This is a genomic window from Vibrio sp. CyArs1, assembly GCF_022432925.1.
Lineage (GTDB): Bacteria > Pseudomonadota > Gammaproteobacteria > Enterobacterales > Vibrionaceae > Vibrio > Vibrio mediterranei.
On the sequence record NZ_JAKRBO010000006.1, the window covers coordinates 173,015 to 230,685 of the forward strand.

The 57,671-nt window shown below is 44.4% G+C and carries 62 protein-coding genes (2 of these 62 running past the window's edge); 18 read left to right on the forward strand and 44 right to left on the reverse strand.

The annotated features are described in order from the left end of the window. Window positions 1–1,523, reverse strand: partial view of a S8 family serine peptidase gene (locus MMA19_RS18215; RefSeq protein WP_240206883.1) — the 5' portion only. Its footprint begins 826 nt before the window's first position; 1,523 of the gene's 2,349 nt are visible here — the first part of the coding sequence; its start codon is at window positions 1,521–1,523; its stop codon lies off the left edge, out of view. Between the two features lie 596 nt (window positions 1,524–2,119). Between MMA19_RS18215 and MMA19_RS18220 the strand changes: the two genes are divergently transcribed. After that, the gene (locus tag MMA19_RS18220; RefSeq protein ID WP_240206885.1) at window positions 2,120–2,491 is read left to right on the forward strand and encodes a hypothetical protein; all 372 of its coding nucleotides are present in this window, start codon (window positions 2,120–2,122) and stop codon (window positions 2,489–2,491) included. Window position 2,492: 1 nt separating this feature from the next. On the opposite strand, the gene MMA19_RS18225 is transcribed toward MMA19_RS18220, so the two are convergent. The 5 genes from MMA19_RS18225 to MMA19_RS18245 form a co-directional block, all read right to left on the reverse strand. Next, a complete protein-coding gene (locus MMA19_RS18225) occupies window positions 2,493–2,909 on the reverse strand; it encodes a MarR family transcriptional regulator (protein WP_006069917.1) in 417 nt (138 codons plus the stop codon). Further along, window positions 2,909–3,838: a CDF family Co(II)/Ni(II) efflux transporter DmeF gene (dmeF, locus tag MMA19_RS18230; protein WP_240206886.1), complete on the reverse strand. Its 930-nt coding sequence runs from the start codon at window positions 3,836–3,838 to the stop codon at window positions 2,909–2,911. The genes MMA19_RS18225 and dmeF overlap by 1 nt, the downstream gene beginning before the upstream one ends. A 97-nt stretch (window positions 3,839–3,935) precedes the next feature. Continuing rightward, entirely contained in the window at window positions 3,936–5,021 is a 1,086-nt protein-coding gene (gene rodA / locus MMA19_RS18235; RefSeq protein ID WP_006069915.1) for a rod shape-determining protein RodA, read from the reverse strand. A gap of 83 nt (window positions 5,022–5,104) precedes the next feature. Further along, window positions 5,105–5,782, reverse strand: coding sequence for a DedA family protein (locus MMA19_RS18240; protein ID WP_240206888.1), 678 nt, complete (start codon window positions 5,780–5,782; stop codon window positions 5,105–5,107). Window positions 5,783–5,838: 56 nt separating this feature from the next. After that, the gene (locus MMA19_RS18245) at window positions 5,839–6,213 is read right to left on the reverse strand and encodes a hypothetical protein (RefSeq protein WP_006069913.1); all 375 of its coding nucleotides are present in this window, start codon (window positions 6,211–6,213) and stop codon (window positions 5,839–5,841) included. A gap of 279 nt (window positions 6,214–6,492) precedes the next feature. Between MMA19_RS18245 and MMA19_RS18250 the strand changes: the two genes are divergently transcribed. The 7 genes from MMA19_RS18250 to MMA19_RS18280 all read left to right on the forward strand — a co-directional run bounded on the left by MMA19_RS18250 (window position 6,493) and on the right by MMA19_RS18280 (window position 13,601). After that, window positions 6,493–6,891, forward strand: coding sequence for a NirD/YgiW/YdeI family stress tolerance protein (locus MMA19_RS18250; RefSeq protein ID WP_006069912.1), 399 nt, complete (start codon window positions 6,493–6,495; stop codon window positions 6,889–6,891). 174 nt (window positions 6,892–7,065) lie between these two features. Further along, window positions 7,066–7,782 (forward strand): sugar isomerase domain-containing protein, encoded by a 717-nt coding sequence (locus tag MMA19_RS18255; RefSeq protein ID WP_240206889.1) that lies wholly within the window; start codon window positions 7,066–7,068, stop codon window positions 7,780–7,782. 190 nt (window positions 7,783–7,972) lie between these two features. Then, on the forward strand, window positions 7,973–8,338 hold the full coding sequence (locus MMA19_RS18260) for a hypothetical protein (protein ID WP_240206890.1): 366 nt from the start codon (window positions 7,973–7,975) through the stop codon (window positions 8,336–8,338). Window positions 8,339–8,532: 194 nt separating this feature from the next. Beyond that, window positions 8,533–9,618: a membrane-bound lytic murein transglycosylase MltC gene (mltC, locus tag MMA19_RS18265; protein ID WP_240206993.1), complete on the forward strand. Its 1,086-nt coding sequence runs from the start codon at window positions 8,533–8,535 to the stop codon at window positions 9,616–9,618. A 456-nt stretch (window positions 9,619–10,074) separates the two neighbouring features. Beyond that, window positions 10,075–11,667, forward strand: coding sequence for a BCCT family transporter (locus tag MMA19_RS18270; RefSeq protein WP_240206892.1), 1,593 nt, complete (start codon window positions 10,075–10,077; stop codon window positions 11,665–11,667). 413 nt (window positions 11,668–12,080) lie between these two features. Next, entirely contained in the window at window positions 12,081–12,611 is a 531-nt protein-coding gene (locus tag MMA19_RS18275) for a DUF3332 family protein (protein ID WP_240206893.1), read from the forward strand. A 75-nt stretch (window positions 12,612–12,686) separates the two neighbouring features. After that, window positions 12,687–13,601 carry a LysR family transcriptional regulator gene (locus MMA19_RS18280; RefSeq protein WP_240206895.1) on the forward strand — a complete coding sequence of 305 codons (915 nt, stop codon included), beginning with the start codon at window positions 12,687–12,689 and terminating at the stop codon, window positions 13,599–13,601. A 22-nt stretch (window positions 13,602–13,623) separates the two neighbouring features. On the opposite strand, the gene MMA19_RS18285 is transcribed toward MMA19_RS18280, so the two are convergent. From MMA19_RS18285 to MMA19_RS18325, 9 genes are all read right to left on the reverse strand, one after another. Beyond that, window positions 13,624–14,934 carry an MFS transporter gene (locus MMA19_RS18285; protein ID WP_261359914.1) on the reverse strand — a complete coding sequence of 437 codons (1,311 nt, stop codon included), beginning with the start codon at window positions 14,932–14,934 and terminating at the stop codon, window positions 13,624–13,626. Between the two features lie 11 nt (window positions 14,935–14,945). Then, window positions 14,946–16,457, reverse strand: a complete 1,512-nt coding sequence (gene uhpB, locus MMA19_RS18290) for a signal transduction histidine-protein kinase/phosphatase UhpB (protein WP_240206897.1) — start codon at window positions 16,455–16,457, stop codon at window positions 14,946–14,948. After that, window positions 16,457–17,068 carry a transcriptional regulator UhpA gene (gene uhpA / locus MMA19_RS18295; RefSeq protein WP_006069894.1) on the reverse strand — a complete coding sequence of 204 codons (612 nt, stop codon included), beginning with the start codon at window positions 17,066–17,068 and terminating at the stop codon, window positions 16,457–16,459. Before uhpA ends, uhpB begins: the two co-directional genes overlap by 1 nt. A gap of 159 nt (window positions 17,069–17,227) precedes the next feature. Beyond that, on the reverse strand, window positions 17,228–18,619 hold the full coding sequence (gene uhpT, locus MMA19_RS18300) for a hexose-6-phosphate:phosphate antiporter (RefSeq protein ID WP_240206899.1): 1,392 nt from the start codon (window positions 18,617–18,619) through the stop codon (window positions 17,228–17,230). A 245-nt stretch (window positions 18,620–18,864) separates the two neighbouring features. Continuing rightward, window positions 18,865–20,037 carry a MalY/PatB family protein gene (locus tag MMA19_RS18305; RefSeq protein WP_240206901.1) on the reverse strand — a complete coding sequence of 391 codons (1,173 nt, stop codon included), beginning with the start codon at window positions 20,035–20,037 and terminating at the stop codon, window positions 18,865–18,867. Between the two features lie 12 nt (window positions 20,038–20,049). Then, window positions 20,050–21,513 (reverse strand): Na+/H+ antiporter NhaC, encoded by a 1,464-nt coding sequence (gene nhaC / locus MMA19_RS18310; protein WP_006069891.1) that lies wholly within the window; start codon window positions 21,511–21,513, stop codon window positions 20,050–20,052. A 148-nt stretch (window positions 21,514–21,661) separates the two neighbouring features. After that, window positions 21,662–22,666 carry a LacI family DNA-binding transcriptional regulator gene (locus MMA19_RS18315; RefSeq protein ID WP_240206902.1) on the reverse strand — a complete coding sequence of 335 codons (1,005 nt, stop codon included), beginning with the start codon at window positions 22,664–22,666 and terminating at the stop codon, window positions 21,662–21,664. Between the two features lie 38 nt (window positions 22,667–22,704). After that, a complete protein-coding gene (locus MMA19_RS18320) occupies window positions 22,705–23,925 on the reverse strand; it encodes a DEAD/DEAH box helicase (protein WP_240206903.1) in 1,221 nt (406 codons plus the stop codon). Between the two features lie 162 nt (window positions 23,926–24,087). Then, window positions 24,088–24,588 carry a DUF3332 domain-containing protein gene (locus MMA19_RS18325; RefSeq protein ID WP_096443200.1) on the reverse strand — a complete coding sequence of 167 codons (501 nt, stop codon included), beginning with the start codon at window positions 24,586–24,588 and terminating at the stop codon, window positions 24,088–24,090. A 40-nt stretch (window positions 24,589–24,628) separates the two neighbouring features. Between MMA19_RS18325 and MMA19_RS18330 the strand changes: the two genes are divergently transcribed. Beyond that, entirely contained in the window at window positions 24,629–24,808 is a 180-nt protein-coding gene (locus MMA19_RS18330) for a hypothetical protein (protein ID WP_240206905.1), read from the forward strand. A gap of 157 nt (window positions 24,809–24,965) precedes the next feature. On the opposite strand, the gene MMA19_RS18335 is transcribed toward MMA19_RS18330, so the two are convergent. From MMA19_RS18335 to MMA19_RS18365, 7 genes are all read right to left on the reverse strand, one after another. Beyond that, window positions 24,966–26,312, reverse strand: coding sequence for a magnesium transporter (locus MMA19_RS18335; protein ID WP_038229294.1), 1,347 nt, complete (start codon window positions 26,310–26,312; stop codon window positions 24,966–24,968). Window positions 26,313–26,550: 238 nt separating this feature from the next. Further along, the gene (locus tag MMA19_RS18340; protein ID WP_006069886.1) at window positions 26,551–27,324 is read right to left on the reverse strand and encodes an IclR family transcriptional regulator; all 774 of its coding nucleotides are present in this window, start codon (window positions 27,322–27,324) and stop codon (window positions 26,551–26,553) included. An 11-nt stretch (window positions 27,325–27,335) separates the two neighbouring features. Beyond that, entirely contained in the window at window positions 27,336–28,643 is a 1,308-nt protein-coding gene (locus tag MMA19_RS18345; RefSeq protein WP_031496093.1) for a TRAP transporter large permease, read from the reverse strand. Between the two features lie 4 nt (window positions 28,644–28,647). After that, on the reverse strand, window positions 28,648–29,157 hold the full coding sequence (locus MMA19_RS18350) for a TRAP transporter small permease (protein WP_240206906.1): 510 nt from the start codon (window positions 29,155–29,157) through the stop codon (window positions 28,648–28,650). A gap of 53 nt (window positions 29,158–29,210) precedes the next feature. Further along, on the reverse strand, window positions 29,211–30,194 hold the full coding sequence (locus tag MMA19_RS18355; protein ID WP_006069883.1) for a TRAP transporter substrate-binding protein: 984 nt from the start codon (window positions 30,192–30,194) through the stop codon (window positions 29,211–29,213). A 22-nt stretch (window positions 30,195–30,216) separates the two neighbouring features. Then, window positions 30,217–31,050, reverse strand: a complete 834-nt coding sequence (gene kduI / locus MMA19_RS18360; protein ID WP_198558155.1) for a 5-dehydro-4-deoxy-D-glucuronate isomerase — start codon at window positions 31,048–31,050, stop codon at window positions 30,217–30,219. A 297-nt stretch (window positions 31,051–31,347) separates the two neighbouring features. Next, window positions 31,348–32,154, reverse strand: coding sequence for a crotonase/enoyl-CoA hydratase family protein (locus tag MMA19_RS18365; protein WP_006069881.1), 807 nt, complete (start codon window positions 32,152–32,154; stop codon window positions 31,348–31,350). Between the two features lie 301 nt (window positions 32,155–32,455). Here MMA19_RS18365 and MMA19_RS18370 point away from each other — a divergent pair, with 301 nt between their 5' ends. Next, window positions 32,456–32,752 (forward strand): hypothetical protein, encoded by a 297-nt coding sequence (locus MMA19_RS18370; RefSeq protein ID WP_240206907.1) that lies wholly within the window; start codon window positions 32,456–32,458, stop codon window positions 32,750–32,752. Window positions 32,753–32,951: 199 nt separating this feature from the next. Beyond that, window positions 32,952–33,194 (forward strand): hypothetical protein, encoded by a 243-nt coding sequence (locus MMA19_RS18375; RefSeq protein ID WP_038167169.1) that lies wholly within the window; start codon window positions 32,952–32,954, stop codon window positions 33,192–33,194. Between the two features lie 81 nt (window positions 33,195–33,275). Here MMA19_RS18375 and MMA19_RS18380 read toward each other — a convergent pair whose 3' ends face one another. From MMA19_RS18380 to MMA19_RS18430, 11 genes are all read right to left on the reverse strand, one after another. After that, on the reverse strand, window positions 33,276–34,160 hold the full coding sequence (locus MMA19_RS18380; protein ID WP_038221894.1) for an acyltransferase: 885 nt from the start codon (window positions 34,158–34,160) through the stop codon (window positions 33,276–33,278). A 129-nt stretch (window positions 34,161–34,289) separates the two neighbouring features. Continuing rightward, a complete protein-coding gene (gene pgpA / locus MMA19_RS18385) occupies window positions 34,290–34,793 on the reverse strand; it encodes a phosphatidylglycerophosphatase A (RefSeq protein ID WP_171390868.1) in 504 nt (167 codons plus the stop codon). Beyond that, window positions 34,790–35,761 (reverse strand): thiamine-phosphate kinase, encoded by a 972-nt coding sequence (thiL, locus tag MMA19_RS18390; RefSeq protein WP_240206909.1) that lies wholly within the window; start codon window positions 35,759–35,761, stop codon window positions 34,790–34,792. The genes pgpA and thiL overlap by 4 nt, the downstream gene beginning before the upstream one ends. 90 nt (window positions 35,762–35,851) lie before the next feature. After that, the gene (nusB, locus tag MMA19_RS18395) at window positions 35,852–36,319 is read right to left on the reverse strand and encodes a transcription antitermination factor NusB (protein ID WP_006069876.1); all 468 of its coding nucleotides are present in this window, start codon (window positions 36,317–36,319) and stop codon (window positions 35,852–35,854) included. Continuing rightward, the gene (gene ribE, locus MMA19_RS18400) at window positions 36,319–36,789 is read right to left on the reverse strand and encodes a 6,7-dimethyl-8-ribityllumazine synthase (protein ID WP_004415274.1); all 471 of its coding nucleotides are present in this window, start codon (window positions 36,787–36,789) and stop codon (window positions 36,319–36,321) included. The genes nusB and ribE overlap by 1 nt, the downstream gene beginning before the upstream one ends. Before the next feature lie 176 nt (window positions 36,790–36,965). Further along, window positions 36,966–38,075, reverse strand: a complete 1,110-nt coding sequence (gene ribBA, locus MMA19_RS18405) for a bifunctional 3,4-dihydroxy-2-butanone-4-phosphate synthase/GTP cyclohydrolase II (RefSeq protein WP_031493350.1) — start codon at window positions 38,073–38,075, stop codon at window positions 36,966–36,968. 48 nt (window positions 38,076–38,123) lie between these two features. Further along, window positions 38,124–38,777 carry a riboflavin synthase gene (locus MMA19_RS18410; RefSeq protein WP_038229276.1) on the reverse strand — a complete coding sequence of 218 codons (654 nt, stop codon included), beginning with the start codon at window positions 38,775–38,777 and terminating at the stop codon, window positions 38,124–38,126. Between the two features lie 4 nt (window positions 38,778–38,781). Further along, on the reverse strand, window positions 38,782–39,891 hold the full coding sequence (gene ribD / locus MMA19_RS18415) for a bifunctional diaminohydroxyphosphoribosylaminopyrimidine deaminase/5-amino-6-(5-phosphoribosylamino)uracil reductase RibD (protein ID WP_240206910.1): 1,110 nt from the start codon (window positions 39,889–39,891) through the stop codon (window positions 38,782–38,784). Between the two features lie 37 nt (window positions 39,892–39,928). Further along, window positions 39,929–40,378, reverse strand: a complete 450-nt coding sequence (gene nrdR, locus MMA19_RS18420; protein ID WP_006069872.1) for a transcriptional regulator NrdR — start codon at window positions 40,376–40,378, stop codon at window positions 39,929–39,931. Window positions 40,379–40,456: 78 nt separating this feature from the next. After that, window positions 40,457–41,233 (reverse strand): tRNA pseudouridine(65) synthase TruC, encoded by a 777-nt coding sequence (gene truC / locus MMA19_RS18425; protein ID WP_240206912.1) that lies wholly within the window; start codon window positions 41,231–41,233, stop codon window positions 40,457–40,459. Then, window positions 41,230–41,526 (reverse strand): YqcC family protein, encoded by a 297-nt coding sequence (locus tag MMA19_RS18430; RefSeq protein ID WP_062458081.1) that lies wholly within the window; start codon window positions 41,524–41,526, stop codon window positions 41,230–41,232. The genes truC and MMA19_RS18430 overlap by 4 nt, the downstream gene beginning before the upstream one ends. Before the next feature lie 124 nt (window positions 41,527–41,650). Between MMA19_RS18430 and MMA19_RS18435 the strand changes: the two genes are divergently transcribed. Both MMA19_RS18435 and MMA19_RS18440 read left to right on the forward strand, forming a co-directional pair. After that, window positions 41,651–42,700 carry a DUF3549 family protein gene (locus MMA19_RS18435; protein WP_240206914.1) on the forward strand — a complete coding sequence of 350 codons (1,050 nt, stop codon included), beginning with the start codon at window positions 41,651–41,653 and terminating at the stop codon, window positions 42,698–42,700. A 12-nt stretch (window positions 42,701–42,712) separates the two neighbouring features. After that, the gene (locus MMA19_RS18440) at window positions 42,713–43,012 is read left to right on the forward strand and encodes a DUF3301 domain-containing protein (RefSeq protein WP_081875866.1); all 300 of its coding nucleotides are present in this window, start codon (window positions 42,713–42,715) and stop codon (window positions 43,010–43,012) included. On the opposite strand, the gene MMA19_RS18445 is transcribed toward MMA19_RS18440, so the two are convergent. Beyond that, complete coding sequence (locus tag MMA19_RS18445; RefSeq protein ID WP_235225513.1) at window positions 42,903–43,415, reverse strand: GNAT family N-acetyltransferase; 513 nt, start codon at window positions 43,413–43,415, stop codon at window positions 42,903–42,905. The genes MMA19_RS18440 and MMA19_RS18445 overlap by 110 nt on opposite strands. 850 nt (window positions 43,416–44,265) lie before the next feature. Between MMA19_RS18445 and MMA19_RS18450 the strand changes: the two genes are divergently transcribed. Together MMA19_RS18450 and MMA19_RS18455 are read left to right on the forward strand one after the other, a co-directional pair. Then, window positions 44,266–44,553 carry a hypothetical protein gene (locus MMA19_RS18450; protein ID WP_006069864.1) on the forward strand — a complete coding sequence of 96 codons (288 nt, stop codon included), beginning with the start codon at window positions 44,266–44,268 and terminating at the stop codon, window positions 44,551–44,553. Further along, window positions 44,546–44,998, forward strand: coding sequence for a YaiI/YqxD family protein (locus MMA19_RS18455; protein ID WP_240206916.1), 453 nt, complete (start codon window positions 44,546–44,548; stop codon window positions 44,996–44,998). The genes MMA19_RS18450 and MMA19_RS18455 overlap by 8 nt, the downstream gene beginning before the upstream one ends. A 98-nt stretch (window positions 44,999–45,096) precedes the next feature. On the opposite strand, the gene MMA19_RS18460 is transcribed toward MMA19_RS18455, so the two are convergent. The 6 genes from MMA19_RS18460 to MMA19_RS18485 form a co-directional block, all read right to left on the reverse strand. Then, window positions 45,097–46,347 (reverse strand): glutamate-5-semialdehyde dehydrogenase, encoded by a 1,251-nt coding sequence (locus tag MMA19_RS18460; RefSeq protein WP_240206918.1) that lies wholly within the window; start codon window positions 46,345–46,347, stop codon window positions 45,097–45,099. 17 nt (window positions 46,348–46,364) lie between these two features. Next, window positions 46,365–47,501 (reverse strand): glutamate 5-kinase, encoded by a 1,137-nt coding sequence (gene proB, locus MMA19_RS18465; protein ID WP_082795499.1) that lies wholly within the window; start codon window positions 47,499–47,501, stop codon window positions 46,365–46,367. A gap of 136 nt (window positions 47,502–47,637) precedes the next feature. Next, window positions 47,638–48,027 carry a sigma factor-binding protein Crl gene (gene crl, locus MMA19_RS18470; RefSeq protein ID WP_006075710.1) on the reverse strand — a complete coding sequence of 130 codons (390 nt, stop codon included), beginning with the start codon at window positions 48,025–48,027 and terminating at the stop codon, window positions 47,638–47,640. 129 nt (window positions 48,028–48,156) lie between these two features. Then, window positions 48,157–49,404: an esterase FrsA gene (frsA, locus tag MMA19_RS18475; RefSeq protein ID WP_240206920.1), complete on the reverse strand. Its 1,248-nt coding sequence runs from the start codon at window positions 49,402–49,404 to the stop codon at window positions 48,157–48,159. 91 nt (window positions 49,405–49,495) lie between these two features. Beyond that, window positions 49,496–49,960, reverse strand: coding sequence for a xanthine phosphoribosyltransferase (gpt, locus tag MMA19_RS18480; protein ID WP_038229262.1), 465 nt, complete (start codon window positions 49,958–49,960; stop codon window positions 49,496–49,498). Between the two features lie 31 nt (window positions 49,961–49,991). After that, window positions 49,992–51,284, reverse strand: a complete 1,293-nt coding sequence (locus MMA19_RS18485; RefSeq protein ID WP_031494607.1) for an NCS2 family permease — start codon at window positions 51,282–51,284, stop codon at window positions 49,992–49,994. Between the two features lie 893 nt (window positions 51,285–52,177). Here MMA19_RS18485 and MMA19_RS18490 point away from each other — a divergent pair. From MMA19_RS18490 to MMA19_RS18500, 3 genes are all read left to right on the forward strand, one after another. After that, window positions 52,178–53,647, forward strand: a complete 1,470-nt coding sequence (locus MMA19_RS18490) for an aminoacyl-histidine dipeptidase (protein WP_171391835.1) — start codon at window positions 52,178–52,180, stop codon at window positions 53,645–53,647. A 139-nt stretch (window positions 53,648–53,786) separates the two neighbouring features. Further along, entirely contained in the window at window positions 53,787–53,993 is a 207-nt protein-coding gene (locus tag MMA19_RS18495; RefSeq protein WP_006075713.1) for a YaeP family protein, read from the forward strand. Window positions 53,994–54,002: 9 nt separating this feature from the next. Beyond that, the gene (locus tag MMA19_RS18500; RefSeq protein WP_038229260.1) at window positions 54,003–54,194 is read left to right on the forward strand and encodes a DUF4250 domain-containing protein; all 192 of its coding nucleotides are present in this window, start codon (window positions 54,003–54,005) and stop codon (window positions 54,192–54,194) included. A 76-nt stretch (window positions 54,195–54,270) separates the two neighbouring features. On the opposite strand, the gene MMA19_RS18505 is transcribed toward MMA19_RS18500, so the two are convergent. From MMA19_RS18505 to dinB, 4 genes are all read right to left on the reverse strand, one after another. Continuing rightward, entirely contained in the window at window positions 54,271–55,632 is a 1,362-nt protein-coding gene (locus MMA19_RS18505; protein WP_172427882.1) for a sodium-dependent transporter, read from the reverse strand. A gap of 259 nt (window positions 55,633–55,891) precedes the next feature. Further along, the gene (locus tag MMA19_RS18510) at window positions 55,892–56,659 is read right to left on the reverse strand and encodes a DUF2884 family protein (protein ID WP_240206922.1); all 768 of its coding nucleotides are present in this window, start codon (window positions 56,657–56,659) and stop codon (window positions 55,892–55,894) included. Window positions 56,660–56,680: 21 nt separating this feature from the next. Further along, on the reverse strand, window positions 56,681–57,157 hold the full coding sequence (locus MMA19_RS18515; RefSeq protein ID WP_240206923.1) for a GreA/GreB family elongation factor: 477 nt from the start codon (window positions 57,155–57,157) through the stop codon (window positions 56,681–56,683). 39 nt (window positions 57,158–57,196) lie between these two features. Further along, window positions 57,197–57,671, reverse strand: partial view of a DNA polymerase IV gene (dinB, locus tag MMA19_RS18520; RefSeq protein WP_198558170.1) — the 3' portion only. Its footprint extends 596 nt past the window's final position; the window shows 475 of its 1,071 coding nt (coding positions 597–1,071); its start codon lies off the right edge, out of view — the gene reads right to left on this strand; it ends in the stop codon at window positions 57,197–57,199.

Below are 57,671 nucleotides of genomic sequence, written 5' to 3' on the forward strand. Positions count from 1 at the left end.
GCGGTGCAATTTGGATGATAGCTCCACACTAGTCCTGCTACACCAGCAACATGTGGCGTGGCCATGGAAGTTCCATTGTAATACTCGTAGTCTTGCCCTTTTGATGTGGAAACGGTGACGATTTGGCCTTGTTGAGCGGCAAGCTCAAGCCCAAGTTCCCTATTTACCGTTACTGAAATCAAGCGATATTGGTCGTTGTCATCCAATACAAACGGGTTCTGCAAACCTGGTAATTCACTGTTGCTGTAGACAATAGCAGCCCTAGCACCTGCGTTATAACAGGCTTTGACAGCATTTATCTCAGGGCGAACGCCAGAGCGTTGATTCTCGATACGCTCAGTTAAACACACTTTGTCGGTAAGATCGCCACAGCGATAGTCGCCAGACGACACATCACATTGTGCTAACTCTCCGCTAAAGGATCCTGAGATCGGGTCCGATAAATAACGGCCAGAGGTTTTTGACTTGCGGTTGTGCGATACCACGCCACGCTTAAACTGACTGACGCCATTGAATACAATGTCACTCAACACCCCTTCTCCAACGGTTACCGTAGACAGTACTGCGACACCCGGAGCAGCGATCTCTACTTGGTCAGTAGCCTGAGAAAACGCTGCATGGTCGTCGTTGTTATCAACAGCTGCCACAGACATTACCGCCTCGTATGACGCTGGATAGCTATGCGCGGTATTCCCATCGTTACCTGCAGCGGCGATGAGCAATACACCTTGGTCGGACAATGACTGCAAAGCATTTTGCTCAGTGCGGCTGGCTTGGCTACCACCTAAACTCATGTTCACAACATCGGCACCATTCTCTGCACAGGTTTGTATTGCTTTCACCAAGCTTGACGAATAACCCCACCCCGACTCGTTGAAAACCTTAACAATATGTAGATTCACCTGCTGATTTGGCATGACTCCTTTCACACCTTCACCATTTGCAATGGCAGCAATGGTTCCCGCAACATGCGTACCATGAGCATTGTTATATCCCGGTTCACTCCAAGAACCCGTTCCACTGTCATTGGTACCACGAACGCGATTTCCACTCAGGTCGTTATGGCTAACGTCGTAGCCCGAATCAATAATGCAAACGGTTCGATTGCCAGCATTACTATCACTCAGCAACTGCGCATTAACGGCGTTGTATCCCCACGGCGTTGTTTCGCTTAGTAGAAAACGGGGAGGGTCAACTTCCACATACTCTACTTGTTCATGACTTCTTAACTTTGAAAGCTCAGCATCGTTGACCTCTATGCTGTAAATCGGCTCAGCGCTGATCTTCTCCACCTCACGCGCTTGGGCAGCTTGGAGAACATTCTCTGGCAACTGATTCAAACTTGGCTCTGTACCGTCCGCAGAGAAGGCCTCTCTAGAAACCTCTTCTTTGAACTTAATAATGTACTTAGCTGGAAAATCATCCTCGTTGAATGGCGCTATCTGAGAAGCATTCGCTATAGAGGTACCAAGTAGAACCAAGGTTAGTGATGACAGGGTAAAAACCCCTTTTGTGTTGTGCATGTAATCTTTCCTTATCTAGCCATTTTAATTATTTTTATTCACGAACCATCACCTTGGTGACCATTTATGAACTATTTAGCTATAAGGCGTTGTCACTAACTTGCAAATAATAAAGTTTACTATTGATTGTTTTTTGCACTTCAAATCACTAAATAAACCCGAAGAGTGAACACTCAATAAGAGTATATACTCTAAAAAATTAAATTGACAAATTTGAAATTTAAACCATTGAATTAATGCTAATTTATTGTAATTTCCAAGATGAAAATTGAAGCGATAATCAAGAGTTAATAGTAAAAATCGAAAAAATTCTCTTAAATAACAAAGCGAAAAAATAACAATTAACTTATCTAATTAAATTACGATTGGAATATGCACTCGTTATCTATCAAACTCATTAATAACATTTGAATTAATTAAATTTCACTACGGCTATTTAGGTAACAGGTAAGTTTATTGCAAACCAATAAGAGGCTAATGATGACCAATACTTTTGTTTTGTTTGAGTGCACTGCTAAGCTGAAATAATCCTTTGTAACTTAACTCGACACGACAAGTGGCAACCGATCATTATCAATGAGATTAGGGAGGAGGAATTGCCAAGTATCATTCAGGAATGTAATCGAGAGCTCAAAAAGGTGTTGTTATTCTACCCTGAAGAGCAGAGATCAAGCGTCGATTGTATGCTGGCTCAATTGATGTGCTGTGAAATATTTCTAATTCAGTACCCTATTCTTAATCACTTTCGAGGCAAGAGTTCGCCTTGGTATCACGTCCAGAATATCCGCTATCAGCTGTTGTCACAGACAAATGAGAAAGCATTGAGTGGTTATGAGCTCGTCCTTTTTCAAGGTTGGTCAATGGCGAAAATTGATGATGCTCGGATTTATGAAAAGCCAATACCAGAGCGAGTACGTCGCGCGTATTTAGACTATCAATTCTTCGTCGACAGCCTGGCTTCCGACTAGCCTAGAACTCGCTATTCATCTTTGTGAGACATGAAATCAACAAGGCTTCTTGTTCCGGCTCGATATGCCTCGTTAAATCTTTAACTAAATCTAAATGCAACTGGTTATGATGACGATGAATCTCTTGCCCTTGCTGTGTTAGCGCCACCACGATGGCACGACGATCATTAGGGTGTGGTAAGCGTTCCATCAGGTTGGCAGCAACAAGTTTATCTACTTGAACCGTTAATGTGCCCGTAGTAATGCCGAGCTTGTCGGCAAGCTCTTTCATTCTCATAGCACCATGAATACCGAGCACTTCAATGGTGTGGACTTGTGCAAGGGAATAGCCTGTCTCTTTGACCACTGACTGTTCCCATGAAGACATCTTGTCGTAAAACTCGGTAAGTAACTGATTTAACGATTCTAAGTTTCGCATTATGTTGAATGTACTTCTAAAGTGAGATGGTCAATCTTATCAAACTTGCTTAGCTTTTGCTTATACTCATCCAGTGAAATACCCGCTTTGTCTATTAGCGTAATCGCCGCTGCGTGATGGTGTCCACTCACCTTCCAAATATGTAAATCCGTAACAAGGGCTACTGGCGTAAGCTCATCTTGGATTGCCTTTCGATATTTATCATCGATATTTTCATCAAGCAGAATCGGGCTTGTTTGCTTGAGTAAGTTCAATGTCCACTTACTGATCACTAACGCACCGACCATGCCCATCACCGCATCGAGCCAATTCCAGCCATAGAACTTTCCTAATACCAAGGCCACAATTGCCATCACGGAAGTCAGCGCATCTGCTAGCACGTGTAAGTAGGCTGCTCGCAAATTATGATCATGATGATGTGTATGTCCGTGATGGTGTGAGTGCTCGTGATGATGCGCATCATCATGTCCATGGTGGTGATGGTCACCTAGCAGCAACATACTGATGACGTTCACCGCTAAGCCAATACAAGCGACAATAATCGCTTCATTGAACTGAATCGACTGTGGATTAAGCAAGCGATGGACCGACTCTACCAACATTAATAATGCAACAATCCCAAGTGCAATGGCACTGGTGTAGCCACCAAGCACACTGACCTTTCCAGTGCCAAATGAAAATCTATCATTACTCTGATGTTTTTTGGCATATCGGTAGGCGAACAATGTAATACAGAACGCGGCAGCATGTGTACCCATATGCCAACCGTCTGCCAAAAGCGCCATAGAGCCATAGACCGTACCCGCGACAATTTCAATTACCATCGTGGTCAACGTAAGAAGCAGCACGTAAAACGTTCGCTTTTCACCTTGATGATTGTGGCTAGAAAAATTGTGATGATGAGTCAGTGTGTCATTAGCTATTTTCATTATATTGTTTGATTATCAAATTATTTGATTTAAATTTAGTTTGATCATCAAACAATGTCAATGTTCGATTGCAGCAATAACTGCTTCCTCGTTATAGTCAGGACTCAAATCGTGAGGATGCACGACATAGCGACATAATGATTCCAAAGCAGATACCTTGAGTGATCATGGCGGTCCCGCCATAGCTAAAGAAAGGCAAGGGGCTACCCATCACCGGTAATATCCCACTCACCATGCCCGTGTTAATAAAAGCATATAGAAAGAAACTTAATGCCAACGAACCCGTCACTAGGCGGCTATATGCATGGTGGCAATGACAGGAAAGCCAGAGCGTACGCAGCGTGATGAATAAATAGAGCGATAGCAGCAGTACACTGCCAATGAACCCCCACTCTTCTGCGTAGGCGGAAAAAATGAAGTCGGTATGACTTTCAGGAATAAAACCCAGCGAGCTTTGCGTTGCATTAGTCCAACCCTTACCCGTGATACCACCTGAACCAATCGCAATATGTGACTGAATAATCTGATACCCAGAGCCCAATGGATCACTTTCGGGGTTAAGAAACTGCAGGATGCGCTTCTTTTGATAGCTCTCGATAACAAACCACCAGAGCAAAGGGATCATTGTCGCGACCAAACCAATAAAACCACCGATGATCTTCCAGCTCATTCCCGCGAAATAGAGTACAAATAGCATGTAAATCACACCAAATATCGCCCCATCCAAATCTGGCTGAACAAAGATAAGCCCAGCGGGGATGGCGGTCAGTATCATGGCATACACAATCTTCATCCCTGTTGGTCTCTCACCATCTTGCTGGATAAACCATGCCACCATCATAGGAATGGCTAATTTCACCAGTTCAGAAGGTTGAAAACGGAACCCAGCAATGCTCAGCCAACGTTGGGAGCCGTTAGTACTATCACCGGCAAACACGACTGCGACCAGAAGTGTTACCGTCAAGAAATACAGATATGGTGAGAAACGGCGGTACTGTTTGGCAGGAATCGACGACATGATCGCAAGACAAGACAGTGAAATAACGCATCGAATTAGGTGGTTGGTGATAACGGCCTCGTTATAACCACTGGCGCTCCATATCGTTAAGGTACTCAGTAACATCAAAGACAGAATCGCTAACACAATAGAAAGGTCTATTTGTGGAATAAGGTACTTTTTCAAAATATAGCTCGGTAAAGTGACGCACAATATCGCCACTTGGATTGATAAAATGGTGAAAGGAACAACGAAGAAACTGCTCTCAATTAGTGTTTTTTAGCGGTTTGCCTAAATCCGCGAATAGCTTTACGTAGTCGCCATGTCATAAAGGTAAAAATCGCTGCAAACAACGTCACAAAGGGAGCAGCCATTAAGACCATAGTGGTCACTCTGCTAATGGGCTCAGGCAACGAAGGTAAGAGAAATCCTACACCCGCCAACAAGCCAATCCACAGCGTGGCACTAAGCCATGAGAAATAGTGAAAGCGAGGGGCATCATGAACACGAATCCCCATGACCATTGGGACTAAAGAACGCACACCCGGAACAAAGCGAGCACAGAACAAAGCGACGAGCCCATGACGACAAAGTAAGTTGTCCACCAAACGCATATTGCTCTCAGGAACTTTCGCTAACCAACCACGAACGATAGGAAGCTTGTTAAGCCACTTACCTTGCAGATAGGCAAGCCAACTACCACCAGCCGCAGCAACGATGAGCAGTGGAAACGCGATAAATGGACTGAGAACACCGACTGCCGACAACGTCCCAACTAAGACAACGACACTGTCGCAGGGCAAGGGGGCAGCAGGAAGAAAGCTACTTTCTAACCCAATAAAAAAAGTCACCAATACATAGATTAAAATGGCGCTCTCTGGTGCAAGCAGCGCATTAAAGTCCTGATTCCAAATAACAATCAAGACATCCTGAGTAGCTTCAAACATAACGACTCCAAAAACCAACAGTTAACTAAGGAAATAACAGCAGGAATGAGGCGTACTTAACGAGAATGGATAAACCGATATTGAAGGTTACTGTCCTGCCATCCGGCTAAGCGTCGACTGTCTGAAAACAAGTAACTGCGTGGGGTGTAACGAGCTCCCCAGCAAGTAGTTATCAGACACGCGAAAGCCGCAACGACAAGCAGCCAGGGCAAGACTTCTTTTGAGGCTGGCTGAGCTTTGGGAATAGGTACTCGAAACGTTGAGCTGCGCAGCAACTGGTTATCATTGGCAAGGTCAGGAGTACGTTCAGGAGTGATGACCGTCGCTTGATATTGAGGCAAATCCACTTCCATAGCATTAACGATCCCGCCCAACAGCAGTATCGATAGCAAGGTCGCAATCAGTGGAAAAAGCTCAATGAGTCGCTTCAAAGAAAAAGCCCAGTAGTGGAATCTGCTTATATGTACTGCTATCCATGCTAAAAAGCAATCTTTGTTATCACTAGACGACAATACACCCAGTTAACTCTCTATTTTCGATAGCTTATTTTTCATCAGATCCAATTGCGTGAAATCTTCGTAGCTGATATTTATCCACTCATTGAAATATGGCATTTCCTGCATATTGCTCTATAACTACGAGTAATGGTTTTGCACATACTCAATGGCTGGGCAGTCACACTGTCTCGATCTGGTTTCTAAGGAATCAATATGAAAAAAATCCCTCTTGCTATCATTACCTCACTTATTCTTTCAACCTCTGCTTTCGCTGCTCAAAGCACGATTAATCAAGAAGCTATGGAAACGACAACGGGTGGGTTTCAAGGACCGTCAGCGGAAGACTCTTTAAACACGGTTCAGGAAATCATGGATGCGGGCTGGTTAACCGACGGTAACAAGGTCACCATCGTGGGCTATTTGGTAAAATCAATGGGTCATGAAGTGTATATGTTTAAAGATGATACTGGTGAAATGCCGGTAGAAATCGACGCCGACCAATGGGCAGGACAAACCATCACGCCAAAAGACAAAGTAAAAATCTATGGCGAGATTGAAAAAGGTGACAGTGATGTTGCTGTAGAGGCGGAATCAATTCGAATTATCAAGTAGTCCCGTCTAATACAATGAATCTTTACGTACTCAGCGCCGATTTACATTGGCGCTATTTATTTTCCTTTTAAATAAAACACTTGCTCGACAGCGCACTCCTTATCATCTCCCCTTCTTATCTCAGGATATCTCTGTTCTAATCCATTTATCTCAACGATAAAAGAGAACCGAACCATGTTTGAATACAGCCAAAAACTCATTTCTGCACTCGATACACTTTTTAAAGCCAATCAATCTCAGATTATTCAATCTTCTCAGCTTTTTGCTGATGCTATTGTCGGCGATAACATGATTCACATCCTTGGCACCGGACATTCGCATATGGTGGGGTTGGAAGGCTTTATCCGGGCAGGAGGGCTTGGTAATGTGAATGCTATCTTAGATTCAACCGTACTGACTTCAGATGGTGCCTTGCGAGGTTCAAAGCTCGAGAAGCTAGAAGGTCTTGCGCAGATCTTATGGGAAGAGCAGAACATTTCGAGTGGTGACGTCATTATGGTGGTATCAAACTCGGGAAGAAATGCGCTACCGGTCGAATTTGCTCAGTTAGCTAAGCAAAAAGATCACCCTGTGATCGCTATTACTTCCGTCACCCAATCGTCTCAATACCCGAGCCGCCATAGTTCTGGATTAAAGCTGATGGACATCGCTGATATCGTGTTAGATAACCAAGTTCCAAGTGGCGATGGTCTATGCGAAATCAACCAACGCGTTACCGGTGCCTTTTCAAGCATCTCAGGTATGGCGCTGGTCAATACAATTACCACCGAGGCGCAAAAGCTTGCACTCGAAAAAGGGGTAGAGCCGCTGATATTCTCAAGTCAGAATGTAGATGGATTTAATAATGATGATGTCTATGCGCACTTTAACGGTCGCCTCAAGTCCATGTAATACGGCGTCACATTGCCAATTTTGTCGAGAAGAAACCAACTCACTAGTACATTCAAACTACTGATGAAAAACAATAAATTGCAAGACTTGACGATATAGTTATGTAAAATGACCGCACCTATATAAAAAGTTAGCACCAAGACTAACTCGCCTTAGGTATATCAGAATAACAATATAAAAAGGTATCAGTATGAATCGAGTTGTTCATGTGCCCGCTTACTTTTGTGAAGTCGGCAAGCATGAAGCTGTCGACTATAGTGACACGCCTGTTTGGACCAAAACGGGTTACTCTAAGTCTGTCATTGACAGTGTTCGCCTCACAGAAGATCTTCAAAAAGCCGTAGAAACTCTTAACCACGATGGCTACGAAGTGATTTCGATTACACCCATTACCAGTGGTGACTATGATTTTAAAGCGCTACTGGAGCCAGGAGGGCGTGGTGATAGCGGATATGGCGGCTACGGTTATGGTTATGGCTTTAGCTATACCCAAGGGCTTATCGTCACCGCAAAGCGTATTTCAAGTAATCAAGCACCGACACCCAAACCATACTAGTCATTTCAACTAGGTAAAAGCAGCCTCTGGTTATCGTAGGCTGTTTTGCTCACTCGCCACCAGGCACGTCGCTTTGAGGCTTTCCACTTCAACTCTGTAGTAGCAAATACTCACTCAATGAGAAAGTAGATTTTTAAAGCACGCTAGTTATCAGATACTTAGCCTCGTATATTCCATGTTATGAGTAACACTTGGTGAAGAAAGCGCTTCTTATCTCAGTACTGCTGTTATTTGGCTGTGCTAACCACACGAATCCTCCTGGATCTTCCACATCATCGAACACCCAAAAGCAAGTCATCAATCAACTTTTGAACTATGTGGCAAATCAAGCCAAAGAAAAGTGGGGAGAGGACGAGTTTGTTCAGGCTGGTAAGCATCGCTACGTGAAATACCTAGACGGCTACCGAACACGAGCGCATATCGATTTTGACCGCGGGAAAATTTACGTCTCTACACTGTCTCAAAGTCACCCTAAACAACATCTGCAAAAAGCCATTGTACAAACGCTGCTGATGCCGGCCGATCCAGAACATGCAGAGCTGTTTTCCAACAAAGAAGTGGTTCTAAAGGGAAAACCCTTTCTACTTGGTCAAGTACTCGACCATGATGGCAAGCCGATTGAATGGCGGTGGCGAGCCAATCGTTACGCCAAACATTTGATCGCTACCCAACTGCACACCAAGCCAATTAAAAATGGTAACGCTTACTATGTCGAGATCTCGATGACGGACGATCACTTGCAGCAGCGCGAATATCAATACGCGGACCTGATCCAAAGCGCCGCAAAACGTTACGGCTTATCTGAAGATCTCATTTACTCGATCATAAAAACCGAAAGTAGCTTTAACCCATATGCGGTGAGTCACGCAGGTGCTTACGGTCTCATGCAGGTTATTCCTAAAACTGCAGGGGCGGATGTGTTCAATTTGGTCAAGAACAAACCCGGCATACCGACCAAAGAGTACCTTTTTGATCCTGCTAATAATATTGATACGGGCGCTGCCTATTTTTACATCCTAAAGAATCGTTATTTACGCGATGTAAAGCACCCTACTTCTCTGCATTTCAGCATGATTTCGGCCTATAACGGCGGAACTGGTGGGGTATTGGCGACATTTGATAAAGATAGGAAACGAGCGATGAGCAAATTAAACCAGATGGCTCCAAAGCAAGTTTATACCGCTCTCACCACACAACATCCGAAAGATGAAGCGCGGCGCTATTTACAAAAAGTTTTGTATTTTCAGAAGGACTTTAATGAGAATGTGTTAACCAAATAACGCACTTTCTTACAACATTACCCAGCCTGCTCAACAAACGATCAAAAGATTAACAAACCTATATTATTCATATAGTTAAAAATGAAAAATTAAAGAAAAAGGACACTGATACTTACAATATTTGTGTCCGAATTTTCTAGCAGTCCGCGACCAGACTGATATGATCATCGCAAGCCAATGAACCTCCAATTTTCGACATCCTATTTGTTGGTTAATAAGGCCTAAAAGACTCAGCATCTGATAGGCCTTTATATTTATCTGCGCTCTAAAACTTCCTAAACATCAGACGCTTTCTTATTGAAGCACCATATATCCGTAAAAAATCTCTGTTCCCCACCAAGCAATATGTTAGGATGGCCGACTTTTTATGACACAGCTCACATTTTGCTCTGCAAAATTGTGTCCAAATCCACATTGCTCGCTTAACCGCAGCATATAGTGAATAGTGATTATTTAATGCTAAATTCTAATACTGTTGAATCTACTTCAGCAGCTTCAAACTCAGCGTACAATGCTATCCATCCACCTGAACGACTGAGACAGCTCGCAGCCAAACTGGAAATGAACAATCCTGTGTTTTGGATTAGCGGCTCTTTTCTAACTCTATTTGTTCTACTTGCCCTCACCCATCCTGTTACTCTTTCCTCTTTTGTCGATTCTGGTTTTCAGCTGGCAACTCGCTATTTTGGCGCATTTTGGCAAATTTTGTTGTTAGCCAACTTCGTTATTGGTCTCGCACTCTGTTTTGGTCGTACCGGTGATGTTCGCTTAGGAGATCTCAATACTCCTGATGTAACGAATTTCAAATGGCTATCGATAGTATTGTGTACACTGCTCGCAGGTGGCGGCGTGTTCTGGGCTGCTGCTGAGCCAATCGCACACTTTGTTTCACCTCCACCTTTATTTGGCTCTCAAGATGCCAAAACCAATGCCATCAACGCACTTTCTCAGTCTTTTGTTCATTGGGGTTTCTTAGCTTGGGCTGTTTTAGGTTGTTTATCTTCTATTGTGTTAATGCATCTGCATTACGACAAAGGCTTACCTCTAAAACCAAGAACCTTGCTATATCCGCTACTTGGGGAAAAAGCTATTAAAGGCGGAATCGGCAACACGGTAGATGCACTGAGTATTATCGCTGTTGCCGCTGGCACAATTGGCCCTATTGGTTTTCTGGGGCTGCAAATCAGCTATGCCATGCAAGAGCTCTTTGGTACTACGGACACCTTCATAACCCAGGCTATAGTAGTGGTCGTTGCGATGGTATTTTATACCCTCTCGGCATTAAGCGGAGTCAATCGCGGTATCCAGTTGGTGAGTCGCTATAACATTATTCTTACCGTGGCTCTTATCGTGTTTATTCTATTTGCTGGTCCCACTGGCTTTATTATCGATAGCTATGTTCAAGGTTTAGGTCAAATGATTGACCAATTTGTTCCAATGGCGCTATATCGAGGAAACCCTGAGTGGTTAGGTTGGTGGACCGTGTTCTTCTGGGGTTGGTTTATTGGCTATGCTCCGATGATGGCGATTTTTATTGCCCGCATTTCCCGTGGCCGCACTATCCGCCAATTAGTACTTGCCATTAGTATCGCCGCCCCACTAGTAACTTGCTTTTGGTTCACCATCGTCGGTGGTTCTGGACTTGCCTTTGAATTGGAGAATCCTGGTGTGATTCAGGCAGGCTTTGAGGGATTCAATATGCCAGGGGCACTTTTAGCGATTACACAACAGTTGCCATTCCCGACGCTGATCTCCATTTTATTTTTGATTCTCACCACGACTTTTATTGTCACCACAGGTGACTCCATGACTTACACCATCACCATGGTGATCAGTGGAGACAAAGAACCGAACGCGACGATTCGAGCTTTCTGGGGAATCATTATGGGTGCCGTTGCCATTGTTCTGATTTCGTTAGGCAGCGGCGGGATCTCTGCCTTACAGTCATTTATTGTTATCACGGCAGTGCCAGCCTCCTTCATTATTGCGCCGAGTCTTTGGTATGCACCAAAAATTGCCAATCAGATGGCAAATCAGCAACGACTTTGACGCTATAACAAAGTCACTAGTAAGCTAAAACGATTTCACGGCAAGCACTTTACGCTTGCCGTTTTTCATTTCACTTATCTGTATTCCGCACTCCCTATTCATTACAAATATCTGCCCCCACTTTTGATACATTTCATCATTAGATACATCAGAGTTATGTCAACTTGTTTCACCTTATTACACCGCATTCAACAGCATTCCATTAGTCTTTGTTAAATATGGAAAAATTTACCGGCTGTCTTTATTAACCGTCACTTAAACGTCTTTTAACTCAAACACATTTATCAGATACCTCCACCGCTTTAGGCTGCGCCCCCTCCGTTGCCAAAGGCTTGTTTAGGTTCTTGTCTAACCCCCTAGCACCTAAACATCTTTGGTAACGACCAATTTATTATTACTGCTTAGGGCTTGTTATGAATACCAAAACTAAAATCGCATTTCTTCTCGCTTCAGCGCTGACACTCAGTGGCTGTGTCGGTAGTAATGCTGTGACCGAAAAACTGATGGGCTTCAACGTTAAAGTCGTGGATAACCGTTACGCACGTGCAGGCGTTAACTTCCTGCTATCTCCTGTCTATGGTTTTACGCTAGTGGCTGACTTGTTCGTTGTGAACTCAATCGAATTCTGGTCTGGTACCAACCCAATTAACGGTAAGCCTCATGTGTTTGATACAAAAACAGAGACCTACTTAGAAGTGAATGACAAGGTTGATTCTAGCCTGCAGGATGCACCAATTGATCCACTGACAATGAGCACGCCTAACTCAGGCACCATTCGTTACCTCGATGAAAATACGATTGAAATGGAAGTGACCTTGGCGGATGGTCAGCAATCGAAAGTGATAGGTGTAAAAGAAGGCGACAAGATCAGTTACTACATTGATGACCAATTAGTGTCTCAAACAACACTTGATGCGCTAGAGCATGAGTTCTCAGAATCGTAGGAAATAATCTCTATCTTTCCTATAGTTAACTAAGTAACCACGGAAGGTTACCTACTTTAACTCATGGCAAACTCTATGACTCAATACAGTGACAAGATTGACTTAAACCTTTTTCGAACTTTTGCTACCGTGTACAAACATGACTCGATTAGTCGTGCAGCAGAAGAGCTCAACGTCACTCCAGCATCAGTAAGCCAATCAATTAAAAAGCTTTCTATTGAGCTCAACACCTCGCTATTTATGCGTCGAGGCCGCGGTATAACTCCAACCCTACAAGCGCATCATTTAATAGAACGCATTACCCCTCTGCTCCATGAATTCGATGTAATTACCAATGATTGCCTTTATGGTGTTCACCAATCAACACCACGAAAAGTGGTGGTACAAGCACCTGAGCCCATCATATTTGAGCACATAAAAAGTACCGAGCTTGCCAATCACACTGAAACTCGTTTTCGTCTCGAATGGTTGGATATCCTTTATAGTAATAGCGATAGCTACGAGACTTTAAAATTCAAACATGCCGATGCCATCATAGATATTTTCCAGCTCGCTGAACCGAACATTTGCAACGACCTGTTATTTGAAGATGAAATTGTGGTGATCGCTTCGAAAAACCATCCACGAGTAGGCTCCACTATCTCACCAGAGCAGTTTGCCGAAGAGTCGCACATCATATTGAATTACCAATTTGGAGAGTCTTCACTGTTTGAAATGCTATATAATTCACCGCCACCCAAAAGACGTATCTTAAGCACGCAAACCTCTTTAACCTCCATGCTGTCGCTTACTTCAGAAAGTGAAGCACTGTGCCTCTGTACCAGACGATTCGCTGAGCAGCATGCCAATCGGTTACCCATCAAGATCTTGCCATTTCCGGGTCCGGTTGAACCCGTCAAATTCTGGCTTATCTACCCAGCCCAAAGCCGAGATACACACGCGATAAAATGGCTTCACTTCACACTGGTTGATTGGATACAACAGCAATGAGTCCGAGCCATCAAACCATGAATTAACGCTGACTGAATTGTGCTTGTAAAAAGGGTAACAGCAATAGGCCGATGACAGCCGAACAGACCGATATCACCACAAAGAACCCAGTCCAATGGAACTGCTCTAATACCATCGCAAGTGGGTAGCCAGCAAGAGCTGCGCCCATATAGGCAAACAGTCCAACAAATCCTGTAGCCGCACCTGCTGAGTCTTTATGTGAACACTCAGCCGCCGCCATACCAATGAGCATCTGCGGTCCAAAAACAAAGAAACCAATGGCAAAAAAACCAGCAGACTGAAACACAAAGTTGGTTAATGGCATTAACCAGAGCGCGGCAACAGACAGGAAAATCCCCATTGCGAAAATCAGGTTCATTGGTCCACGATTACCGCCAAATAGCTTGTCTGAGCCCCAGCCAGCTACTAAAGACCCCACAAAGCCGCCGACTTCAAACAAAGATACTGATGCATTGGCGTTGATTAAACTGTAATGATGCTGCTCAGTCAGATACAAGTTACCCCAGTCATTAATCGCCGTGCGCACGATGTAAACCAATACGTAGCTAAAAGCGAGCAACCAGATGTATTTATTGTTGAGAACATACGACCAGAGAATCTGCTTCGGCTTCAGCCCTACTCCGTCGTTTTCTTGAGCCAATTCTAACTTATCATTGCGCCATTGGCCTACGGTAGGCAATCCCATTGACGTGGGTTTATCACGCAGTCGCCAACAGAGAAATAAACCTATCAGCACGCTTATTACGCCCGGAATAATAAACCCTTCGCGCCAACTATAATGAAAGGTTAGAAAGCCCACCAGCAAAGGAATCATCGCGCCACCGACATTATGTGCCGTATTCCAAAGCGACCAGAAAAATCCTCTTTCGGTTCTGGAGTACCAGGTGGTCAAAAGCTTGGAACAGGACGGCCAGCCCCAACCTTGGAACCAAGCATTAAGAATCCATAAACTCGCGAGAACAAACAGCGAACTCGACAGACCAAAGACAATGTTTACCACTCCACTGGCAATAAGCCCGATACCCATAAAATAACGAGGGTTGGAACGGTCTGAAATAATACCTGAGACAAATTTTGATAGCCCATACATCAAATAGAACATGGTGCCCATCATGCCGATGTATCCCTTGTCTAAACCAAGGTCGGCAATAAGTGCAGGCGCGGTGTAATTGAAGGTTTTTCGGGTAAGATAAAAACCGGCATAGCCGAGATACATTCCCAGCATGATGTGAAAACGCCAGTACCGATAGCGAGTATCGACACTCGCGCTATCTTGATGTTTCATCTGCTGTTCTGCTACTTTGACTGTCATGAACTACCCCGCTACACCAATGGAAGTCGTGCATCAATTTCGGTGCCACGTTGTGTTTCATCTCCGTCAACAACGCTGCGAATCTCAAACTGGCCACCTAACGCTTGAACACGCTCTTTCATGCCTTTAAGGCCAAACCCTTTTTGGCTATCTTGAAGCGGAAAGCCAATACCATCATCAGCAATCTTTAGCGTGATTGTCGCATCAATGACGAGCTCTATTCGCACCTGTTTGGCTTGAGCGTATTTGAGAATGTTATTCAGCGCTTCTTGGCATAAACGGAACAAAGTCACCTCCATCATATCCGAGAGCACTCGCTGGCTAATATTGTCGACAGTAAATTCAACTTCAATACCAAGCTGTTCAAACTCCATCTCACGCACCATTTGCTGAATGGCGGAGATCACGTCTAAATCATCCAAGGTTTTTGGTCTTAATCGAGTAAGCAGTCCTTTTGTGGTGTCATAGACATTCAGAGACAAGGATTCAATGGTATCAGCGCAACCAATGCTCAAATCAGGATTGTTGACGCGCTTAATAATGCTCGCTTGCGTTCGAATAGCAGTGATATTCTGACCAATTTCATCATGCAGTTCGCGAGCAATGTCCTTACGCACCGACTCTTCCGCTTGCACCAACTGTTTCGCTAAGTGCTTATTGCGAGTAAGTTCAGAGCGAAGCTGATGGTTTAAATCGCGCTGTCTCTGCACCGCCATACCCAGCAATATTCCCGTTAATGATTGAGCACTTATTGATAACAGTAGGTCCGTGACTTCCAGTTGTGACACCCCACTACGCGCCGCTATTAATGCACAGCTATTAAGAAGCGTACCTAGCAGAGCACCCTGCCATCCATAACGAAACGCAAGCAAGATGATGGGTATTGCCAAACAAAACGGAGCAAAGCGCCTGAGCTCGTCAGGCAGCCCGACTTGCAGAGAAATGCTCACCGCAAACAGTGCAATGAACAGCAAAATCGGCTTATAGTGAAATTCGATTGGTTGATGGATGAGGTTAGATGTCAAAGGTCGCCACGTACTTTGAAATAGGTAATTCCAAATGAGGTAACAGCTCGGCACCAGCATAAGCCCCGCCGTAATACTCACCAAACCGACGAAACTCAGAGAGTCACTATGACTGCCGACAGCAAGCATGTTAATCAGAGCGCAGGCAACAATCGCTGCGGCTTGAATAAGTAATCGTCGCCACTGAGCGCCTTGATAATAACGCTCAGCAACCAAGGCAACAGGAATACTTAGCGCACTAGCAACCAAAATGGCCGACCACTGAGGCTGCGCAAGCAAAATAGCCAGAGAGATGGTTAAGCACCACTCAGCAGCATAAACGGCACCCCAGTATTTTTTAGCGGCATGCAGGGTAATCCCAAGCCTAAGAGCGAACGGGAAAAACAGAATTGCCAACTCAGCGTCGTTAACGAAGTAATAGGAAATCACCCATAAGCAAAACCAACTGCACAGGGTTATCAGCCATGCACTGGCGCTGGCAACGAGGTAAGTTCGCATTACAACGTCGCTTCTGCCCTAAACAACTTGGCAAGTTCCACATTGTTTTTGACAGCAAGTTTATCCAGTGCATTAGCACGATGGACATGAACGGTTTTGTGACTTAATCCAAGTTCGGCCGCTACCGCCTTCACATCGAGTCCCGTCGCCAAGAGCTCTGACACTTCATATTCACGTTTAGTAAGTCGAGATAAGGCTTGTTGGAACGGTCTTGGAGAAGCAAGTTTCATGGCAATATCCGGGGTAAGATAGCAACCACCGTTGGCACTGGTTCGCACCGCTTGAATCAGTTCATCAGGACTGCAACGTTTGGTCAAATAACCAAGTGCACCTAATTCCAATGCCTTTTCCACCATAGCAGGAGAGTCATGCACACTGAGCATCACACAGGCAATGCCCTTGGGCATCGACTCTAGTAACGCGAGACCACTTTCGTCCGGCATCGAGATATCCAGAATACATACCTGCACACCACTGCCCGGCAGCCCTCTCTTAGCTTCTTCAACCGAGCTAAACTCACCGACTACATTAATGTCTTCCTCTAGATTGAGTAATTGAGCAAACCCAGAACGTACGATGATGTGGTCATCCACTAAAACAACATTGATCATGATGAAGTACCGACTAGAGAAAGGCGAAAAATGGGGTAACTTAACGCCGACGCATCGATTAAGCAAATAGCGTTTGGTTCTAAAAAAAGCGCTATCTATGATTCCAATGGCTCAGGCAAACCAAATGCGAAATCGTAGACAGCGCTTTTCAGGGGTATATTAAGCCGTAACTTGTTGTAACTGCTTCTTAGCTTTACGAATTTTCTTCTCTTCTGCGATAGCTACGAAGACAAGTAGACCGATACAAATCGCTGCAGATGTATCCAGCGCTGCAAAGGTACCTTTCCATCCTGTTAGGCCAAAGATAGGCGTACCATCGGCAATCATACCTAAACCTAACTTCGCGAAGCTGTCACCAATGAGGTAAGCAAACGTACCTTTCACGCCGTCGGCAACGCTGATGGCTTTCTTAGGAACGAAACCTACTGCCGCTACACCAATAAGTAGTTGAGGACCAAAGACTAGGAAACCTAAGACAAATAGCGATGCAAGATACATAAATTCACTTGTCGCATGTTGATAGAATTCCAAGCTTACGATGATTAGCGCTAATGACACACACGCAACCAGAGCGCGACGACCATTCGCCAAATCAGACAGATAACCCCAAAGTAAGGTACCCACTAACGCGCCGACTTCGAATAAAGTGAAGCCAGAGATTGCCGTTTCTTTGGATAGACCAAGTTCTTGGTAGGCATAAACTGTTGACCATTGGTCGATACCGATACGCACGATATACAAGAAGATATTGGCAAAACACAGTAGCCAAATCACTTTGTTTTTAAGTACATACTCAACAAAGATTTCACGCTTGGTCATTTGGTTTTCTTCAGCCGCTTCGTCTTCTTCACTCACCGCTTCATCAAATAACTCTTCTACTTTACCTAGACCGTAAGCTTCTGGAGAGTCACTACCGTAACGAAGACCAAAGAAACCAACCACCAAAGCAATCATAGATGGGAACACAAACATACCAATCACGTGACCATCAAACAGGTAGTTAGCACCGAATAGTGCAACACCTGCTGCACCTGCACCACCTACATTGTGCGACATGTTCCAAAGGCCAAGGTATGAACCACGCTTGTTACGTGGCGTCCACTTAGTAATGGTTGAATAACTAGAAGGTCCACCGGTACTTTGGAAGAAACCACTTAGTGCATAAAATGCAATCATTAGGAATAGACTAACGCTGCCGCCACCCATACTGAAACTGAAGCCAAGCATCGCAAGACCTGAAAGGATCAGCATAAACGGAAGGAACTGTTTGGTGTTCTTGCCATCGGCATAGTAGGACACCACGGTTTTACCAATACCGTAAGTGATGGAGAAACCAAGACCAATCAAACCAAGTTCAGTCATGGAAAGCCCATAGTTCGAAATCATATCGTTTTGCGCGATATTGAAGTTCTTACGAATCAGGTACATGGTCATGTAACCGATAAAGACCACTAAATAGGACTGTAAGAAGGGTTTAAACCACATTTTGCGTCTTTGCTCGACGGGAAGATCCAACGTCGGCTTACGCACTTGCTCTAGAAATTTCAACATGATGAATCCTTAGACTCTCAACATAAGGGGCAGCACTACCCAAAGAGCGACCCATCGCCGGTCTTGGTGTGGTGCAAAAAGTAAATTCGTTTGAGGATCAGCGCTGATAGCGCTGAAAATCTATGAGCAAGAGTGTAAGAATTGGCCGGGATAATGGCTTGAGAGGCGGTCTTAGGAGTACTAGGAAAAATTCCTAGTACTCGCTAGTTATCAAAGAATACGTGAATCACATCACAGATGTAGGGTTATACTAAGGCGTGTTTAATACAAGTAAGTGCTCTTTGCAACGTAGTCTCTGGACAACCAAGGTTAAGGCGGACAAAGCCCGAACCTTCTTTACCAAAGGCTGTGCCCATACTTGGCACCACGCCAGAGTTGATAAAGTGCTGCTCCAGATCGTTGTCAGTAAGGCCAAGTGCTCGGCAATCCAACCATGCTAGATAGCCCGCTTGAGGAGGTAAAAACTTCACCCCTGTACCTGAAAGCTCCAATTCTACAAAGCGTTGAAGTCGCTCGATATTTCGTTCTAGATACTGCTTTAATTGCTCCAACCATTCGGCACAATGCTGATAGGCAACGGTCGCGGCGACCAAAGACAAGCTATTAAACACATCCATGCCATGAGCATCTAATCGTCTAACAAAGCGTGCTCTCAGTTCTTCATTAGGAATAATGAAATTAGAGATACGCAGTGACGAAAGGCCAAAGGTCTTGCTCGCTGCCGTTGCCACTATCAAACGTTGATTTAGGCTTTGCGGCAGTTTCAGCGCCGAATAGTGTTGTTGGCCGGAAAGCGTAAGATCGCACCAAATTTCATCACTTAACAACCACACTTGATAGCGCTCGCAAAGCTCTGCAAGCTTTAGCACATCTTGCTGTGACCACACACGTCCCGTTGGGTTGTGAGGATTACAAAAGATCATCGCCTTTGCACCTTGAGCAAAGCACTGCTCGAGGTGTTCAAAGTCAATACTGTACTCGCCATTCTCAAGCGTTAAGGGATTTTCCTTCACTACTCGGTCGTTGAACTCAATGATTTTGCGAAAGGACCCGTAGCCCGGAGACTGCATGACAATCTGGTCACCAATATTGGTAAGCATTTGCAGTGCGATCGATAACCCAGGCAACACACCATGGACCGTTGTCACCCACTCCTTATCGATATGGGTGTCATGCTGAGTAGCAAACCAGTCAATGATGGCTTGATAATAGTCAGCATCTCGCTCTGCATAGCCAAAGACACCATGCTCAGTGCGCTGCGTTAGCGCATCTAATACCACTTGTGGCGCTTTGAAATCATAGTCTGAGACCCACATAGGGAGTAAATCCGATTGATGCAATCCTAGCTTCTGACCCATAAAATCCCATTTAAGCGAGCCAGTGTTACGACGTTCTAACATTTGGTCGAAGCAATTCATTCAGCAGTTACCTTATTTTGTTGGGGTAGCAACAGTTTGTAATTCTGTATTATCTGTTGATTCTGGCTTTGCTTTCGCAATACCAAAACCAGTAAAACCGTAAATCAGCGCGAAGATAACGCCGGTATAGCACTGAATCGCCCAAGGTAGATAATCAAGCGTTGCTACGCCTAGCGTGCCCGCCATGTAAATACCTGCAGCGGTCCAAGGCACTAGCGGTTCAATAATTGTGCCTGCATCTTCGATAGTACGAGAGAGGTTCTTGGTATCTAGACCCATTTTTCGGTAGGCGTTTTGGAACAGTTCTCCCGGAATCAATAGTGCTAATTTGCCGTCTGATGTCGTGAACACAACCGTAATCGTCGCGATAACCGTTGAAGCAATCAGTTGACCCGTTGAGTGAATCAGATGCAGGAAGCGACCAAGTACCACGTTCAATGCGCCAGTTAAGCTTAAAATACCTGCGAAAGAGAAGGCACAGAATACCAACAAGATAGTGCTCATCATTGAGAACAGACCACCACGGTTAAGCAGCTTCGCTACATCCGGAATGATGCCTGATACTTCGTGACCATTCGCTTCAAACATTGATAGATTGAAGCCATCAACATATGCTTGGAAACCTTGTTGTAGCGAGAAGCCTTGAAGTAGCATGCCAAGTGCTATAGCAATCGCCGACGCTGCAAGCATCAGCGGTAATACTGGCTTTTTAGTAAGAGCACCCCAAAGGATCATCACGGGTGGAATAATAAGAACAATGTTGAGGTTATAAAGGCTTTCAAGGCCCGCTAAGATCTCAACGACTTTCTCTGGTTCGCTCACTCCTGCCACATCGGCACTTTGACCAGCAAAGAAAAACACGGTTGCGGCAATCACAAAGCCTGGCAAGGTAGTGTAGAGCATATGTTGGATGTGTTCGTACAAGGTTGTGCCTGATACCACTGGAGCAAAGTTGGTTGAATCAGACAATGGAGAGATTTTATCGCCGAAATAAGCGCCGGAAACTACTGCACCCGCAGCGGCAGCAAGCGACACATCTAGGCCAGCCGCAACACCCATTAGTGCAACACCAACAGTACCTGCTGAACCCCAAGATGTACCTGTACATACCGATACTACGCTAGTCACGAAAAAGGCAGCGATAAGGATGTATTCGGGACTGATCACTTTAAGTCCCCAATACACCATATAAGGGATCGTGCCGCTCACCATCCAACTGGCGATAAGGCCGCCAACAGAAACAAGAATTAGGATGACTGGCATCGCCTTGGCAAGCTTCTCAACAATAGCGCCAATAATGTCATCCCAGTTGTAGCCCATCTTCCAAGCGATGAAACCAGTAAATGCCGCAGAAATCAGCAGCAAGACTTCAATTCGTAGTCCTAGCGCTCCGTAGCCGATTGCCAAAAGCAAAAACATCACCGCGATAGGGGCGAGCGCTAAACCAAATGAGGGCAGAGGCTTTGAATTTGTCATAATGTATATCCTCAAAAACTGTGTAGGGTTTGTTCGCAGAGATAATATCCTTAGCCTCATTCCAAAATTGAGAGCTAGATGACTGTTTCATGTAAGCGCTTACATGAGATTATCTGATGTGAACATTCTCACGTTTTTTCATTGATAATTACCTTTTTAACGGCTTGACGGTCTGTCTTTCGACTAAACTGGCTTCAAAACGATGGTTATGGGGAGGAGTATAGGCTGATTTTTTGAGGTTCAGTGCTAGCTTCGTGGCATGCACCGACATCTCGTCGATAGGGTTATGCATTGTGGTTAAACGTGGATAAAGATAGCGTGCCAACAACACATCATCAAAACCCACAATAGACATATCGTCAGGTACTACAACGCCTTGTTCGTAGAGACTCGCCATCAACCCCGCCGCCATGACATCATTAAACGTCACCACAGCAGTAACTTCTGGGCACCGCGCCATCAAAGCCTTTCCTGCCGCTTCACCGCCAGACTCACTGAAATTCTCGTTAATAATCCAGCTAGGCGGTACTTCAATGTTGGCAGATGACATGGCGTCTTTATAGCCTTGAAGGCGATCAGTTCTATCTTCTATCGGCAGGTCGCTGGTGACGTAGGCTATCTTGCGATGACCTAAAGCAATCAAATGCTCCACCGAGACCTTTGCTCCAGCGCGATTATCCACCCATACCGAGCGATTCGAGATCTGTGGAATAGTGCGATTGAGTAGAACCATAGAGGGAGCTTGGGCAGCGTAGCGGAGCAAAGTGGCATCATCAAGCATTTTGGCATGCACAACCATAGCTTCGCAGCCTTGGCTGATAAGAAAGTCCAAGCCTTCTTTTTCACGTTCCGCATTGTGACCGCCACTCACCACTACCAGTTGATGACCATTAATACGTACCACCTCTTCCACATTTTTGGCGATTAATGCAAAGAAGGGATCAGCCAAGTTACCTGTGAGTAGACCTAGCGTGTTATTGCTTCGTTTCGCTAACGCAGCGGCTCGAGGGTCACGACGATAGTTAAGCGTTTTAATCGCTTTCTCCACCCGCTCCAACGTTACTGGTTCTACGTAGTGTGAGCGATTAATTACCCTCGATACTGTCGCTGTCGAAACCCCTGCTAACTCTGCTACGTCTTTCATGGTTGCCATGACTGTTTTCCTTAACGCTCTCTGTTGCGAACTCGATGCTAACGTTTCTTGCTCTTGAATTGACTCGCACGGGTCTTTTTATTGGTGCGTCGATTGGCTTGCTTATCTCGTTTAGGGCGCTTGCTTTCTCCTGTCGAGGGTTTGTCCGTCACCGGAAAGTCAGCCAGCTCTTCCAACACTAAGCTTCGTGATGTGAGTTGACGAATCGCCTCAAGATATTCGGTTTCACCATGGCAAACTAGTGACAATGCCTGTCCCATTTTTCCTGCTCTGGCGGTGCGCCCAACTCGATGCACGTATACAGATGGGTCACTTGGCAACTCATAATTAATCACGACTGGAAGATCATCTACATGGATCCCTCGAGCTAAAATATCGGTAGCAATCAGTACTTGAATCTCACCTTGTTTGAAGGCCTGTAAGGTACGTTCACGCTCCGTTTGCTCCTTATTACCATGTAAGGCGCCACTAGTAATACCTGCTTTATTCAACTTCTTACAAAGCGCATCGGCATTGTCTCGTGCACCAATAAACACCAACACCTGAGGCCATTGATACTCAGTAATTTTCTTAATCAGCACATTGGCTTTACTGCCTTTATTTACCAAATACAATGTCTCTGCAATCTGCTCCACCACACTATTGGTTTTATTGGCTACAACTCTGATTGGATTGTTAAGCAAAGTCGTGACTTTTGCTTCCAATTGTTCTGGTAGCGTTGCTGAGAACATTAAGGTTTGTTTTCTGTGGCTCAATCCATTGAGTATACTCTGAATGTCTGGCCAAAAACCCATATCGAGTAAACGGTCAACTTCATCAAGCACCACAGTTTCAATACGTTGAGTGTCCACCAGCTGTTTATTCATGATATCGAGCAAACGTCCTGGTGTTGCCACTACAATCTCTGGAGCAGCATTTAGCTGACCCACCTGCGGCTCTACATCCTCGCCGCCGCAAACCACAGCGACTGAATAACCTAATAGAGCGACGATAGGATCGATGGTCTCTGTTACCTGTTTCGCCAATTCACGCGTAGGCACTAGTATCAAGGCTTGCTTTATCTCGTTGTTAAGCAACTGCTCTATCAGCCCAAGACCAAAGGCTAAGGTCTTACCGCTGCCAGTTTGTGCAAGAGCCAAGACATCGTGCTGTGCGGTAATTGCAGGAATAGCGAGGGTTTGAATATGAGTAGCATGAGAGAATTCACTAGGAATGGCATCAATTAATGCCGAGCTTAACGTTAACTCAGAAAAAGACATGATAGGTTTACACGATCGCAGAAATATGTGCGGATGATAGGAGGAAAGCGTGTGGAACTCCAGTTTCTGCATCAATAAAAGTGTTGATAGTTGAAGTGTTAAGTTGGTAAGCGGCTGGCAAAAACAAGCCTGCTCGAATCAATGAGCAGGCTCTGATAACAGTTAAGACGCCGTTGCGTACTGTTCTAGTTCTGCGTGGGATGCAGTAGTAATGAACTCGCCATCTAGGTAGAAATCAACAGAATCTTTACCGCTCACCCCTACAAGTGTGCGTGCCTTGCCAGAATCATCAATGAAGTCCATCTGTGTTGTATTGTCATCTAGCTTAGATAACTTAACAGGTGCGGTAGAGAGCTTCTTTCCTACCTTGTGGTTTACTTTGATGTACGCTTCAGCAGGAGTGTCCGCTACCGCCTTTTTCTTAGTTAGTGGGTTGGTACCAGTCCAGAACTCAATAGAGTTAATCACGAATAGATCCGCTGCCGCTGTAATGGCATAAACTGGTGACATCAAAGTGTATAGGCCAGCACGAGCATAACGGTTGTCCACACCTTTTAGGTTAACTTCATACATCACCATACTCGTTGTTGCCATTTGGCCAATACAGCCAGTTAGCATAGTAGACATTAGTGCAGCAGCAATCGTGGTTTTAATTAGTTTCATTTGTTTCGCGATCCTCTCGCATCATCACGATAGATAAATGATGAGCAAGTTGATTAAAGTGGATTATTACAGGAGAGGCGCCAGGCGAGCGGCTCATCCCATTCACACCATTAATAAAATGGCGCGCGATTATAGCCAGACTTTAGAGCATCGCAAGCACTTAAAAACTAGAGATTTATTGGTAAAAACAAAAGAATTAGAAAGAGAAGAGCCCAAATAGCCAGAACAATGTCAAACAGGATGAATTTACATTTATATTCAAATAATTACAAAACAAAAAAGGCTCAATTAAAATCTGGAAAAGGGAAGATTTTTCGTTTTAAAATCATAAAAAAAGAGGGTTGCAGTCCAATTCTTACAACCCTCTTAATGAAGACTTACAACATGACTAGGCTTGCGGTACCAAGGAACGCAAAGAAGCCGACCACATCGGTAACCGTCGTTAATATGACTGAACCCGCTAAAGCAGGATCAAGCTTGAGCTTATCCAGAACTAAAGGAATCAAGACACCAAACAACGCTGCTGTGATGATATTGACGACGATAGCCAACGCTATGGTCGCACCAAGGATCGAAGACTGGAACCACAATCCAGCCATCGCACCTATGATGATCGCCCACAGTAGCCCGTTAATTGCACCAATGCCCAACTCATTCTTGATAAGGGCAAATCGGTTACCGGAGGTAATCTGGTTGAGAGCCATAGAACGCACGATCAAAGTTAGTGTCTGGCTTCCTGCGATCCCACCCATAGAACCGACAATAGGCATAAGGATCGCAAGGGCAACAACCTGCGAAATGACGTTTTCAAACAAGCCAATTGTCACTGAAGCTAAAATAGCGGTAAGCAAGTTAATCCCCAACCAAACCCCACGCTTTTGCGAACTTTTCAATACTGGTGCGAAGAGGTCATCGCCTTCATCCATACCCGTACCGGCCATTAAACGCGTCTCGTAGATTTCTCGTTGCGTGCTAAGAGCAAACTTCCAGTCAATCTCCCCTACCAACAATTTACGTTCATCCAGAATAGGCAATGCACTGAAGGAGGAACGCTCCATTGCTTCCACCGATTCGGCCAATGTTAGCTTTGCACTAAGCGTGGTGACGTGCTCCAAAACCAATTGTTTGATTCGCGTTTTAGGATCACTTTTTAAGACATCGCTATAATCCACCATCCCACGAAAACGTTTTTGCTTATCAATTAGATAGATATGCTCTGGCTGCTCATAATTGTATTTATCAATCAACAGCTTGGCTCTGTCTACTGAGATACTAAAAGGAATCGTAATGACTTTCCTATCTGCCCAGCGGCCAATCTGATCTTCTTCATATTCATTGGCTTGGTCATAAAGCTCTAGCTCATCCTTTTCAAGTAAAGAGATAGCTTCGGCAATGATGTCATCAGGCAGTGAGTCCGCCCACTCGATAAGCGAAAGGTTATCCAACTTCGCCAGCGTAAGCTTAAGCTCAGTTTCCGATAACGCATCCAGAATAGAAACACGTACTTCCGCACGAGTCTCTGTGAGCACTTCGATATGCATTTCCAGCGGCAACTCACGCCACAAACGAACCCTTTGCTCTATAGGAAAGGCTTCCAATATCAATCCCACCGACGACGACTCCATCCCCTGCTCTATAAGTTCATTAAGCACACTTGGTTGCTCATGCTCCTCAGCTTGAGAGATTTGTTCGATTTGTATGGATAGATCTTGGAATTCGCTCACTCGTGGCTCCACATGGTGCTATACGTTGTTAGTCTCGTAAATTTTTTCGATAAATTAGCGCGTTAGAGTTGAAAAACTCTGTGATAAATGTGCTGAATAGAAAGAGGAAATCTTAGCTTGTCACAGATGAATAATCTAGCGTGGTCTTGATGAATTCAGAGGCATTATTGAACAATTAGACCTAAGAAGAGTAAAGGCATGTCGCTATCTATGAAATAACCACACGCCTTTGAAAGTATTACACTTGAGGCGTTAACTGATGACTGATTGATTGGCAAATAGCGACTAACTCGTTCTTTGTCGTTTCAATACTATCTACAGCATGATGAACTGCATCAGAGTCTAAAGTGACATATGGAACAGTCAACACAGCCAACATCTCACTGCCCGTAAAGATCGGCACACTGATATTAGTAATACCCGAAATTTGTGGACTGGGACCAATAAAGTAACCTTGATTCTTGGTCTGATTGAGTAAAGCGTTCGCTTGTTCTATTTCGTAATCAGTTGCACCACTCTGCTTGAGTATTTTCTCTCTTTTGAGCTCATCACTAAAGCTCAACAGTACGATTCCAGAGCCGGATGAACATACGTCTAACTTAGCGCCAATCTTAAGGCTAAAGCCCATCTTATATGGACTCTCTTCCCTTCCGATCACCACCAGATGCTGATTGTCATACCATGAAACATGGCATGATTGATTGACTTTTTCACTCACCATTTTCATTAATGGCTTGGCGATATTTAACAGTTGAGACTGAGGTGGATATTGATTAGCAACGGTAAACATTTGCATAGAAAACATATATTTACCGCTATCTTCATTAAAGGTCACATAACCACGACGAGCCAATACAGAGAGTACTCGGAAAATCTCTCCCACACTACGACCGACCATCTCTGCGATCTGTTTCTTTGACATGGGTTCAGCTGAACTTGCTAGCAACTCCAGTATATCCAACCCTTTCTCTAAGGCTGGGGCGTTATACTCCTGCCGAACAACTTTTTCCAAGTACCTGCTCCTTATTTCACTAAGCCCATCATTTGTGGGATCGTCATCGAAATTGCCGGGATATAAGTCACTGCCATTAGTACTAAAAATATCACCGCAAAGAATGGTAGCAGCGTTTTGATCACATGGTCAATTTTGATATCGCTAACCTTACAACCAGTAAATAGTATTGGTCCAACTGGTGGTGTTATGGTGCCAAGTGACAAGTTAAACACCAACAAAATACCAAACTGGACTGGATCCATACCCAAATTCATACAAATCGGTAGAAAGATGGGTGTGAAAATTAATACCGCTGGCGTGGGATCCATAAAGGTCCCTACAAACAATAAAATCACATTGATGATTAGAAGAATCACAATCGGGTTATCGGTTAACGACAACAAAGCATCGGCTATAGCTCCAGGAATTTGCGTAAACGCCATTACCCACGACATGATTGACGAAGCGGCTATCATAAAGATGACGATCGCGGTTAACTTGGCAGTCGACAACAAAATACTTGGGAGCTGCTCAACTTTCAGAGCCTTGTATATAAACCCAAGTGCCAAAGAGTAAACAACCGCAATAGCTGAAGCTTCTGTCGGTGTAAAGATGCCTGCGAGAATACCTCCTATCACTACCACCACTAATGACAAACTAGGTATTGCATCAATAAATAGTTTGGCGCGCTCAGAAAGGCTCATCACATGTTTCGACATATATCCACGGCGGTAGGCCATAAACCCTGCCACTAGCATAACGCCACCACCCCAGAGTAAGCCGGGCAAATAACCGCCCATAAAGAGTGCTGAAATAGATACCGAACCAGCGACTGTCGCATAAACAATTAACGTGTTACTTGGCGGAATCAACATTCCAGTTGGAGCAGATGCAATATTTACCGCTGTTCTAAATGGCGAGTCGTACCCTTCCTTCTCTTGAATAGGGTTCATAATTCCACCAATCGCCGCTGCCGAAGCAACGCCAGAGCCACTGATTGAACCAAACAACATATTGGAGACCACATTAGTTTGGGCTAATGCTCCAGGAAAATAACCCGTTACTATGCGCGAGCAATTAATGAGTCGTATGGCTATGCCACCGTTATTCATAATATTGCCCGCTAAAATGAAAAACGGTATCGCTAGTAATGCAAAACTATCCAAACCCGTGAACATTCGTTGGGCGGCTGTCGTCGTAGCGCCTGCTAAAGGCAGAATACTGACCATGGCAACAAATGAAGGCAATCCAATACTAATACCTATCGGCGCACCTAAAACGAGTAGAATGATAGCGCCGCCGAACATAATAAGGGCAGCGAGGGTAGCAGCATCCATATGTCTATCCTTTTACACTAAGTTGCTGAAACTGATGTATTAGTTTCAGTTGGTTGATAACGAAATAAACAAGAATAAGCACTCCGGCGATAGGTAATGCCGAGTAAATAACACCCATTGGCACTTCTAAGGCCGAATCTAACTGCCACATTTGACGAACGGACGCTTTGAATCCGCCTTGCCACATAACCACGAAAGCAAATATAGCGATTGTCCATTCAGTGAAAATATCAACCAGTATGCCTATTTTCGGCGAGAACTTATCTCGTACATAGGTAATAGCCATATGTTCTCTCAAGCCAAACACATAAGCCCCACCAATCAACACCAACCAGACAAACATGTATCGTGACAGCACTTCACTCATCGCACTTGGACTATTGAAGACATAACGAGTAACGACCTGATAAGTAACAAGAACTGTCAAGAATGCCATAATAGCGATACAAGCTCGTTCCACTACCCAGTCGATGATTTTCTTGAACTTATCTGTCCAGACTAACAACTTTTCCACTAGACTTTTCCTTGCAAAAAAGGAGTTAGGCTTGGCGCCTAACTCCTTCTTAATTAGCTCAGTTCACTGATCGCCTTAGTTAATTCTTTCTGTGCGTCAGTTTTAATCAATTTTTGCTGTAGAGGTTTGCAGCTTTCTTGGAATTGTCTCACGTCGACATCAATAAAGGTCGCACCATTCTCCTCCGCTAACGCACGAGCCTTACCAATTTGAGCATTCCATTTAGCAAACTCGTCAACAGTCGACTCTTTAGCTAAACGACGAATAGTCGCTTGGTCTTCCTTCGACATTGAATTGATGAAGTCGTCGCTGATAACGACTAAGTCAGGCACCATCAAGTGAGAAGTTTTGCTAAAGTAAGGAGCCACTTCATAGTGCTTCATATCAGCATAAGTAATTTCATTATTCTCACCACCGTCAAGGACACCTTGTTGAACCGCAGTATACACTTCACCTTGACTCATCGGCACACCAGTGCCACCCATGCACCCTAGCATCTCTACCATAGTATTCGACTGCATCACGCGGATTTTCTGACCTTTCATATCCTCGACTGACTTAACGTTATGCCCCTTGGTATAAACGTTACGAGAACCAGCGGTATAAGCCGTCAATACTTCAAAACCAAACTTTTTGGTAGAGGCAAATAGCTTGTCTAGAGCTCCGGAAGTAAACACTTTTTCTTGATGCTCAATACCGGTATAAGCGAAAGGCATGCCGATTGCAGTGAAGGTATTGTCATAGTTTTCTACCAACGGGTTTGCTACCACTGCCATTTGCACTGCGCCAGCTTGAACCAGCTCCAACGACGCACGTTGATCGCCGAGCAGTGCATTGGGATAAATAGTAACTTTGTAACGACCATCCGTTTCCGCTTCTAACTGTTTACCAAACTCTTCCAAAGCCAGATATTGAGGGTGCTTGTCAGATTGGTTAAATGCCGCTTTGATTTCCGTTGCTGCAAATGTCATTGATGATACTGTGACTGCTGCGCCCGCTACGGTAGTAAGAAGTACATTTTTCAGAGTTTTGTTCATGTTAATTTCCTATTAGTATCAACTAAGCCAATGTATCCATTGGAATAAAGTCCATATCGTCGAATGTTTGATTTTCACCTAACATTCCCCAAACAAAGCTATAGTTTTGCGTACCACACCCCGAATGAATCGACCAACTTGGTGACAGTACGAGTTGTTTATCTCTAACTAGAATGTGACGAGTTTCGGTAGGTTCGCCCATCATATGAAACACGGCTTGTTCTGGCTTGATATTGAAATACACATACGCTTCCATTCGACGTTCGTGAGTATGTGCAGGCATCGTGTTCCAAACGCTACCCGGTGCTAAATGAGTGATTCCTAAACATAGCTGACAGGTTTCTATCACATCCGGATGCAGGTATTGGTTAATGACGCGTTGGTTTGCCGTCTCTATTGAACCAAGTTCTACCACGCGAGCCTCACTCTGAGGAATTACCCTTGTGGGTAGCGATTTGTGCGCTGGTGCACTTAATCCGTAGACTGTCGCGTTACCTTCTACTTTCTCTATCTCAATTGTCTTTGAGCCTAGGCCGACATAAAGCACATCCATAGCATTTAAATGGAACGTTTTTGCATCTACGGTTACTTTTACAGCTCCTTCTAAGCAAGCTAACCCAAGCTCTCTTCGCTCAAGAAAAAACTCGGTCCCGAACGACTTACTATCTATCCACTCCTCTAAAATCAATGGTTTATCTTGAGGACAAATTCCTAAAGCAACCGCTCGGTCAATATGGCTATACGCTACCGATACCCGAGATGGTATGAATAGCTCGTCGATCAAGAACTCATCACGCAGTTGTGCAGTGGAGTACTTTTTCACGTCTCTAGGGTTCGCTGAATACTTCGTTAACATAACTTTCCTTAACCGTAATTTATGCTTTTAATAGTAACAATCGTTCTTATATGATCAATACCATTCACATATGAACAACCGTAGACGTGATCACTGATCCTTAAAATTAGAAAATTAACGGTTAAATCTTGAACTAGATCTGGTTTTGAAACTGCGTTTTAAAAACACAAAGAGAGGTATTTGATGTGAGTAAATTAACTTTGAATATTAAGCAGAGATGAACTCAATGGGCGTGGCTGGCTAGAGCACAGCCACGTTACATTGATCATAAAAAGTGGTGAGCGTAAATAGTTGAACTTACCAGTGACGCTGTCTTGGCTCGAATTGTGGTGATGTTTTCTTTTTCAAAGCCTGTTGTACGCGAACAAAATTTCTCCCCAGCATAATGCGTATCTGGCTATAAGTTTCATACGCCAAAAGTTTCCATGCAGGTGCGGTCCAATAGCGAGTGTACATATGCTTCATAGCGGCGGTCACATCTGGGGATTTTTGGGCGATTTGAGTACAAAGTGTCAATGCCTCTTTCATAGGATCATCGCTGACTTCGGTCACTAATCCCATAGATAATGCAGCCTTAGCGTCAAGTTCTGTAGCGCATATCGAGATTCGCATCGCTTGGTCCTTCGGCATGATTTCTCTAAGAGCAATGGATCCCGCCATATCTGAGGTTAATCCCATCCGCGACTCCATGATTGAAAGGTTGGCATTAGGCGCACAGAATCTAAAATCGGCCCCTAGCGCGATTTGCATACCCGCTCCCCAGCAATATCCTTCGATTACAGCAATAACAGGAACGGATAGCTTTCGCCAATTACTGCTTACTTGCTGTGCACGATTTGATTGGCCAGGAAGCCACTTAAACAAGAGTCTTGCAGCAAAGCTCTTGTTTTTCATCATAGATTTGAAATCGAGTCCTGAGCTAAAGTTGCCTTCACTTCCCGTCAGGATAACTGCCCTCAGCGTTCGGTCGTTACGAAGCGCTTTGCTCACATGAATCAACTCATTAAACATAATCATGTCGACACCATTAAGCTTATCCGCCCTGTTTAAGCGTACAGTCACGACGTGCTCGTCCCTAGTTACTTTAATGCGTTGATAATCCATCCTTGTATCCTCTATCTAATCGTCTATCGCATCCGATATGCGAACTCTAATAGTTATCTCAAAGTGTAGTCGGCAAACCATCACAATTAGAATCAATACTCTAAAATGAGAGGTCATCACGAAAAAAGCTAGATACTTGGATCCATGGTGTTAAGCGAGTAATTGTGAGCGAGGTTCATTCTTAACAATATTAATTTATAGAATTATGAGATTGCTCTAATTAGCCGTCGAGTATTCTTGTGAACAGCGACTAGAGTGTTTGAATATCTTAGACGTAACGGATAATTAGGAAGTACTGTCCATGATTAAGGAAAATCAATCACGCTCTAAACACCAATCCAAAGCTAATAAGCTCTCTGAAAACAGTCGTGACCCTTTATGGCTTACTGTCAGCTACACCGTCTTTACCTACCTAATTCTTAGCTACGTACTACCTCATTATGTAGGAACAGAAACTGCTGTCGGCACGGCGCTTGTTGGGCTTCTTGCCGAATATGCACTGTATGTTTCTTCACTTTGGCTATTACCAGAGCTGATCGCTCTATTAAGATCTTTCAAATCAGAGTCCGACATAGAAACCGTACAGAAAACCATTTAACTCAAACGTTATATCACTCGCAAAAAACTATTTTAATGATTAAGTATTAACCAAATAAAAATAAGTTCGCACGTTTACAATAGGTTACGACTGGCACGTTAATGGCCCCAAAAAACTGTGAGCAAGATCAACTTGATCCTGTAAATTCATAGTGTTACTGTGGCTCTGATGACGAAAATATGACCACAAGGAGTGTGCTTTGCCGAATATTCAAGTGAGTCGTTGGCGTGTTGAATCCTGTCCAGAATCATTGGAACAGAAAATCATCTCTGCCGTCGCCTACCAAGAAATGAAGGGAACTATTTCTGATTTTGAGTTGTGTCAGATATTCGGAGAAACCGTTTGGAAGAGCGGAGAGAATTACCATACACATGCTGTTTCTGTGTTAATCAATGAAGCAGAAAGGTGCTGTAGAGTCATTCCAAGACTACCGGTTGGGTAGTCTGCATTGATAACCTAATGTATTGATATTAAAAAGGGTCTACCAACTGGTAGACCCTTTTTGTATTCTTGTTACTTATTATTAGCTCTGCGAATAGATAGCTTCCAATTTTTCATCTTTGCGTTTCCATACATCGTTGAGCCAATTGTGGAAGCGACGTTTGAATACTTTGTCGTTGAAGTAATCACCGTTGAGGTTTTCGTCCATCTGATATACATCGATTTTAACGACAACTTTCGTCAACTTACCCTTCAACAAATCATTAAATGGGTCTTCTCGATTTTCTGGATACGCCAGTGTGATATCAACGACCCCATCCAACAAATGGTTCATGGCGTTAAGTGTGAACGCTACACCACCTGTTTTTGGCTTCAATAGATGTCGATAAGGTGTTTTAACCGTCGCCAACTTTTCTTCGCTATATCGCGTCCCTTCAACAAAGCTGATCATCGTTGTTGGCACGTGCTCAAACTTTTTACAAGCTTTGCGAATCGCATTAAAGTCATCATTGCGTCGTTCGGGGTGCTTAACCAGATAGGCCTGCGAGTGTCGCTTCATAAATGGCATATCCAAGCCCCAACAAGCAAGACCAACAAAAGGCACATACAGTAAGCTTTGTTTTAGTAAAAATTTGCACATTGGCATTCTGTTTTTCATCACGGATGTGATGATAACAATGTCAGCCCAGCTCAAATGGTTAGACAACAACATATACCATTGGTCTGGCGTCAGATCGTCACCACCTTCAACGTCCCATTCAATGTTGTTGTTCAGGTTTAGCAGCCATAAATTAATCGTCGCCCAAAGCCACATCTGTTTGTTAGATAGGCTGGTCATCAATGTCTGAACGAATTTCAGTGGCAGTAGTAATTTGATGATCGAGAATGTGCAAACTACGAATGCAGTCACAGCCGTATTTGCCATTACTAGAAAAGAATTGATGAAGAGACGTAGATTGCTGAACATACCAATTGTTACAAAACTAAAAGAGGCCGCAATCATAGCAACTTTTGACTAAACGTATAGTAAAGCTTTGTCATTCAAACGTGCCTTTCGAAAGGCACGTTTATTTTATTGTTTAATTACAATGTGTTATTAAACCCAACCCGCTAGTCGTCCGACCAGGTAAAGTGAAATACCGGCCATCACACCCGCTACAATGTCGTCAATCATGATACCTAAGCCACCATGAACACGCTTATCGAGCCAACCGATTGGCCATGGTTTTACCATATCGAAGAAACGGAATAGCACAAAGCCTGTCAGTAACCATTTCCAATCGTCAATCGGCAATTTGAGTGCCGGGACTATCGCCATGGTGATCCAAAATCCAGCGAACTCATCCCATACGATGGAGCCATGATCGTGTACGCCCATATCATCTGAGGTCACTTGGCAGATTTTGATACCGATAATACAAGACAGTAAAACCGCGATAAGATACATGCTCAAAGGCAATTGTGCTAACAGTAGATATAAAGGAATCGCTGCCAGTGTACCCATAGTACCGGGTACAACAGGCGATAGACCACTGCCAAAGCCAGTCGCAAGCAAATGCCAAGGGTTTTTCAAAGAGATTAAGTCAAGGGGGTTACTCATTGGCTCACCTTAAAGTGGTCGAATCCACCCAACTGCCAGTCAAGTGGTTGGTCGTTAGAATGTAGATCAAGATAGCCTGTGCCCGTTATTTGTCCAATACAGGTAAATGGCGTATTTGATAGCGCGATCTCAAGTTGCCCTCTGTTGGCTTCCGGCACCGTAAAGCAGAGTTCATACTCTTCTCCGCTAGTTAATGCGTACTGCTTTGCGATGTCATCAGACTCCACGAACTGCTTGAGTTCAGACGAAACAGGCAGCAAGTCGACATCAATACGAGCGCCAACGTCTGAGCGCTTTAAAATATGCCCTAAGTCAGAAATAAGGCCATCAGAGATATCAATCGCAGCAGAAGCGATATCGCGAAGCGTAATGCCTGCAAGCACTCTCGGCGTCGCCTCAAAGTGGCGCTTTTCTAGCACGCGGTTGAGCTCGGTATTCGCGCTGATATTTTTTTCCAGAATCACATCAAGGCCGGCTTTGGCATCACCGAGGTGACCTGTCACATATACCCAGTCTCCAGAACTTGCCCCACTTCGAGTCAAAGCTTTGCCTTGTGGCAGTGTGCCTTGCACAGTAAGAGTAATCGCCAGCGGTCCTTTTGTGGTGTCGCCGCCGATGAGCTGGATACCGTAGTAGTCTGCTAACGAGAAAAACGCATTGCAAAAACGCTCAAGCCAGCGTTCGTTCACTTCTGGTAATGAAATCCCCATGGAGACCCAAGCAGGTGATGCACCCATTGCAGCTAAATCACTGATATTCGAGGCAAGTGCCTTATGTGCAATCCAAGCCGGATCGGCGTCAGCGAGAAAGTGGGTACCGGAAACTAAGGTATCAGTGCTAATGGCGATGTGACTGTCAGCTGGAGGGGCGACAATGGCACAATCATCACCTTGTGCTAAAACCACGTCTTTGCGTTGCTGCTGTTTATGCGCGAAGTACTTGTCGATTAAACTAAATTCACCGGACATCTTGTAGGCTTTGTGCTGGAAAGGTGAGAAGAGTATATAAAAAAGGCCAGCAATTTGCTGACCTTTTTACGAATAGACAAACGTTAATCGTTACTTTTTGCGAACGTGAGGTGCTGCTTTATCTAGAACACCATTAACGAACTTGTGGCTGTCTTCTGCTGCGAATACTTTCGCAAGCTCAATAGCTTCGTTGATAACCACTTTGTAAGGTACGTCTTCGCGGCTCGTCATTTCGTACATAGCTAGACGAAGAAGCGCAAGCTCCATCATGTCTAGATCTTGCATTGGACGAGAAACGAACGGACGTAACTTGCTGTCTAGTTCCGTGTGATTCAACGCGACACCCGTGAGCAAATCACGGAAATATACAACGTCAGTCTCTGGCGCAGTCAACGCAGGCTCAGCAGCATGATGTTCTTCTTCATCATACTTACCACCTGATAAGAACTGTTCTTCAACAGTGGCAACATTTTCTTTAGTAATTTGCCAAGAATAAATTGCTTGCAGAGCAAATTGACGTGCATTACGACGTGCGGCTGGTTTCACACTGGCCCCCATTAGGAATCGATTTCAGAAAGAACGTTGATCATTTCAAGCGCGCTTAGTGCAGCCTCTGCACCTTTATTACCAGCCTTGGTTCCGGCACGCTCAATTGCTTGATCGATAGTATCAACAGTCAATACACCAAATGCTACTGGTAGGCTATATTCCAGAGACACTTGCGCAAGACCTTTATTACACTCACTACAAACATAGTCGAAATGTGGTGTACCGCCACGAATTACTGTACCCAAAGACACGATTGCATCAAACTTACCTGTTTTAGCAACTCGCTGAGCAACCAATGGTAGCTCTACCGCACCAGGGCAGCGAACAACAGTGATGTTGTCTTCACTTACTTGGCCGTGACGTTTTAAAGTATCGATAGCACCAGATAATAGGCTTTCATTGATAAAACTATTGAAACGAGAAATTACAATAGCAATCTTTGCGTTCGGTGCTGGGAAGCCACCCTCGATAACTTTCATATGCTTTCCTTATAAACTATGTTCATCGCGCGAGAATCGCCGGATTCTAGCACAACTCAATTATTAATATCCACCGCTAACTTTAGTCAAACACTGCTTTCACAATACTTGAAATCGGTTGCGGCGCGACGAAAAAGAAAAAGCCTTTGCGTTTCATAAGCAAAGGCTTGGATTAATTACTCAGTAATGTATTCCGTGACACTCAGACCAAAGCCACCCAGTGCGTGATACTTTTTATCCGCCGAAGACAGAAGCTTCATTTCATGTACACCAAGATCCGCGAGAATCTGCGACCCTACGCCTACTCGGCGTGATGTGCCTTGTTTTTTAGCCATGGTCGGTGCTGAGCCATTGTCTTGTTGCTCGAATACCTTGATCTTGTGAACAATAGCCTCAGTGCTTTCTTCATTACCAAGAATCACCAGTACACCACCTTCTTTTCCAATGCGCTTCATCGCTTTGTCCAAAGTCCAGCTGCGATCGGAGTTTCTATTTGAGCGTAAAATATCAGTGAAGGTGTCTTGCAAATGCACGCGAACTAATGGAGTGCTAGCCGTCAAATCACCAGCACACATCGCGTAGTGGATTTGATTGTCGATAGTATCACGGTAGGTCACTAGCTCAAAGTCACCAAATTCAGTCGGCAAATGACACGCAGCAACGCGCTCAATTGTGGTCTCGTTATTGTTACGATACTCGATAAGGTCGGCAATCGTTCCGAGCTTAATGTTGTGTTTTTCGGCGAAAATCTCTAAGTCGGGACGACGCGACATAGTGCCATCGTCATTAAGAATCTCGACAATCACAGAAGCAGGCTCAAAACCCGCGAGTTTTGCCAGATCGCAGCCAGCTTCAGTATGACCAGCGCGAGTTAACACACCACCATCTTGAGCCGCCAGTGGGAAAATGTGTCCTGGTTGTACTAGGTCTGCAGCCTTTGCGTCTTTTGCAACTGCGGCCTGAACTGTACGTGCGCGATCTGCCGCAGAGATACCAGTGGTTACGCCTTCCGCAGCTTCAATAGACACAGTAAAGTTAGTGGTGTACTGCGCGTTGTTGTCTTGAACCATAGGTGGTAAGCCTAGTGCTTCACAACGGCTCTTTGTCATGGTTAAGCAGATCAATCCACGTCCATGAGTCGCCATAAAGTTAATGGCTTCTGGTGTGATATGTTCAGCGGCCATAATAAGGTCACCTTCATTCTCACGGTCTTCATCGTCCATTAGGATAACCATTTTCCCAAGGCGAATGTCTTCAATGATTTCTTGCGGCGTACTAATTGGCATTTCACATTCCTGTATTGGTTCGTTGGGCATCAAGCTTTGCGTCAGATTTTAAGCGAAGCCGTTTTGTTGTAGGAAGTCCATGGTAATTCGAGACTCAGATTCGTCACTGGCTTTCGATTGCAGCAATCGTTCCATATAACGAGCTAGGACATCCACTTCTAAATTAATTTTTCGGCCAACATGAAAGTTGTCGATGGTCGTTTCTTCAGATGTATGAGGCACAATCGTCAGTTTAAAGGCATCTTTGCGAACGTCGTTGACCGTCAGACTGATCCCATCTACGGTAATAGAACCTTTTTCCGCTACATACTTGCCTAGCTCAGATGGCATCTGCACCCAAAACTCTATGGCGCGACCAACTTGTTGTCGGTCCACAATTTCTCCAACACCATCCACATGCCCAGACACGATGTGACCTCCAAACCGTGTCGTTGGTAGCATCGCTTTTTCTAGGTTTACTTTGTCGCCAACGCTGTAGTGAGCAAAGCCTGTTTTCTTTAGCGTCTCAACGGATAAGTCCGCATGGTAACTGTTGTCTGTGAAGCTGGTGACCGTAAGACAGACGCCATTTGTCGCGATGCTGTCTCCTAGTTTTACGTCACTCATGTCCAGTTTGCCCACTTCAACATGAATACTGATATCTTCTCCTTTTGGAGTAATACCCTTCAGTGTGCCAACCGCTTCAATAATTCCTGTAAACATTGTTCTACTTCTGCTTTAGTTGTGGTGTGGCGACAATACGAATGTCGCTTCCCACCATACGAATATCTTTTATATCGATCTCGATGACGTCTTGCATCTCAGTCAATCCAAGTGCCCCAATAAGCCCTCGCCCATCGGCCCCCATAAGCTTAGGTGCTAAATACACAATAAGCTCATCAACGAGCTGTTGTTGAATCATCGAGCCCGCTAGCGTTGCCCCAGCTTCTATCCATACATGATTAATTTGTTGGTCGTTAGCCAAGCCTTGCAGTGTTTCAGCTAAATCCAGTTGATTAGCAGAGTTCATTGTCACGTTAAGATCGCCACCAGCCTGAGCCACACGAATAATATCACCCTCAGATTGGAACAATTTCAGCTCTCTCGATAGTGCATTTTGTCTATCCAAAATCACGCGAGTAGGTTGGCGTAATTCATCAGGCTTAATTACATCAGTGACATGACTTGGCAGCTCATCCCAACGCACATTCAAAGAGGCGTTATCTTCTACGACTGTTTGACTGGTCGATAGAATCGCGCCTGAGTGGGCACGATACGCTTGAACGTCTCGACGTGCTTCGGGGCCAGTAATCCACTGGCTTTTGCCATTGGCTAATGCCGTTTGTCCATCAAGGCTGGCTGCCATTTTAAGTTGGACAAATGGCATGCCCGTTTCCATTTTCTTCAGGAAACCAGGATTAAGTGCTCGAGCATCTTGTTCCAGAAGACCAACGGACACCTCAATACCGGCTTCACGAAGCATATTAAAGCCTCGACCAGCCACTTGCGGATTAGGATCAGACATGGCACAAATGACTTTAGACACTCCTGCTTTTATCAGCCCTTCAGCACATGGCGGTGTTCGTCCATAGTGTGAACATGGCTCCAATGTGACATAAGCGGTCGCGCCCTTAGCTCGCTCTGCTGCCATTCTTAAGGCATGAACTTCCGCATGTGGCTCACCGGCTTTCTTATGATAGCCTTCTCCCACTACCTCGTTATTTAAGGTAATGACGCAGCCTACATTTGGATTAGGCGCAGTGGTAAAGCGCCCTCTTTTCGCGAGCTCTATGGCACGGCTCATCATTTGATAATCAATAGCGCTAAATTGGCTCATAACTTTCCATATCTATGGCTAAATGCATCTGGGTCGATCAGTCTTCGAGACGAGCGATTTCTTCTCCAAACTCTCGAATATCTTCAAAGCTTCGATAAACGGAGGCAAAGCGAATATAGGCGACCTTATCCAACTCTTTTAATTGAGTCATAACAAGGTTACCAATCATCTCACTTGGTACTTCACGCTCTCCAGTCGCACGAAGTTGTGACTCAATATGACTGATAGCAAGTTCAATAGCGTCTGCACTTACCGGACGCTTTTCTAAAGCACGCTGAATACCGCCAACCATTTTATCTTTATTAAACGGTTCTCGATTGCCGTTAGACTTGATGACTTTAGGCATCACCAGTTCGGCCGTTTCAAAGGTGGTGAAACGTTCACTACATGCCAAACATTGACGACGACGACGCACTTGGTGGCCATCCGCTACCAACCTTGAGTCGATAACTTTTGTATCATTTTCAGTGCAAAAGGGACAATGCATAACACCTCCTGTGGTTGATTTCCCAGTTTAGCGAAAATTCACCTATTAAGAAATCCACTATTTGACCAGTTAAGCCCGTTATCTATGGTATTGCTGAATGGCTTCACACTCTTGCCAATCAAAAGCATCAATAAGACTTTGCCAGACCGCATCAAAGTTTGCAGAAATGGTTGTTTCCTGCTCAGTAATAGGATGAACAAACTTCAGTTCAGAAGCGTGTAACAATAGGCGGTGCGAATCGTAGTGTTCGCGAAACAAACGATTGTGCTTGCCATCACCATGACTAGTATCACCAATAATCGGGTGACTCAGATGGTGCATGTGTCGGCGTAGTTGATGTTTACGACCAGTCTTAGGTTTTATCTCTACCAGGCAATAGCGACTGGTTGGGAATCGCCCTGTAGTATAAGGCACTTCAACCGATGCCAATGGCTGATAAGCGGTTACTGCAGGCTGCGCTTCCTTGTCTTGAGAAGCAAATTTATCGGCGATTTTGTCAAGCTCCACTTTAAGAGGGTAATCGAGAACATCACCCTCAGTGATCCAGCCTCGAACGATGGCATGATAGGTCTTCTCAATGTTGTGCTCAGCAAACATCGGCATAGCCTGTGAAGCGACTTCACTAGACAGAGCAAATAATAACACGCCAGACGTTGGTCGATCTAAGCGATGCAATGGGAATACATGTTGGCCAATTTGGTCTCGTAATGTCTGCATGACAAAACGTGTTTCGTTTTTATCAAGCCACGAACGATGCACGAGCATACCCGCAGGTTTATTTACCGCGACTAAATATTGGTCTTGATAAACGATCTCTAGTGGTTCCACGGCAGGTAGAGTCATGGTTTCGGTCATTTGGCATTATCATCCAGTTTTTTTAGTACAAGGATTATTTCTTGATACTCAGGGCGCAGCTTCCATACCTCTTCAAAGTAAGGAGTGATCTCAAAGCCCTTCGGTAATGGCTGTCCCATCTCTATCATAGATTCAATACGCTGAATAAAAACCCATTGTAGCCACTCATGGGGTTCCAAAGTATCGACAGAGAAAGGTTGTTGGCTGCTCATCGCACTAGCTGTTGGCTCTTGGGTTTGCCACAGTGCATGTTTTTTAAGCAACTCTTTTAGCTCTACGAGCAATAGCTTCATGGTAAATAGGCCGTTCGTTAGATTGCGGTCTCATCATTCGATGAAATTGGCAACCAATGACTTGAAAATTCGCGATAGAATACCATCTATTGTTCTATACCCAAACCGTACTAGGAATTACTCCATGGATACCATTCATACTTTGTCGGACCTTCTGGTAAACAGTGGCTGCGAATATCACATTTATGATATTTCTCGACGAGTTCAGCGCATCGACAATGATCAATTTGCCAACGTTGAGCATGCAAGCCAACCGTACCCTTATCCGATTCAAAGACAGGCACAGTTTGCGATTGCCTACTGGAACGCGGAGAAACAACCTTGGATATGGTTTCTGAAGTTTAACCTCGATGAGCGTGGCCTACTTAGTCAGGCTGATGTGGGCCAGTTTCTTAAGTTTGTGATGGAAGCGATGGGGAGTCGGCTGAGTAAAGAAATGAGTGAAGAGCAACAACAAAAGCTCGCTAATAATCCATTTACGTTCAAACCAAAAGACGACAAGCTTGCCGTGTTTCATAGCGTACTTCGTGCTGAGTTAGCACTACCAACCAGCCAATACTACACGCATGCGCAAGAATATTTTTCCGGTAAGCTGGGATGGGATAATTGGCAAACTGTCGGTCTACAAGGTATTACTGACATTGCCGCTCGTCTCAGTACTGATGATAACAGTCGACTAGTAAGAACCAGTTTACGACATATTGCTAACGAGCCGAGATATGCTCTGCTTGGGGCCTTGGAGCATATTGCCCTTCCAGCAAAACTTTCTGATACCTTATTTGAATTGGCACAAAAAGAGGCGGAGACAGAGTACGCCGATCTGTTCCTACTATCCGCGTATGTCCGTGCCTTATCTGGAGGAAAACCGGAACAACTTGAGTCGCTGATTACTACCATTTTGGCCAGTGCGACACTCAGTCATCAAGAAATTCTCATCGCAATCGCGGGTCGCTCTTGGTTACCGTTAACGACACCAGCGCTGGCAGAGCAATTTCTGATTAGGCTGGCACAAACAGGAAACCAGACTCTATTCAACCAGCTGTTCGCCGATCTGGTTATGATGCCAAGTTTACGTTTGGTTCTGCTGCCACTGTTGCACTCTAGTCCGTCCCCTGAACTAGCACAGGCTTTAGTTGCGCTTCAGCAAAGTGCCACGCAGGGCCGGATGCACTAAGGAGACCTAACGGTGATCGACAATTTACTGATGATCTTAGCATTGAGCTTATTTTGCTTTTTGTTTTGGCAACAAAGACGACAAGGTGAAATTGCTAAAGCTGCGGTAAGTAGGCGTTGCAAGGAATTAGATCTGCAGATGCTTAGCGTGTCGTTCGGCGCACACAAGCTAAGAGATGCCAACGGTAGATGGGGTTGGCATACTATTTATGAATTTGAGTTTTCAGCCCTGGGCGATGACTACTATCAAGGAAAGCTGTTGATGAAAGGCTTTCATGTTCTGAATTTTCATCTGCCACCGCACCGAATGTAGATTGAAAGATCAAATACGGGCCGTGTTCATCTTTTGCATGGCCTATTTGCTCAAAGTCGAGCTTCTTAAGTAGTCTGATGGAAGGTTCATGGTCAGTATCGACATTCGCCGTCAATTTACTCAATCCCAAGGTGGCAACCACGTCAGGAATAAACGCGCGCAACACTTCCGTGGCAATACCTTTATTCCAATACTGTTTATCAAAGATATAGCCCAGTTCCCCTTCACTACTCGCATGCCTGTCGACAAATATATGACCTAGATAGTCCCGGGTTCGAATGTCCAAGACTGCCATGGCATAAATATCAGGGTCGCTTAAGATCGATTGAAAAATAGTGCGTGCTTTTGCCAGCGTGTGAGGCCCATTCATGTGCTTTCTATTCTTAGCACAGACGTTAAGCATGAGAAAATCCGACTCGAGATGGTCGGTATAGGGGATTAATACTGTCCGTAGCGTAGCGATCGTCATAACGTTATTACATTCCTTTGATTTCGCGTGCAGACTATAACAAGTGATTCCATGAGATTTATTGATCTCAGATATAAGAAAAGCCCCAACACTTGCGTATTGGGGCTATAGTCTTACTCGCAGCAGTCCGGCTACTAAAAATGCTCCATGCATCATCCGTAATAGTGGCTGAATCCTTCAGCTATATCCATTCGTCGCCGTCCTAGCGGTGTCCATCTCATCCAATGACGCTAACCATCCCAGTCAGCTCGCTTCACTTGTTCCTTGAGCGGTGTCCTTGACCATCTTCCTGATGGGGTCCCTTCACTCTTCCTGAGTGTATCCTTTTCCTTTTAAATCATCTTCCTGATGATTGTTCGCATCCCGCGCTATCCTAACTTCCTTGCTGGTTACGGTTCCCTTGGTAACCAAATCTTCTTCCTGAAGATGACCTTCCAATGTCTTTCCTGTTCCGTGTCAGCATCCTTCCGACAAGTTCTAATTTACGCGATTGCCGTTTTTGAGCAATGCAGAAAACTCAATTTTTTCCGCACCAAAATGTTTCATAATGGTTAAAAAGCAATAAATACAAATACTTAATATTATTTTCTTCCAAATTTCTCGCGCTTTTATCTCTTTCTCTCACAACTGCTGTGAGAGATCTCGCACAAGCCTCTTCCGTTTTAGCGCGCTTATTAATGAAGCCATCAATGCCAAAGTGTGACGAGAATCGACTTTTGCTTTTCTGTACCCCGACCAAAATCACAGGTACTATTTAGTTATCCCTTATTGAATGGAAAAAAACATGCTAACGAAAGATGTCTCCGCAGAAATTGAAGCGGCTTTAAACTCATTGCATGCTGAGGGCAAGGAACCAACAGTCGCTTTGGTAAAGGCGCGTTTGAAGACCAAAGTGCCTATGCCTGCACTAATCACTGTAATTAAGTCCTGGAAGAGTAGCCAACACGTTCCTAAAGTTGAAGTGGCTGCTGAGCCTGAGATTCAGCCATTGGAACTCAGAGTGAAGGAATTAGAACAACAAGTCGCGCTACTGACGGAAAGACTGACCAAGCTGGAGCAGAACAATGGTTAAGATTTGGGTGGATGCCGATGCGTGTCCAAAGGTAATTCGCGAAACCATTTGTCGAGCAGCAGAGCGAACCGGATTAACCTGCACATTCGTGGCGAATCACGCGGTGCCTGTACCAAAACGAGAGAACATTCACTCACTCACTGTGCCTTCAGGGTTTGATATCGCTGACAATGAAATTGTAAGGCGTGTTAGCGAGGGCGATTTAGTCATCACATCAGATATCCCGCTTGCAGATGAAGTCATCACCAAGAATGCCCTAGCGCTGAGTCCACGTGGCGAGATGTACAGTAAAGATACAATTAAAGCACGACTCAACATTCGTGACTTTATGGATACCATGCGCTCGAGTGGCGTTCAAACTGGCGGGCCCGCACCGTTAGGACAAACTGAACGACGCGAATTTGCCAATAACTTAGATCGCTTTTTGGCAAAAGCGAAGCGATAGCGCACTTCAAGTAAGTCGTCGGTGCGAACAGAAGCACACAAACAAAAAAGTCAGAGCTTATAGCTCTGACTTTTTAAATTCATCATGCTTGTGGTTAATTACGCACGTGACAAGTAATCAGCCTTTCCAACCCACTTGTAGCTGGTTAGTTCTTCTAAGCCCATTGGACCGCGAGCGTGAAGCTTCTGAGTAGACACGGCAACTTCAGCACCTAAGCCAAACTGCGCTCCATCGGTAAAACGCGTAGATGCGTTAACATAAACCGCTGCCGAACCTGCTGAGTTGATGAACTTTTCTGAGTTCACCAAGCTGTTAGTCATAATAGCGTCGGAGTGACTGGCATTATGTATTCGCATATGGTGAATCGCTTCTTCCACATCCGCAACCACTTTCACACCTAGCGTAAAACTCAACCACTCAGTATCAAAATCGCCTTCGCCTGCACTTCTTAAATCTGCAGCGCCAGCTAGAATAGCCTCCGCCTTTGGCTCAGCGACTAGGCTCACTTTACCTTTGAGACGCTCGGCAAGCATCGATAAGAACTCCGCCGCTACCTTCTCATGCACTAGTAGGGTGTCCAATGCATTACACGCAGATGGACGCTGAACTTTAGAGTTTTCTACCACATCTAAAGAACGTACTAGGTCAGCAGACTCATCAACGAAAATATGACTGATACCAAAGCCGCCAATGATTACTGGTATATTACTGTTCTCTTTACACATTTTGTGTAAACCGGCACCACCACGAGGAATGATCATATCGACATAATCATCCAACTTAAGCAGTTGTGATACAAGCTCACGATCTGGCTTTTCAATATACTGAACCGAAGCAGCTGGTAAGCCCGCTTTATCTAACGCCAATTGAATGACTTTCACCAGTTCCATATTGGAGTAGAACGTCTCTTTACCGCCACGCAGAATGCTTGCATTACCTGTTTTTAGGCAGAGCGCCGCAATATCGATGGTTACGTTTGGACGCGCTTCATAGATAACACCTACTACACCAAGTGGCACGCGACGACGAGACAGGCTCATGCCGTTCTCAAGGATTTTGCTGTCAATTTCACTGCCAACAGGATCTGACAAGGTGATCACATTGCGCACGTCATCAGCAATGCCTTTCAAGCGCTGCTCGTTTAACAGCAAACGGTCCAAAAGTGCTTCAGTAAGCCCTGCTTGACGGCCAAGCTCAATGTCTTTAGCGTTTGCCGCTAGGATTACGTCAGCATTAGCTTCTAGCTCATCAGCAATGATCTGTAGCGCATTGTTTTTTTGAGCAGTCGATGCAGTAGCCAGAGAGAAGCTTGCTTGCTTGGCATTCTGACCGAGTTTAATCATATCCATTACTTATCCCTTTATTCTTAATCTTGAATGACAACCATATCGTCGCGGTGAATGACTTCAGCACCATAGTCATAGCCTAGAGTCTCACCGATTTCTTTACTGTGTTTACCTGCAATTTTCGCTAGGTCAGTATCGGAGTAGCCACAAATTCCTTTTGCAACCAGTGCTCCGTCTTTGGTTGTCACACGCACCACTTCACCTCGAGCGAAGCGGCCTGAAACTTTAACAACACCTTTTGCGAGTAAACTGCTGCCTTTGCCAATCACAGCATTGACTGCCCCCGCATCGATGACAATGTTACCCGTTGCTGCCGGGCCAGCAAGAATCCAACGTTTACGATTCTCTAGTGCTTCTGGAAGTGGTAGGAAACGTGTACCTTGGGGCTCATCTGACAACGAATCAAACACCACGTTCTCAGCACTGCCAGCAGCGATAATAACTTCAATACCAGCACGACGTGCAATATCCGCTGCCTGAAGTTTGGTTGCCATACCGCCTGTACCCAATGTCGTTCCACTGCCGCCAGCAATCTTACGAAGCGTTTCATCAATCGTAGTGACTTCGCGAATAAGTTCCGCATTAGGATCCTTGCGAGGATCGGCGGTAAACAGGCCACGCTGATCGGTTAACAGCAGCAGTTTGTCTGCACCACATAAGATACCCACCAATGCTGACAGGTTATCGTTATCACCAACTTTAATCTCGCTAGTCGCAACCGCATCATTCTCATTCACAACCGGAATAATATCGTTTTCTACTAGCGCATTGATGGTGTCACGTGCATTCAAGAATCGCTCACGATCCTCAAGATCTGCGCGTGTTAGCAGCATTTGACCGATTTTAAGTCCGTAAATCGCAAATAGCGACTCCCAAACTTGAATCAACTGACTTTGCCCCACAGCCGCTAATAGCTGCTTGCTCGCCATTGAATTGGGAAGTGCGGGGTATCCTAGGTGCTCTCTGCCTGCGGCAATAGCACCAGAAGATACCATAACCACAGAATGACCAAGCTTTTTCAGCTCAGCACATTGTCTAACGAGCTCGACCATATGCGCTTTGTTTAGCGCTAGGGAACCACCTGTAAGAACGCTTGTTCCTAACTTCACCACTACAGTTTTTTTGTCTGTAGCTTGACGATTAATATCAGTTGTCATCTCTGTTTGTTGGACACGAAAGTTAAATAAGGAGTGATGTTTTAGCAATCAAACATCATTTATACAAGTAAAAAGTGAGAGGATTGGAAAAGCAGCAAAAAAAAGCCCCAATCGAGACATTGAGGCTTTGTAAACGTTACACGAACTCTACAGAGTCATCATGTATTGCTACATCCAATGAGAACTTTTCTTGAAGCGCAGAAACCAACTTTTCATGGAACACTTCTTGTGTTCGAGTAATCTCTTGAGTTGCTGATTCCGGAGCCGACTCTAGGACCCACTCACCTACTTGGTTATAGCGACCAATCTGATACGTTGCTTCAAATTGCTCATCAACTAGGCTCAAATCAACCCACCAACCCCAAAACTCTCTATCTTCTGGAGACTTAGTATCATCAACACAAACGGAAAGGCAATCAAAGTGATAAAACCCTTCTTTGCATAGAGGCTCTCTAAGATAAGGACCAATCGCTTTTAGAGCAGTGAGCAAACGATAATGCGTAGGGTTTTTAGCCGCTTCTGACATGGGGAAACTCCATTTATAAGTAAAATTAGTTATTGAATTGAAATAGCGTTAAATTTTCCGAGATATTTATTGTTTTATCATATATTTGATTACACGCTTATTTCATATTTAACTAATTTACCACAAATGTCACCTCCAAAGTTCGTCCTCCAACCACTTAATCGCCATTTCGAGTGATTGCTCATATCCTTTAGCAATACCTTTCGCAGGTATTTGTTTTGCCTTGCCGTAATCACTGAACATGGCTACCAAGCGGTTGTCTGAATGTGGTGAAACCATATCGCCTTCTAGGCTCATTGCTAAGATCGGCACTTTCGTGCGACGAGCACTGAGGAAGCCTTGTATCTTGAGTGACCAAGCCATTAACTGCCCTGACAAACTATTGATATCAATAGCATCTTTGCCTAATCGAGAGCCCAACATATCCAAATACATCTTAGGCATGTTCTGGATTTTCTTTGGACTCGTCAGCAAATCATGGATAGGTGCGCCAAGTGATACACAACCTTTAATCTTATTGGGTTCAAGGAAAGACAACCTTACCATCGCGTTGCCACCAAAACGGAAACCTAATAGACCTACTTTGAAATGATCAACCCATGGGATATTTGGTAGCTCGTTTAGCACAGCTTGGTGTAAGCAAGACGTGTCTTCCGTTAGGGGCCAATGAGAGCTGTGACCGATAGAAGGCATATCGACGGTTAACATCGCGATACCTGCGGGCGCAAGATAATCGCGGAACAAACGCCACATGTCTGTTTGTAAGGAGTCGAGGCCAGCACTCACTATAACAACAGGTTGTGGTTTGTCTGTGCTAACTAGATGCAGATTGGCAATAATACGTTTGTTCTTATAAGGAACCTCAATTTGCTTAATAATGTGACTAGTGCGTTTTGCTGCTTCATTGTAAGCCGTATTCGCTAGCACCTGCGCCTGTAACGCAAGATTGTCGTTCTTTAGATGAGGGTAACCTGCAATGCTAAAACAAAGTGAGGCTTTAAATAACTCTTCGGCCGAATCATCACCAGTCACATCATTAGCACGCTTTTGATGCAACATACCAAGCTTCGTCCACTCATAGTTCCAGTTGCCACCGTGATAGCCCATTACGGTATCCAGCCACTCGTCAACCGTACGAGAATGTTTTGATGAGGCAATGGTCGCTAACACACTTTCCTGTTCAATAGGATCAATACCCTGCCAAACCCATTGCAACCGCAGTAGGTTTCGGTACCAAGAGGTGGGGCTCTCCGCTCTGCGCTCCTCAAGCAGCTTATCGCTACTCGGCATATATCTAATCAGATGGGAGGTTTCTTTTGCCTGTTTGTTTTTCTCGAACAACGTCTCAGAGATATTCTTGCTGGTTTCTTCAGACATGTCATAGCCTTCTAATGGAACTTTGTCCTATATAGTAATAAAAAAAATGACCCAATAAAGGGTCATTTTTCGCAAATACAGATTGATGTATTTATTTTTGTTTACGGTTGATTGGCTCAACGTAAGACAGCACCATATCCCATGGCTGCTCAATCCAACAGTCCTGAGCGATGTCAACGATGTATTCATCAACAAGCTCAACACCCGCAGGTTTCGCACATACTGTTACAAATTTAGCTTTAGGGTACATCTCGCGGATCTTACGAGCAGTGTCGCCACTGTCTACTAAATCATCAACGATTAGATAACCTTCACCATCATGCTCAGGTGCTTTTAGCACTGTCATGTCACGCTGATGATCGTGATCGTAGCTAGAGATACATACCGTATCTACGTAACGAATACCTAGCTCACGAGCCAGAATTGCAGCAGGAACCAGACCACCACGGCTTACGCCTAGAATGCCTTTCCACTGTTCTGCTGGCATTTGACGCTCAGCAAGTTGACGGCAATATGCGTGCATATTGTCCCATGTGATGATGAATTTGTTAGCCATAGTAAAAACCTAATTAAAACGTGTTCGTGCGTTATGCAGCCAAAATGTACTTCATGATAAAGATTGCCGACATTACCCATACACTTAGAGAAACGTCACGTCCTTTACCACTCAATGCTTTGATCGCCGCGTAAGCAATGAAACCTAACGAGATACCTTCTGCAATAGAGAATGTAAAAGGCATCAGCAAGCAAGTTACAACAACCGGCGCAGCTTCTGTAATGTCTCTCCAGTCGATACCAACTAGACCAGACATCATAAGAATTGCTACGTAAAACAGAGCACCTGCAGTTGCGTAAGCTGGGATCATACCCGCCAAAGGCGAGAAGAATAAAGCAAGTACAAACAAAATGCCAACAACAACTGCAGTCAGACCTGTACGACCGCCAGCAGCCACACCTGCTGTACTCTCTACATATGAGGTTGTGTTTGACGTACCCAGTAGTGCACCTACTGATGTCGCTGTTGAATCCGCTAGAAGCGCTTTGTTCAAGCGTGGGATTTTGCCATCTTTGCCGATTAAATCTGCTTTTTGAGCAACGCCAACCAGCGTACCGGCAGTGTCAAACAAGTCGACGAATAAGAAAGCAAATACCACTGAAATCATGCCGATCTCAAACACGGCTGAGAAATCTAATTGCATGAAGGTAGGCGCAATGCTTGGTGGAGCAGACATGATACCGCCCCACTGCACGTCACCAAAAATAAGACCAAGACCGGTTACCGCCAAGATAGCGATCATTACTGCACCTTTTACACCACGGTGTACAAGTGCAATAGTCAGAAAGAAACCAACTGCAGCGAGAGTTGCTGGCAGTGACGTGATATGACCAAGCGAAACCAGTGTTGCTGGGTTATCGACAACAATACCCGCGTTTTTCAGCGCGATAAGTGCCAAAAATAGACCAATACCCGCAGAAATACCGGTTCTAAGCGACATTGGAATGGAGTTAATGATCCACTCACGAATTTTGAAAACACTCAAAAGGATGAACAAGACACCTGAGCAAAATACTGCCGCTAGAGCCACTTGCCATGTGTAACCCATACCTAGCACAACCGCGTAGGTAAAGAACGCATTCAGCCCCATACCAGGAGCCTGTGCGATTGGATAGTTAGCTACGAAGCCCATGATGAAACAGCCAATAGCAGCCGCAAGACAGGTAGCAACGAATACTGCGCCGCGATCCATGCCGGCATCAGCTAGAATTGCTGGGTTAACAAAAATAATGTAAGCCATCGTCAGGAAGGTTGTTAAACCTGCGATGATCTCAGTGCGCACATTGGTGCCATGTTCACTGAGTTTAAACAGCCTTTCGAGCATAATCGAATCCCTAAAATGTAAAAAGTAAACGGTTGCGTAAACGATTGGCGCGAATTATAAGGTTATCAAAACGCAAATTCCACCTAGAATTTTGACTCTAAACCAAATAATTTTAAGTTGATATGAAACCTATTCGGTAACAATAACTAACAATTTGATGTAGTTACTCAATCGCCAATAGAATTCAGTGTAGTCAGGCTATTTACCGTTCGTTCACTATTTGAACGTTTTTTGAGATTAAGACGGTAGTTTGGGGAGATAAAAGGCAAAAAAAACGCCACTCAGTTGAGTGGCGGTAGAATAATTTGGTCATCAATTGGGGTATATAACCAACGAAAAATTCTAAATATAGGGGTATAAATCGTTCACTATCTACCAAAGTAGACATTGTACGCGAAGTCTTTTGTGTATACGTTTTGAGTTGTCCAAAACATCGCGCTTGCTAAACCTTTCATAAACATCACCTTCTAACAAAACATCATTGTGCATTAATTGCTTTGAATCTCGGTTCCTTGGAGGCGATAAATCGGGCTCTTTCCGTGAGCAGTATCGTTGAGTCTCTCAACTGTTCAAAAGAATACCATATCGGATTTTTATTACAAGCACAAAAGCGATCTAAGTCACAATTATTTTAATGATGACTAATTTATTACTTAAAACTGTAATTAAATTACAAAAACAACACTATCAAATATGCACCTAGACTCATTTAAGTCTGGTAACTAAGCTTTACCACCGTTTCTACAAGATACTTCAGGTTTGACTACTACCTATTTACAACTAATGATATCCTTTGCTTTATCTTAAATAAGCTAGAAAACCAGACGTTCCCTTCAAAATAAGGGGCATCTGAGGAACAACTATCTAGCAAAGCCCGTCAAAAGGAGAGTTCCGTGTCTGAATTCCATTCTGAAATCAGTAAGTTGTCACCAGCACCTGTCTGGCAATTTTTCGATAAAATCTGCTCTATCCCTCACCCATCTAAGCATGAAGAAGCTCTTGCAGAGTACATTGTCGGCTGGGCAAAGGAGCAAGGTCTTGAAGTAAAACGTGACAAAACTGGCAACGTCTTCATTAAGAAGCCTGCTACCGCAGGAATGGAGCATAAGAAAGGTGTTGTGCTTCAAGCGCACATCGATATGGTACCGCAAAAGAACGAAGACACTGACCATGACTTTACCGTTGACCCAATTCAACCTTACATCGATGGCGAGTGGGTAACCGCAAAAGGCACAACATTGGGTGCTGATAACGGTATTGGTATGGCAACATGTTTAGCTGTACTTGCTTCTAATGACATCAAACACGGTCCTCTAGAGGTATTGCTGACTATCGACGAAGAAGCTGGTATGACTGGCGCGTTTGGTCTTGAAGCAGGTTGGCTGGAAGGTGACATCCTACTTAACACGGATTCAGAGCAAGAAGGTGAAGTCTACATGGGCTGTGCTGGCGGTATCGACGCAGCAATTACTTTCGAGGTAAATCGTGAAGCAGCTCCTGAAGGTTATGTGGCGCGTCAGCTGACATTAAAAGGTCTTAAAGGCGGACACTCCGGGTGCGATATCCATACTGGTCGCGGCAATGCTAACAAGCTGCTGGCTCGCTTCCTTGCTGGTCATGCTCAAGAGTTAGACGCACGTCTTATTGAATTCCGTGGCGGTAGCTTACGTAATGCCATCCCACGTGAAGGTTTTGTCACCCTTGCACTGCCAGAAACGAATCTAGCAAAGCTGGACGAATTATACAGCTTCTATACTGAACTGCTGAAATCTGAGCTTGGCGCTATCGAAACCGATATTGTTACCTTTAACGATGCAGCTGACTTAGCTGATGTATTTGCGACAGAATCTCAAGCTCGCTTCATTGCAGCACTAAACGCTTGTCCAAATGGCGTGATTCGCATGAGTGATGATATTGAAGGCGTGGTAGAAACCTCGTTAAACGTTGGCGTTATCACCACTCAAACAGATAAAGTAGAAGTACTTTGTTTGATTCGCTCTTTAATTGATTCTGGGCGTTCACAAGTTGAAGGCATGCTAGCCTCTATCGCAGAGCTAGCTGGCGCTACTATCCAATGCTCAGGCGCATATCCTGGTTGGAAGCCTGATCCAGAATCAGAAATCATGGCTATCTTCCGTGACATGTATGAAGGTATCTATGGTCACAAACCAAACATTATGGTCATTCACGCGGGCTTAGAGTGTGGTCTGTTCAAAGAACCATACCCTAGCATGGATATGGTCTCGTTTGGCCCAACGATCAAGTTCCCTCATTCGCCAGATGAGAAAGTGAAAATCGATACCGTTGAACTGTTCTGGAACCAAATGGTTGCGCTATTAGAAGCCATTCCTGCTAAAGCATAATTTGCTGCTTTAATCGCCATGATCAAGCCGATGTTTAACCATAACATCGGCTTTTTTGTTTCATATCAAAAGGCAGTTTTGTTTTTTCCGTTACCTCTGTGTATATTGAGACAAGTTATCATTTACAGAGATCATTGATATGCAAGTTTACGGTTGTTGTGACTTAGTAAGAGAAATCTACGCCCAAATTGGTAGTGGTGACCAAGGTTATATCCCCCAGGCTATTTCTTGTGCAGTACGTGCGTTAAACGACATTGCAGCGGACGAATCCTTACCTTTGGAAACACGTGAAAAGGCAGCTTTTGCCGCCGCCAATTTACTCATTTCCGACTTTGAAGATAAGTAGAGACACATTATGAATCTAGCGAACTTTGAGAGTATGGACCCCATCATGCTGATGAGTATTGTTAATATGAAGCTACGGGACGATTTTGGTGGCGATCTCGACAAACTTGCTAACTTCTTCGATATCAGTAAGTCGGCATTAATTGAGAAACTAGCAGGTGCTGGGTTTGATTTTCTTCCCGAGGCTGGTCAATTTCGATAAGACGTAGACACGACGTTTTCTTTGTAAAAAAGCTCTGCAAATGCAGAGCTTTTTTACTGATCTCATACTGTTTGTCTCAACCAAACGATGCCCAAATAACCGTAATCACTAAGATCGGGCAGACAAATTTCACGTAGAAAGGCCATACCTTGCCAAACCAGCCAAGTTGAAAGTCTGGACAGCCTTGTTCAAGTTCTTTTATCTTACCAGCTCGGCTCCAGACCCAACCACCAAATAAGCAGAACAACAGGGCAGCGACTGGTTGTAAATATTGTGTCGCTACCATAGCAACCAGGCCAAATAGCTCTGCAAAATTAAACACAATATAGACACTAAATAGAGCGATTAATGCGCCCAATACCCAACTGGTTTTCTTACGGCCAGTCTTGAAGCGTTCATCCACTAACGCTACCGGACATTCAAGCATCGAAATAGAAGACGTTAGCGCTGCAATAGTAAGCAACAAGAAGAAAACAACAGAAAACACTAAACCCAATAAGCCAAGAGATTCAAACATCAATGGCAGCACGGTAAAAACAAGCGTGTCGGAGCTCAATAATGAACCGTCTTCAGCATAGATTTGTACCCCTTTCTGCATAGCAACAAACATCGCTGGCATCACCACCAAACCAGCGATAAATGCCACCGCTGTATCTACTAACGTGACGTTCATCGCCATCTTCGGCAGGTTCTCTTTTTTTGAAAGGTAAGAGCCATAAATCAGCATTGAACAGCCACCTATCGTTAATGAGAAAAAACCCTGTCCCATGGCAGCAAGAATTAATTTCCTGTCCCAAACTTTTTCGAAATCAGGGATTAGGTAATGCTTGAGTCCTTCCATCGCTCCTTGTTGCATCATGATATAAACGAATAACAACGCAAATAGAATGAAGAGTGAAGGCATTAATCGGGTTGACCATTTCTCGATCCCCTGTTTAACACCACCTTGAACGATAAGAACAGTGAGAAGGTAGAAGACAATGGTACCGAACACGTTGCGTTCGACACTAAAACCCTTGAACCAGTCGGCAAGACTCGTTAAGCCTGCAATATCTGCTAACGCCCCAAACAAGAAGCAAATCAGCCAGCCACCAACAATGGAATAAAATGCTAGTACTGCGCATGGCACAGAAAGGCCAATCCAGCCAACGAGGCCGCCCGCTCGTTTACCTAGAGCATTAGTGGTTAGTGACTTCATACTATCCACTGGGTTGGCTTGACCATGACGACCAATCGCCATTTCCACAACCAACATAGGAAAGGCGACCACCAAAATCATCACCAAATAAACCAACAAAAATGCCCCACCGCCATTACTTGCAGCTTGAGTTGGGAATCCCCAGATGTTGCCGAGACCAACAGCTGCACCAGCTGCAGCCAGTATAAAGCCAAGTCGAGAACCAAAATGCTCCCTTGGAGCTGAAGAAGAATTAGAAATGTCCACTGCGAATATCATACCGTACTAGTTTGCTGGTACGGTATGATAAAAATGCGACGAGAGCAATGTTATTTAGTTAAATACTCTAATATAAACATCAGTATTAATAGTAAGTTTTTCGTTACAGCAAAAAAAAAGCAACTTAATTTACAATTACCAAAAGATGCAACACTAAAACCCAACATCCTAATACAAAAAACTCCGCTATTACTTTTTAAGCACTAGCGGAGCTCATAGATAACTTACAGTAATAACAAAGTTAAATAGTAAAGACTTGATAGTCCTTTAACTCTGGGATTTTCTTTTGAAGATCTTGCTCTTGTTCAGCAACATCATTGAGAGAATCGCAGTAATCTTCTGCTTGTTGCTTCAACGATTCAGACTGTACCTTCATGGTTTCTGACATACGAGTTTTGAGCTCGTCCATCTGCTTCGATAGTTCAGTCAAATTCAAGCCTCCCTCTTCACTCATTTTCTCTTGAAGAGCAGTAAACGCACTACTAAAGAATTCTTTATTAAAAACTTCTTTCGCTTTAGCGACATCTTGTTCCCAATTGTCCATAAAGGAGCTAAAGGCTTCAGATTGTAGAACAAACTCGCCATTATTTTCATATCGAGATTCCACATCAGCAAAAAACTCGGCAACGGCTTGTTTTACGTTTTGGAACGTTTCTGAGTTGTCAAAACTCTCTGCAACATCGTCGATAAGTTCATTGGTAAGTTCGAGCCCGTTTTCCGCAAGCTCCTTCGCTTTAGGCACGTACTTATTCATGTTTTCGCGATAACTTTCAAGTGCTTCTTTTTGCAACTGAGTCAGCTCTATCGCTTTCCCATTGATGAATAAGTTATTGTCTTGATCAATAAGTACTTTAGAAGCGGGGGTCTTTACAATTTCTACCTGCTCGCCATCAAGGTGAACTTCATTCTTGATATCGACACCACACTGATCCACAGCCAAAGCATGACCCGAGGCTAGTAAGGTGCTTAATAATAGACTACGACTGAACACTCTATTGTGTATCTTCATAAATTACCCTATAGCATACGCTTAATATAAGTGAATAATAGCATAATGCGTCAGTTTCTCTCCAATACTAACCACAACCTCATCATCAATAGACTTACCAATTAGGGCCCTACCTAAAGGAGAATGTGGTGTGACTACCTTGATTGTCGGCTCTTCAATGGTCAGGCCGCCAGCACATGGTAGTACGAAAAATCGCGACACTACTTCGTCTTCATCTTCTATCTCTACCACGGTGGTAAGTCTAACATTGTCTAGTGACGAGAATGGATTCAATACCATTTTGCGAAGTAATGCGATATCGCTTTTTACTTGCTCCAACCTCACCGCTTGCCCGTGAGCAAGGTATGAAGCTTCTAAAGCCAAGGTATCATATTTATGCTCTGGCACTGTTTCTTCATTGGTCGCGGCGTCAACCGTTTTCTCCATCGCGGAAGTTAACATCACAACGTTCTGTTCCAGTTGACCGATCACGTCATCTAGCAGCGCTTGCTTGTCCATTGAGCTCCTTACTACAATTACTAGTTAACAATGTAACGGTTAATCTTCAAACATCGTTAGTTGGCGAGCTTGCTCTATGGGCTCCAACATAACGCTTAATCCTAACAAACGAATCTCGCGGCCTTGTTGACGCTCTAACACCTCTCGCAGCAGGTCTTTAAAATATGCTAAATCCAATCTATTGTGGACATGCTCGATGGTCGTTAGTTTAAAGTCAGCAAACTTCACTTTGATGCCTTGCTTGATAACATTACGTTTAGGCTGAGATTTATTAAGCCGCATATCCAGTTCTGGATACAACTTCTCTTCTATTATTTGCCAACATTGTTCAAAGGAGGAAATATTAGTACTAAACGTCCTTTCAACACCAATAGACTTACGCTCTCGCTCAACGACCACTTCCCGCTCATCAATTCCGTGACTCTTTTTCCACAGAGAAGCGCCAAGGCGGCCAAACCGTACGATCAGCTCTCGGTAATCACTATTACGAACGTCTAAACAAGTAAAAAGACCT

Bases quoted from the DNA above. Each gene is read 5' to 3' on its own strand.
- MMA19_RS18225 (WP_006069917.1), bottom strand. From the start codon at position 2,909: ATGCGAAACTTAGAATCGTTAAATCAGTTACTTACCGAGTTTTACGAC.
- dmeF (WP_240206886.1), bottom strand. From the start codon at position 3,838: ATGAAAATAGCTAATGACACACTGACTCATCATCACAATTTTTCTAGC.
- MMA19_RS18240 (WP_240206888.1), bottom strand. From the start codon at position 5,782: ATGTTTGAAGCTACTCAGGATGTCTTGATTGTTATTTGGAATCAGGAC.
- MMA19_RS18250 (WP_006069912.1), top strand. From the start codon at position 6,493: ATGAAAAAAATCCCTCTTGCTATCATTACCTCACTTATTCTTTCAACC.
- MMA19_RS18255 (WP_240206889.1), top strand. From the start codon at position 7,066: ATGTTTGAATACAGCCAAAAACTCATTTCTGCACTCGATACACTTTTT.
- MMA19_RS18260 (WP_240206890.1), top strand. From the start codon at position 7,973: ATGAATCGAGTTGTTCATGTGCCCGCTTACTTTTGTGAAGTCGGCAAG.
- MMA19_RS18270 (WP_240206892.1), top strand. From the start codon at position 10,075: ATGCTAAATTCTAATACTGTTGAATCTACTTCAGCAGCTTCAAACTCA.
- MMA19_RS18275 (WP_240206893.1), top strand. From the start codon at position 12,081: ATGAATACCAAAACTAAAATCGCATTTCTTCTCGCTTCAGCGCTGACA.
- MMA19_RS18280 (WP_240206895.1), top strand. From the start codon at position 12,687: ATGACTCAATACAGTGACAAGATTGACTTAAACCTTTTTCGAACTTTT.
- MMA19_RS18285 (WP_261359914.1), bottom strand. From the start codon at position 14,934: ATGACAGTCAAAGTAGCAGAACAGCAGATGAAACATCAAGATAGCGCG.
- uhpB (WP_240206897.1), bottom strand. From the start codon at position 16,457: ATGCGAACTTACCTCGTTGCCAGCGCCAGTGCATGGCTGATAACCCTG.
- uhpA (WP_006069894.1), bottom strand. From the start codon at position 17,068: ATGATCAATGTTGTTTTAGTGGATGACCACATCATCGTACGTTCTGGG.
- uhpT (WP_240206899.1), bottom strand. From the start codon at position 18,619: ATGTTGAAATTTCTAGAGCAAGTGCGTAAGCCGACGTTGGATCTTCCC.
- MMA19_RS18305 (WP_240206901.1), bottom strand. From the start codon at position 20,037: ATGAATTGCTTCGACCAAATGTTAGAACGTCGTAACACTGGCTCGCTT.
- nhaC (WP_006069891.1), bottom strand. From the start codon at position 21,513: ATGACAAATTCAAAGCCTCTGCCCTCATTTGGTTTAGCGCTCGCCCCT.
- MMA19_RS18315 (WP_240206902.1), bottom strand. From the start codon at position 22,666: ATGGCAACCATGAAAGACGTAGCAGAGTTAGCAGGGGTTTCGACAGCG.
- MMA19_RS18320 (WP_240206903.1), bottom strand. From the start codon at position 23,925: ATGTCTTTTTCTGAGTTAACGTTAAGCTCGGCATTAATTGATGCCATT.
- MMA19_RS18325 (WP_096443200.1), bottom strand. From the start codon at position 24,588: ATGAAACTAATTAAAACCACGATTGCTGCTGCACTAATGTCTACTATG.
- MMA19_RS18330 (WP_240206905.1), top strand. From the start codon at position 24,629: ATGAGCAAGTTGATTAAAGTGGATTATTACAGGAGAGGCGCCAGGCGA.
- MMA19_RS18345 (WP_031496093.1), bottom strand. From the start codon at position 28,643: ATGGATGCTGCTACCCTCGCTGCCCTTATTATGTTCGGCGGCGCTATC.
- MMA19_RS18355 (WP_006069883.1), bottom strand. From the start codon at position 30,194: ATGAACAAAACTCTGAAAAATGTACTTCTTACTACCGTAGCGGGCGCA.
- kduI (WP_198558155.1), bottom strand. From the start codon at position 31,050: ATGTTAACGAAGTATTCAGCGAACCCTAGAGACGTGAAAAAGTACTCC.
- MMA19_RS18365 (WP_006069881.1), bottom strand. From the start codon at position 32,154: ATGGATTATCAACGCATTAAAGTAACTAGGGACGAGCACGTCGTGACT.
- MMA19_RS18370 (WP_240206907.1), top strand. From the start codon at position 32,456: ATGATTAAGGAAAATCAATCACGCTCTAAACACCAATCCAAAGCTAAT.
- MMA19_RS18380 (WP_038221894.1), bottom strand. From the start codon at position 34,160: ATGTTCAGCAATCTACGTCTCTTCATCAATTCTTTTCTAGTAATGGCA.
- pgpA (WP_171390868.1), bottom strand. From the start codon at position 34,793: ATGAGTAACCCCCTTGACTTAATCTCTTTGAAAAACCCTTGGCATTTG.
- thiL (WP_240206909.1), bottom strand. From the start codon at position 35,761: ATGTCCGGTGAATTTAGTTTAATCGACAAGTACTTCGCGCATAAACAG.
- nusB (WP_006069876.1), bottom strand. From the start codon at position 36,319: ATGGGGGCCAGTGTGAAACCAGCCGCACGTCGTAATGCACGTCAATTT.
- ribE (WP_004415274.1), bottom strand. From the start codon at position 36,789: ATGAAAGTTATCGAGGGTGGCTTCCCAGCACCGAACGCAAAGATTGCT.
- ribBA (WP_031493350.1), bottom strand. From the start codon at position 38,075: ATGCCAATTAGTACGCCGCAAGAAATCATTGAAGACATTCGCCTTGGG.
- MMA19_RS18410 (WP_038229276.1), bottom strand. From the start codon at position 38,777: ATGTTTACAGGAATTATTGAAGCGGTTGGCACACTGAAGGGTATTACT.
- ribD (WP_240206910.1), bottom strand. From the start codon at position 39,891: ATGAGCCAATTTAGCGCTATTGATTATCAAATGATGAGCCGTGCCATA.
- nrdR (WP_006069872.1), bottom strand. From the start codon at position 40,378: ATGCATTGTCCCTTTTGCACTGAAAATGATACAAAAGTTATCGACTCA.
- truC (WP_240206912.1), bottom strand. From the start codon at position 41,233: ATGACCGAAACCATGACTCTACCTGCCGTGGAACCACTAGAGATCGTT.
- MMA19_RS18430 (WP_062458081.1), bottom strand. From the start codon at position 41,526: ATGAAGCTATTGCTCGTAGAGCTAAAAGAGTTGCTTAAAAAACATGCA.
- MMA19_RS18435 (WP_240206914.1), top strand. From the start codon at position 41,651: ATGGATACCATTCATACTTTGTCGGACCTTCTGGTAAACAGTGGCTGC.
- MMA19_RS18445 (WP_235225513.1), bottom strand. From the start codon at position 43,415: ATGCTTAACGTCTGTGCTAAGAATAGAAAGCACATGAATGGGCCTCAC.
- MMA19_RS18450 (WP_006069864.1), top strand. From the start codon at position 44,266: ATGCTAACGAAAGATGTCTCCGCAGAAATTGAAGCGGCTTTAAACTCA.
- MMA19_RS18455 (WP_240206916.1), top strand. From the start codon at position 44,546: ATGGTTAAGATTTGGGTGGATGCCGATGCGTGTCCAAAGGTAATTCGC.
- MMA19_RS18460 (WP_240206918.1), bottom strand. From the start codon at position 46,347: ATGGATATGATTAAACTCGGTCAGAATGCCAAGCAAGCAAGCTTCTCT.
- proB (WP_082795499.1), bottom strand. From the start codon at position 47,501: ATGACAACTGATATTAATCGTCAAGCTACAGACAAAAAAACTGTAGTG.
- crl (WP_006075710.1), bottom strand. From the start codon at position 48,027: ATGTCAGAAGCGGCTAAAAACCCTACGCATTATCGTTTGCTCACTGCT.
- frsA (WP_240206920.1), bottom strand. From the start codon at position 49,404: ATGTCTGAAGAAACCAGCAAGAATATCTCTGAGACGTTGTTCGAGAAA.
- gpt (WP_038229262.1), bottom strand. From the start codon at position 49,960: ATGGCTAACAAATTCATCATCACATGGGACAATATGCACGCATATTGC.
- MMA19_RS18485 (WP_031494607.1), bottom strand. From the start codon at position 51,284: ATGCTCGAAAGGCTGTTTAAACTCAGTGAACATGGCACCAATGTGCGC.
- MMA19_RS18495 (WP_006075713.1), top strand. From the start codon at position 53,787: ATGCAAGTTTACGGTTGTTGTGACTTAGTAAGAGAAATCTACGCCCAA.
- MMA19_RS18500 (WP_038229260.1), top strand. From the start codon at position 54,003: ATGAATCTAGCGAACTTTGAGAGTATGGACCCCATCATGCTGATGAGT.
- MMA19_RS18510 (WP_240206922.1), bottom strand. From the start codon at position 56,659: ATGAAGATACACAATAGAGTGTTCAGTCGTAGTCTATTATTAAGCACC.
- MMA19_RS18515 (WP_240206923.1), bottom strand. From the start codon at position 57,157: ATGGACAAGCAAGCGCTGCTAGATGACGTGATCGGTCAACTGGAACAG.